Here is a 55,686-nt window from a genome sequence, read left to right on the forward strand (position 1 = left end):
GCGGCCCGTAGGCGCGCGAAGCGCTTCCGGGCGGCATCTAGCCGCCAAAGGCGCTCTTGGCCGCTCTCGCCCGCCCTGGGCGGCTCTATGCCCATCTCTTTGACGACCTGCCGCCAAGGAATGAAGCGCCCCGCGCTCGTCCTGCTCGCCAAGTCCTTCACAGCTCGCAGAAGCGGGAGGCATTTATCTCCGATCGAGGGCGCAATCACGGCATCGGCCGCAACAGGGGACAGGGCGGGCGCTCGCTGCTTCTCCGGTAGATGATCTGGCATGATCAGCACCGCCCTGAACTGGCCGCCCTCCATCAGCCGCAGATAGCCGGCCGACGTGAGGCGCCGCACAGCTTGCGCACATTCCGATTGCCCCAAGCCCGTCTGCGCGGAGAGATGCGCCGGGTTGACCTGCGCTCGCCATTTGCCGTCCGACCGCGCCCATATCGCTGCCGCAACGCGGAAATGCCGAGGCTCAAGCCGGGGATCGCGGCAAGCTGCGTTCAGCCAACCTCTTTTCGAAAGGATTTTCATCCTATTCCTCGCAAATCAATGGCTTGTTAGGAATATAAACCAAAGCAAACAGCGAATTTCAAATTTTAAAATAGACGCAAGGATCGGGCCTCCGAAGAGCCGCATGGGGAGCAGGCAGCAAAGGTACCTAAAGCCCTTTCGGGCGCTGCCGGAGGCCCGCAATGATGCTGATCAGGGAAGCAGGCGGGACAGCTCGTGCGCGACGCGCTGAGGCAGCATGGTCTCAACGGTCTGATGGAAGACGCGAGCAGCTTCATCGCGCACCATCTCCTCGGGAACGGACGGGCCGAATTGCTTCTCGATCGGCAGGCGATTGGCCGTCGTCCTGACAAAGACATGGCCGCCTGCGATGAGCTTGCCCGAGTTCCATCGGCCGCCGTGCATGAAGTGCGACGGGTAGCGCTGCATCTGCCCCCACACCTTCGCCCGCACACCCCAGGAGAACTGCTTGGGATTGAACACTTTGAGAGGCAATGGGCTGCCTGATGCGATGACATGGCCCTCGATCGCTCCGCCGCCCTTGTGCGCTGCGAGCTTCTTGGTGATCTGTGTACGAACGATCTTGGCAGGGATGGAGGATTGCTTACCGATGGCGCGCACGACGCGCCCTTCCACGGTGGTCGTCACGCGATTGACGGCTCGAGCTAAAGCCTTGCGGCCCTTCTCTTCGCCGACAGCGCCGATCTGGTTGGCGAAGCGGGAGAGGACATTGTCTTTGGAAACGATTTCGACGCGCATGTGACCTCGCCGAATGAAAAGGCTAGAGCGCTCCAGCACTCTAGCCTCAAGGAGAAGCCCTTCGATGGACTGTCGAAGAGATAGGAATATTGTCACACCGCAGTTGGGTGGTCAAGCCGATCTGGAACACGCTTCGAGGGCAATGACAGCAAGGTCGCGGTAGCGCGCTATAGCGCGCGGGCTGGACGATACCGGCTTGATCTCGAAGGCTTTCAGGCCCTCGATGTCGCCGGCCTTCACCATGGCGACGACCGCTTCGAGCTTCTTCCGGTGAGGCTTGTGGGTTGCGGCGCTGAAATCCGGTGCCGCCGGCAGTTCGCCGCGCTGCGCGGCTTCGAGCGCCTCGGCGCGCTTGCCGCCCGGCTTGCGCTCGGTCTTCGGTGCGGGAGCCGGGTACTCCTCGGCTTTGGCCGGCGGGGCGCCGTCGCGTGCCGCCGCCGCCATGTCGGCGGGGACAAATACCGTCGTGCCTTCCGGCATGATGGCATAGATCATCGCCGGCTTGCGGCTCTCGGCATTGAGCGCGTCGACGATCTTGACCGCCTCGGCGAGCGTGGGCGCTTCCTGATTGATCTTCTCGGTCGGCCCCTTGCGAAGATGGACGTTGAAATGCGTCGCGTTCGCGATCTTGGCGCGGTCGGCGGCGTCGGCGGGGTGCATTTGCTTTGCCATGTCTGGTCTCCGTTGCTGATGAGACCGTGTGTTAGATGCACACGAAATAGTTGCAACCGGAACTCACGGAATTGAGCCGATCGCCAAGGCGCACCGCGCGCAGGCCGACGCGCTGGAGATCGAGGCCGCCGCCAAAAGGCGGCTGGCCGATGAATATGACGCGGCGCAAGAAAGGGGTGAGATTGCGACCGCATCCGTTCGCTCCGACATCGTTCCGGTTGGGAACGATGTTCGTCCAGCTACGGCCGCCGAACTCGGCCTGTCGCGCAAGCAGGTCCACGAAGCCCGCACCATCCGCGACGCGGAGAAGGCCAATCCTGGCATCGTGCGGCGCACGCTCAATGACCGGCTTGATAAGGGGCAGGAGCCGACGAAAGCCGCCTTGCGCGAGGCGGTGGTTGAAACGGCTAAGCAGGGGCCTTCGCGATCTCTCTAGCGAACTCCCGAACGTCATCAGGCGTCAGGTTGTACGGAAGCGGATAGGCACCTTGGACAACTGCGTTGGTCTCAGCGTCGATGATCATATAGCCGCCGAAACGGTAATCGTTCGGGTTGCGACCACGGAACTTATTGAGGACGAAGCCGGCACGAGCGAGCTTACGGCGAATAGAACTTGAGATTTGGGGCATAGCTGTCTCCATAGAATTGAAGGGAAAGCAAGCGAGAAGCTCTGCTTGCTCTAACCGTTCCATTCCGCGCCATGCCACGCCGCATCCCCGAAGGAATGACCTCGCCGCCAGCTTGCGGACGCCAGGCGAGGATTTCCGTAACCAATCCATCGGAGGGGTGAAAAAGTCAAGGCCTTCGTATCGAAATCGCGCTTCTGAACGCCTTGTTCCGCGAGCGTGGTGATCGTCGGCGGTTTGGGGCTTTCAACCTGCCGCTCGAATTCAGCGGCGGGGACGTTGGCGACGCGGATTGCCTGTTTGGCTTGGTCGGGGGACAGGCCCGCATGCTCTGCGGCTTCTTTCCGCGTAATCAAAGGGGATGTGCCCCCCTTTTGATATTGGCCCGACTTCCGATCTCCGCCCTTCTGCGGCTCGATCTGCTTGAGCAGCTCCCCGGCGCGGCGAATGGCGCGATCCCTGATGCGGGTGGCGCGCTTCATCAGCTCGTCGTCTTTGGCCTGCTTCGCGTAAGAGGCAAGCGCCGCAGCCTTGTCGGCCCGCAGCCTGGCTACGGTCGCCTTCGTCACGACCTCGCCCGCCTCGATCATGCGCTCGATTTCCTCGCGCACCTCCGGCGGCGTCTTCGGAGCGGCAAGCTCATAGAGAGCCGTGGGGGGTAAATCCCGAACGGTTCGGTATTTGTCGCCATAGACCGTTGCGACCCGCATGAAGTTATTCGCGGTGTCTGCACTCATCCCGAACTTTGCATCGAGCCAGGGCAAGAACTGGCCGTGCGGGAGGTGCCGGATCAATGAAGTTGACTAAAATTTTAACAACTTATAGACGCAGACGGGCCGACGCAGGAGGTGACGCTCCGCGTCGGCCCTAACCGAAACCATGATCTAGGAGGATCACGGAATGGCTGATGCCGTCGTTATCACACCCCCCGCCGACCACAAAGTAAGTCCGTTTTTCGCCTCCCGGCTGACCGATTGGCGAAAGCTGCGCGCCGAGATGGAGAGCCTCGCCAATGCGGAAGCCAACGCCCAGGCGGGCGGTGCCGGCGACCTGTCGGAAACGATCGACACACTCCACGATGCGTGCCGAGCGCTGGAAGATGAGGTCCACACCGCCGCGCCGGCAAATGCCCTTGAGCTGGTGATCAAGGTGGAGATGCTGCTTACGCAAGGGCAGATCAATTATGATTTCCACGATGGCATCAAGGCGGAAGCATCCCGCATCGTGGCGACGATGCTTCCGGCTGGCATTTAAATGGCAGGAACCCCTCTGGCATCGTCCAGAGGGGGGCCAGTGAGCGGAAATCCGGGTTGTGGATTTAATCCATTGCCCGGAATGACAAAGGCGGGGTCGATGCCCCGCCCTTGCAGATTTTCTGGATTTTTAGGGATTACTTCCCTGTGGATAACCGCTACCCGAGTTCAGGATCAGCGGGCAGCGAGAAGTCTTGCTCGCCTGCCTGCGATCCGGTTCTGCTTTTGGTGGAGCGACTGTCCTTGCCGGCATCGCCGTGCGGCTGCTTCAGGGTAAGGCTCGTCGTGAAGCCACTGCCCCGGCTGTACTCATGATCAACGCTGTCGATGCGATAGGTGCCGTCAATACCCGGCCGGGCGCCCGAGACGATGCAAGTGCCCTCGGCGCAGGCTGCAATATTGCCCTCGATAACCACCGTACCTTCGCCGCCGGCTCGCTCGATGTCGGTCTTGCGGCTGCCCGTCTCCTGCTTCGCGCGATCCTCGTCGGCGACGGCGAAGCGATCGACGAGCGTGGGTGCTTCGCCCTCCACTTCGGTCTCGACCTCGACCTCTTTCCATTTCGCTTCCTTCTGGTCGTAGTACCGCGCTCGCGCCTTCTTGAAACGCGGGCGCCCGATGAAGGGCTCTATATCCCAGGAGTGCAGATTGTCGCCGACAGCGGCATTGACGACCGGAAGGGATGCGCCGGACGGCGAGGTTCCGCCACTGCGCTTCACCAGCACAGCGGTTGCTCCCCTGACCTTGAAGGTGCCACCCAACTCCTTCGCCAGGCGCTGGCCGAACGCGATGAAGCTTTCGTCGTCCATCGCCTCGTAGGGCCTGATGATCGACGCAAACTCGTCATCAACTTTGATCTCGGTCACGCCGGCATCCTTTCCCGCCTTCGTGAGCATGTCCTTGATCGACGTGTCATCGAAATGGCGTTGCTGCGGCGCTTTCGGCGAGCCGGCGCTATCGATGCCCTTTGCGGTGATGGTCATGGTCTGACCCTGGCCGCGTGAGCGGCGACTGCGAATGCCATCGGCCTTCCCCGAGAAGACGACGGCGATCCCGTCGCCTTCCCATCCGAGAGAAATCGAAATCAGAGCGCCGGGGCGGGGAAAAACGATCTGTCCTTCCCTGTCGTCCAGCTCGATCGTTGCCGCGTCGCTGGACGCTCCGGCGCGATCCGATACCCGGATAGAGATTACGTAAGGGCGCAGATTGCCGGTGATATCCGCACCATCAGCGCTCACGGAAAATATGGCGCGCTTCGACATTAGCGGCGAACTCCCAGGTCAGCGAAGGTGGCGTCGAGGTTCTGGCGAATTTCATCGGAGAGCATCTGCGAAATCTCCCTTGCGGCGCCGCGAATATCCTGCACGCCGTTGATGTGGACGACGGGGTTGATGTGCATCACGACACTGCTGGGCCGCCTGTCTGCCGTGCCGCCGCCGGACACGGCGTCGGCTGCGCTGGACTGACGGAGCGCCGCCATGGTTTCACTATTGGGCCAGATCGAGCCGCTCTGGTTCGGCTGGAATAGCTCCGGCCCTTCCTCGCCGACGAGGTAGGTGCCGCCGGCCTTCACCGGGCCGCCGGCTGCGCGGGCGCCGTCCACAGGCGGCGAGCCACCTTCGCTTCCGCCGCCGCCAAACAGCCCTCCGAGGGAGACGACGTTACTAAGATCGATCTTGCCAACGGCGGCGACGATCCTCTCGGGGATCGTCTTCACCCACGCAATCAGCTCATCGACCTTGGTAAGCATTCCGTCCCACAAGGACTGGATCATGTCGGCGCCGAGCTGCAAGAGAGCTTGGGTGCCGGTGGCGAACCCCTTGATGATCCGATTGGTCACGTCATAAGCGGAGGCTTCGAGGGAGGCTTTCTGCTCGTCGGTCAAAACCTCCTGCTGGAAGAACGATCCGAGCCACGAAAAGAATTCGCTGATCTTCTGCTTGATCGCCGAAAAATCGAATATGCGATCGAAGGCCGCCTTCGCCGCTTCTGCGTCGGCGCCGAAATATTCGGCAACGTCCCCGACGCTATCGCGGACGGAATTCCACATGTTCTGGAATTTCTCTTTGACGGCATCGATCACCGGGGCAAGATTATCGCCGATGGCGCGGGCTACACCGGAGAAGACCGCCGATGCCCGATCCCAATATTTCCAGAGCAGGAAGCCAGCCCCCGCCACGGCAGCCACCGCGAGTGCGACGCCGAAGAGCGCCGGAGCCGAGAGCGCGGCGACCGCCGCTCCGATGCCCGACAGGGCGCCACTGATGCCCGAGACGCCGGGGATGGCGAGCGCAATGGCTTTGAGCCCGTCTGCAACCTTCTGGAGACGGGAATATTTCGCCCCAGACATGCCCGCCAGCGCAGCCTGCAAGCCGGTGGCATTCTTCGCCGCATTCGTCGCCCCGATGATGGCCCTGCCGAGCGTGTTGAAGCCGAAGGCGAGGACAGAAAGGACACTGCCTCGGCCGATCAGTCCGAGCCATTTGAGGGACACCATGGCGCCACGGAAGCCGATTACAGCCGTTGTGGCACCGATGATGTTGCGGATCAGATCGGGGTGAGCATCCGTCAGCTTCTCCACCTTGGCGGCGAAGGTGCCGATCTGGTCAACGATCCGGGTGATCGACGGCAGAAGGGCATTGCCGACAGAGACGTTGAGCAACTCGATTGAATTCCGAAGGCGCTTCGAGCGCTCTTCGGAGGTCTGCATTCGGGAAGCAAAGTCCTTTTCAACGACGCCCTGGGCGGCCATCGCCTCCTTTCGGATGCGGCGATATTCCTCCATGTTCGCAAGCAGAGGCCGGATGAATTCGACAACCTGCTTATCACCGAAGATTTGCGCGATCTTGTCGGCCTTACCGCCCTCCGTCACCTTGTCGATGATGCCGAGCATGTGCTCGATCGGGCTGACGCCTGCCTTCGTCGCCTTCTCCAGCTCTTTCGGGACGTTGACACCGAACTTCCGCAGGTTCTTGATCGTGTCCTTCGACACGATCTTCTGCATGAAATTCGCCATGTTATTCGCCGCCTCGGCGCCGGTTGCCGTGCCCTTGCGGGCGACTTCGAGGGCGGCGGTGAGATCGGCGACGGCCTTGGTGCCCTGCATGCCCATGGCCTGCGCGGCGGCGGTGATGGCGGGGAATTCGCGCGCCATGTCGCGAAGCTCAAAGCCGCCCTCCTTGCCGGCCTGGGCCATGATATCGAGGGCTTTCTCGATCTCGGCAGCCGGAACCTTGAGATTGTCGGCGACTGCGAACGACGCCTTCGCCAAATCCTCGGCCGAGGCTCGATAAGCGGTGGCCGCCTTGCCGATCGGATTGCTCATGCTGACCGCATCACCGATCTGCGCGCCCATACCGACCAGGAAGTCAATCGAGGTGGTGATTTCGCCGAGGCTCTGGTTGGTCAGCCCCACAAGGCGCCGGGCATCCTTACCGAGATCAGTGATGCCCCTTCCTGCCAAGCCGGTCTTCTGCGCGATGTCCTCAAGCTGCGTCTGGAAGCCAGTGGCCGCCGTGATCGGCGCAGACAGCGCCTGCTTGAGGACGTAGAACGAGGCGACCGTATCCATCACTTGCCCGCGCGCTCGATCGAGAGCGGCGTTATTGGCGTCTATCGCCGTTCGCAGGCGGTCGCCAAAGGCAACCCGGCCGACGCGGTTCGTAGCGTCCTGAATGCCGAGGATCGAGCGCGCGATGCCCTTGGCGGGGCCAGTGGCCTGATCGAGAAGGCGTACAACAAGAGAGGAAGTGAGCGTTGCCATGGGTTTAGCGCCTCGTCAGTCGCGCGATCCTGATTGCTTGGCGGTGCATGCGGAAAAGCTGCGAGAGCGGCATTGCACGCACCTCACTGACCGGCGTGGCGAGAAAGTGGGCGACATCAGCAGTCACCGTGTCACCGCTCTCCCGCCACCAGCCGATCAGCTCAAAAATCACTGAACCGAGTGGGCCTCCTGCCTTTCCAGAAAAGGGACAGCAATCTCCACGAGCGCTTCGAAATCGCTGCGGTGCAACTCACCGATGACCTTGTTCGGGATGCGGGTGAGAGCGGCGAGCACCAAGCGGAGATGCCTGATGCGGGGGCGTTCCTCCTCGACAATTCCGATATCGTCGATGGCCTCAAGGGCGGCTACGTTCGGCTCATAGATGGTGATCGTCACATAGGCCTCGCCATCGACCGTGATCGGATGCTTGAGGGTGTAGGTGGTGGTCTGTGCAGACATGATGGGTTCCTTTTGTTTGAGGGCCGCGCTTATTCGGCGTCGACGACGAGTGCGGTGATGCAAACTTCTCCGGTCCCACCGGGCTGAAAGAAAACCTTGTCCTCGGCAGCCAAACCAGTCAGCCTGAGCGGCTCGATGCCGGCGCGGACGACGACGAAATCATTGGAGGTGGCGGCCGGCAGATCGCTTCCGACAACCAGTCGGCCGGAGCCGTTGCTTCGGAAATGGAGCTCCAGCGAAGAGCAGTCGGTGGCGATCTGGACGTAGGGGCGTTCCGAATTCGACGCCGGGAAGTTGAAGCCTTGGGTTCGCATCAAAAATTCCTCTTCTGATCACACAATGTTGGGGGCGCTCGGGCTGGTCTCAGCCTTAGCGAACGCCTTTTTCCAGCCAGCCTCCTTGCGGTCGGCGGCGGAGGTGAAGCCGGTAAAATCGGCAGGCCCCATCTCGATCTGGCTGGCGGCTCGCTCTGCAATACTCGGAATGTGGGAAGGGCGGAGTTGCTGCGACCGCGCGATCTTGAATGCGGCGTGGGCATCGCTCACGCTCGCGCTGCCTGCGATCAGAACCTCGGCCATAGCCGAGAGATCGGAGCCAGCCATGGCCCTGATCGCCGCTGCGCGAGCTTCGCCCGTCAGGTCAGGCAACGCATTATCGGGCGGAGTGGCTTGAGCGGGCGGGGTTGCGAGTGCCGGGGCAGATTGCACCACAACGGGATGCGGCTTTGCTGCTTTCGGTGCCAACGCCGTGAGAAGGACATCAAGCTTTGCGCGCAAGACTTCGCCTGCGAAGTCGTAGGCATCCGGCAACGAGATCGGCTGGCCTGCGGCGGCGTTGCGGATCAAGGTGCGGCAGGCCTCTTCGGGGAGATTGGTGTGCTGATCGAGGAACCTTGCAAGGCTATCGATCAACTCGGCATCGGCGTTCTCTACCATGGCATCAATCTCCTATCAGGCAACGTCGTCGAGGCCGACATCGGCGCGGGTGCGCCACCGGCCAGATACGTCTTTGATGCCGAGGACCGCGCGGGGATCGGCCTCACGGCGGCGTGCGATTGCGATGCCGGCGGCATGGGCGGCCATGATGGCGGCCTCTTCGTTCCGTTCCGCTTCCAGGCGCTCGGCTGCCAACTGCTCAAGCAAGGCGTCGCGCTGTGCATTGGTGAGCGCGCGTTCCGGCTCGATATCGCCTACGAGGGAGAGCGCCCGCTCGGTTATGATCTCCTGCATCGCCCAAACGAGCGTTGCAGCCGTACTGGGGCCGGCCGGGGAATTGCTGATGCCGAGCGCCTCACCGAGCTTGAGGGGAGAGGAGCGACGATCATTGTAGCAGACCCTGGGCTGGCCCTTCGCTGCGATCTCGCTGATCTCGCGCACAATAGCTTCCTTGACATCCGCGAGCGGCAGCGGCGCGAAGGTGGTATCGTTGATGGCGGCCTCAATCGCAGCGATCTTCGAGCGGACGCGCTCGACCTCTTCCGGCACAGCTTTCGCCGGGAGCTTCACCTCGGGCGCATCTACGAACCGCACGCCAGCTTCGGCTGCGCCGGCCAACCATTGCGCGATATCACCAACCACAGCGAACGATTGGAATGCGTCCGATGCACGATCAAGGCGAGGCTGGAGCCGTTCCCTGATTTCGAGTTCCGCTTTTACGAGAAGCGGGTGAACCTCGGGCTCCTCCTCAGAACGGGAAAGCATCGCTCGCAACCTGTCGAGCGGCATGCGTGCCAGGCTGACAGTGCCGGTTCTATCATGCTGGCGCGCGAGGACGAGCTTCTGTTCGATCTCATCGCGGCGCTGCCATCCTGCTTCCAGATCGTTCAATGCTGCTTTCACGACAGCGCTGGCGGCGGCTCGCTCCTCGTCGAGCATGATGGCTTTCGCCCGCCCCTTCGGCGGGAGGATGTTGAGAAGACGTTCGGTGAATACAAGCACATTGGCCCCCATACGTTGAACGGGCAAACAATATCGCGGTTTGCGCGGAGCAGGCTTTGCAAGTCGTGCAAGCGGTCGTGCAAATCGTGCAGGCGCCGGCTATGCCCGGCGCCCGAATGCTGCAAGAAGGAGCGACTTAGATATGACCCAAGGGGAGCCAGAGCCACGGGGTTGCTTCGCCCACGGCACACCCTCCTGTGCCGCGCGTGTGATCGAGGAGACTGAAAGGTCGACAAGAGCCGCAGCTCGCGCCGCATTCGTTACGTCATCACCCTCGAAAGGCTTCGCCGGCTCGGCCTCGCCGGCAGAAGCGCGTTCGGCGAGAACGCGCCCTGCGCTCTGGATAACCTCCCACAGCTCCGTCGAAGGCCGCTGAGGAAAATCGCTGGTGTCGAGCGGCGTCATTGGGCGGCCCTCTGTTCGTTGTCGCACTCGTTCGCGGCACGCTCGGCTCGGGCCTGGCGATAAGCCGCAAAGTCGATCGGGGCGGCTCCTCCGCTGGTCGGCGGCTGGTAGCCGATGATCAATAGGCGGTAGAATGCGACTTCGCGGCGCAGGAAAAGATGGCTCGCGTCGATCACCGTGGCCGTGGGGCGGGAGGCCGCCCATTCGAAAAGATCAAGATCAGGCGACATCGGCAGCACGCCTCCCAAAGCTTTTGATGGTCGCGATTGTCAGCGTCCCGGTGCGCCTCGCCCCCAGCGCCTTCGTCAGCGCGTCGGGACCGTATTTTTTGTCAATCCAAATCAAGAGCGTGCGCCAGGCTTCCTCCGTTGCCCGGATTGGCCGATCAGGGTCTCCTTCATCAAGGAACTCTGCCGGGTCATCGTCATACAAGAACTCAACGTGATCTGTCGGCCAGTCCATCTCGTCATAGTAATCGTCGGACGCGTCCGACGCGCTCTCAGGCGCGGCGGGGCGCGTATCCTGTTTATGATCCGGCTGAGTAGAAGACGACGTAGATTGAGTAGTAGACGGGGAAGCCCCCTGGTGGGGCTTCCCCTCTATATCTGTAATCTCACTCTCTAATAGCATTGCATCCGTATCGACGGATGATTGATTTTGCTTGATTTTCTTCCACCGTTTTTCAGCAGCAGTTTTCCGGCTCAGAGAATTTTTCCTCTCAAACTCAATCTGGTCCTGCATCGTGCCCGACCAAATCATGCCTTCTTCGAGGTGGATCAGCCCCGCCTCGATGAGCGTTTCGACCGCCTTTTTGAAGGTCTTCGGCGTCGCGCGGCACCGAGCGGAGAGGATTTTCTCGTTGAAGGGAACCGGCTCGCCGCGTTCGTGCATAATGGCCAGAAGATCAGTCAAAATGCCCTTGTCAGACGGTGCCAAGCCGCCCGTTTTGGCAAGCCAATCGCGGCTGTGGAATTTGAACCACGAAACTTCACCCGTCATTCCGCAGCCCTCCCGCAAGCCGAGCAGCGCAGGGCCCGGCCTGCCCAGGCGGCCGGGATCGTCGCCACGCCAGAATGGCCGCAGGGGCATTTGATCCGCCGAGTGATCTTCTGAGTGGCTGCCGCCAGCTCTGCGCGGAGGGCGGCTTTGCCCGGCCGCTGCTTCGGCCGGGCGGGCAAGATAATATCGCCATTCAGGGGATCGGCGCCCTGCTCGCGCAGCCGGCGCCGATCGCGGTCCTTGCTCCAATCGAACTTAACCATAGACCTTTTCCTTCACCGTCTGGATGATGGGAAAAGCCTTCGCCATGGCCTCTTCGGTCATCTGCTTCGCCGCCTTCGACGACTTGGAGAGATACTTGATGATATCCGCTGCGGATGCCTTCGTGGTCCCGAGCGTATCCAGGCCGCCAAGGAAAGCCCTGACATGGCTGTCCATGCTGGCGGTCTGGTCGAAATCGGCCCCCTCCCAATCGTCATGGGTGCGATCGATCTCGTCTTTCTCTTTGTCCGTCAGAGGTTTATGGAGCGCGACTACGTTCGAGGCTGCGGTGGTCGGCGCCGGTCGAGCCGACGCAGCACGCCGCAGCTCCTCGTTTTCCCTGCGCAGCCTGCGAAGCTCGTCTTCAAATCCGGCTCCGACGCGCTTGGCGATCTTTGCGGCCTCCTCGCTCTGCGATGCCTCAAGTTCGGCTGCCTTCTTCTCGGCCGCCTCGGCATCGAGGGCGGCAAGCTCACGGCCGTTTTGCGCCGCCTTGGTCTCGGCCTTCATCCGGCGGATATCGGCGACCGTCACCTTCTGCCCATCAACGAGAAGAGCTTCAACCTGATCACGGATCGGCTGCGGGGTGGACGGGGCGGCGAGTTCGTAGAGGGCGGTGACGGTCAAACCTGAAACGGTTTCAACTTTGCCTTGGAAGCGATCAGCCACGTTCATGAGGCTGGTCGCGGTTTTGTGGCTCATCTCGAATTCCGCCTCGATCCAAGGCAGGAACATGCCGTGGGGAAGACGCTCCTTCTGGCGCTTGAGTGCCAGGCCGACTGCGATGATGCTCTCCGCAGCGGTCTTCATATGAGCCTTGATCAGCGCGGCATCTTCGCGGGCTGCGGCCTCATCCTCGCGGCTGAGAGCTGCATAGGAGAACAAGTCAGGCTGCTCCGCAGCCGCAGTGTTGCTGATCCTTGCCATTAGCCGACACTCGCATTGTTGACGCGGGCGCGGTCGTCAAGCCAGCGATCGAGGTCGGCTTTCCGATAGAGGCACTTGCGGCTGCTCTGTGCAATGAAGACCGGCCCACCTCCGATCGAACGAAGAACCGCAAGCCGACCATACGACAAGCGAAGATAAGCAGCCGCCTCCGCCGTCGTCATAATCGAAAGTTTTTCGAGTTCCTCGTGAGGAAGAGTTACCTTCTTAGATTTTCCGGCATATCGACGACCCACTACTTCGGAAGGGCTATCCATTTCATTCTCCTATCGACGCTGATTGTCGATAGAAAAGTTAGGCCGTCGCCTTTGCTCTATCTATACCAAGTTGCCCCCATGGAGAGGGAGGGCAATCTTCCTATTTCTCAAGGAACCACTTCCGAATGCGGCTTTCGAGCAAGCTCCGCGCAGCGTCATGCCCAGGAAGCTTTGCGTCACACCATGTGGCGACTGCAAGGGAGATGAGCGCTTCCTTTTGCCCGCGCTGCAATTCAGTGGAACCTGTGATTGAAGAAAAGGCGTTGCGCATAGTTCGCACAAAGCCGGCCTTGAGATGGTCGCCTGTATCGCCCACGGACGAGCTGTTCCTTGTTTCAATGCCATCAACATAGCTATCGAGAGACTTGAAAAGCGTCTCCGCGTCCCGAAGAGCCGAGAAGTCCAGCCCTTCCACCAATTCAGGGTGGGTCGATCGGACGTTCTCGATCAGCCGAGCGTCTTCTCGGTTTTCGGCCAAGAATTGCCCGAGAGCATCCTGTAAAGCTCGTGCTGCCCGTATTTTTCTCTCGCGAAATGAGCGGTCGGCTTTATTGGCATAGACTGACGACGCATAAGCGAACGCATCTATGGCCGCGTCAAGTAGCTCTGCCCGAAGGGCTTTCAAGCCGCCGAAGACGACTGCCGGTCTCGACCTGTCAACCCATCCGCGTTTGTCCATCTCCGAAAGGACAGCATCAATGGCGAAGGCTCCGAATGGCGCTCCCTCATCAGGGAGGTTCGCCGAAAAGCTTCGTGGGTCTGGTAGCTGCTCACCCCTCGTTGGGCGGGCTTCCCTTTCCTTTCTAGGCATCAGCGCGCTCCCTTGAACGGGATGATATCGGCCCTGGTCTCTGCGGGCGCTTCCCCCATAGCCGAAGCAATGCGGGTCGCAATTGCATCAGAAACTTTGCGAAGTGGATCATTGTCGAGGTGAGCATAACGCTCCGTCGTGCTCGCCTGGGTGTGACCGAGAAGCTTCCCAATCACGACAAGGCCGTGGCCGTCGCCAGCTCCGACCGACGCGAACGAATGCCTCAGATCGTGGATGCGCACGCCTTCGAGGCCGGCGACCTTAGTTACCAAGCGCCATGGGCGTTTTAGGTCAGTGCGCGGTTGAGGCTGACCGTCACGGCTTTCGCCGGGAAAGACAAATGGTCCAAGACGCTCCATTCCGGCAAGGACAGCTCGCGCGGGCGCGCTCAAGACGATGGTCCTCGGCCCTACTTTGCTGTCGCGCAAACGAGCCAGGCCGCGATCCAGATCGATGAATGCCCATTCGAGGTTGAGAATTTCTCGCAGCCTTGCGCCGGTGAAAATGAGGAGCCGCAGGGCGGCGGCAGCGCCCGGATCGATCTTGATTAGACGGTTCTCGGCCTTCGGGGCGTGCTTTGTCTTTCCAGAGGGGTTCGGTTCCCATGCGATCCCGATTGCCTCGGCTTCCCTGATCGCAGCGCCTAGCCGTTGAAGCTCCTCAACCGACAAAAAGCGATCCTTAGCATGCTCCTTGTACTTTTCGAGCTTGTAGGTGGGCTTCCGTGTGCCATCAGGGATCAAGTCAACACCTTCGGCCCATCCCCATATAGCCGAGAATGTCGTCACCGTGCGGTTCGCCATGGCCGGCTTGTCGGCAAGCGACCGATGCAGCTTTGCGACATCCTGCTTGGTGATCTCGCGCACGTCACGGCGGCGGAATGCCGGCATAAGATGCGAGACAATCACATGCCGGTAGAATTCATAGGTGTTCCGCTTCCGCTTGAGCCGGACATGCTCCCGCATAAAGCGCGCAGCCAGCCGCTCAAAGCGTAGATCGCGCGCCTCTTTGCGCGCTCGCTCCTCGGCAGCCTTTGCCTTAACAGCAGCTTCGCGCGCCGCCTTTTCGTTGGCAGCGCGATCGATGCCGCTTTCACCCTCGACAATGAGTTCCTTGGCGCGATCACGGGCTTGCTCGACGGTCCATGCACCGAATACCCCGATTGTCACGCGCTTCGACTTGGCACCTATCCCACGGCCGATGCGGAATTGTGCGACGAATGTTTTTTTGCCGGATGGGTTTACCGCGATGCCAAATCCCTTCACGGCACCGTCCCCGCCATCCCACTCGAAGTATGCCTTCTCGGCCGGGAGCAGGTTCTCCACAATCTTCTTTGTCAGCTTCTTGTTCAAACCCCAGGCCTCCTTGACGAAAATTCAAGCGCGCAGAAAAATAAGCAGATAATAAGCAGCAAAACGAATAGACGATGCGCGTTGCCGATATGAAGATATGCAACGAAACTTTATAAATCAATATGTTGGTAGAGATGATAGGCGACGAGGTTAGACGAAAAGCCCTAAATTCTCTTTCTGGGGGTCAAGGGGTCGTGGGTTCGAATCCCGCCATTCCGACCATTTTTCCTTCCTCCTCTACACTTTACGCGGTTCCGTACGGAACCTTGCGCGTTCCCCCGCGTTCTCGACGGCCGGCCTCGTTTGCCGGTGATATCGGCAGCGTGAGGAGACGGAAATGGAAGATGCAGGTGTCGGCTGGATTGCGGCTATCATCATCGGCGGTATTGCGGGATGGCTCGCCGAAATGTTCATGAAAAGCAATATGGGCGTGCTGATGAACATCGTGCTCGGCATCGTCGGCGCGATGGTTGCGAACCTTTTGCTCGGCCTGATCGGCGTCTCGCTCGGCGGCTGGATCGGCTATCTGATCGCGGGCTTCATCGGCGCCTGTATTCTCATTGCGCTGGCACGGGCGATCAGGCGGTAAGATGCCGCGCCAGGAAGACGTGTTCGATCGTCAGGAACCGCCGCTCCGAAGGGACGGCGGTTTTTCGTTTCATGCGATCAGGCTGCGATAGATGGCTTCCGTTTCGCAGACCATGCGGTCGAGGCGGTATTCAGGGCTGCGGGCGCGGGTGAGGGCGGCGGCGGTGTGGCGGGCGAGGTGGCCGGGCTCGCTGAGGCGCAACATGGCATCGGCGAGGGCCTCTGGATCATCGGCGTTTTTCAGGAGAATACCGTTCTCGCCGTCCTTCAGCACCGTGGAGACGCCGCCAACATCGGTGAGAATCAACGGCTTGCCGGCAGCTGCGCCCTCCAGCATCACATAGGACATGGCCTCGTAGCGGCTCGGCATGGTCAGCACGTCGATGGCCGCCATCGCCTCGACGCCGGTAAAGCCCGTGGTGAGGTGGATGCGTGTGCCTTGGCCGCTTGTCGCGACCTGCCGGCGCACCTCCGCTTCCATATCGCCTGTGCCGATCATCAGGAGATGGGCGTGCGGCACGCGTTCGGCAACGCGCACGAAGGCCGCCACCAGCCGCTCGGGCGCCTTCTGGTGGCAGAGGCGGCCGACGAAGCCGAAGAGCAGCGCATCCATGGGGATGCCGAGGGCCTGCCGGACGGTGGCGCGGGAATCGGCGGGCGGCGTTTCGACGCCGTTGACGACGATCGACAGCTTTTTGCGCGGCATGCCGAGTGCGCGGGCATGGGCATATTCATCTGCGGAAACGCAGATGACCCGGTCGGTGAGGGTGCGGGCGAGCAGCTTCTCGATCGAGCCGTAGACCTTGCGGCCGAGCGCGCCGAGGCCGGGATCCATCGTGTAGAAGGCGTGCGGCGTATAAACCCGCGGGACATGACGGCCGGGCAGGCGCAGGCGCGCCAGCGCACCCGCCTTCGAGCTATGGGCATGGATGACGTCGAAGGGGCCGGCGCTGCGCATGACGGCGCGGATTGCCCGCCAGGCACGGAGGTCCGATGGACCGGGGGCGCGCGTCATGGCGACGGTGTGCAGCCCGGCAAGGCCCAGCGCCTGCAGTTCCTCGACGAAACGCGTTTCCGCCCGCAATGGCGAATAGACGGCATGCACGGCATGTCCATGGGCCGTCAGGCCGCGGCACAGGTCGATGAAATGCCGGCCGGATCCGCCGCCGCCGGTCTCCAGCACCTGCAGGAGGCGCATCTGCCGTGGAACCCTGTCCTGTTTTCTGCTCATGGTGCGGTCAGTCCGGGGCGATCTGCCTGTTGTGGCGCTTCTCGAGGGCAAGGCATCCCCAGACGACCCCGAGCAGCAGATAGAAATGCCGCCAGTGATCCGTGTCGATGACGAAGCCGATCGCGGTGTGGCCGACGATGGTGATGTAGGAGATCATCAGGAAGGGTTGCCAGGGCCGGTCGCGCAGGAGCGCCTTGAAGCCGGCGGCGAGCGTCCAGACGATCAGGGTGAGGTAGGAGACGAAGCCGAGCCAGCCGTAGGTGGTCAGCGATTTCAGCCAGATATTGTGCTCGTCCTCGGGAAACATCTTGCTGAATTCCATCGGGCCGATGCCGAGCGGTTTTTCCATCGCCATGAGGAAGCCGATGCGGTGGCGCTCGAAGCGTCCGAGATGGCCGCCGTCATATTCCTGCACGAGCTGGGTGCGGCTGGAAAAGAGGTTCGCGACCTTGTCGAATTGCAGCGCGACGACGAGCGCCATGACCATCAGGCCGGCTGCCGAAAGGCTGAGGATCAGGATCTTCAGCCGGAAGGCGCCGGTGCGCTCCTTCAGCAGCATGACGAAGACGAGTGCCCCGACGCAAAGGAGATAGAGCCCCCAGGCCGCGCGCGAGAAAGAGAGGAAGATGCCGAGCGCCAGGATCAGCACGCCGACAACCTTCAGCGGCGCGCCGAGGATGCGCCCGGAAAGCAGGCCGTAGAGCAGGTAGAGCGAGGGACCGACAAGGAATGGGCCGAAGACGTTCGGATCTTGGAAGGCGCCCTTGGCGCGGTCGTAGAGGGTGAAGGCCTCGGAGCCGGGAAAGGCGTGGAAGTAGCCGAGAATGCCGAGCGAGGCGGTGATGAGCGCGCTGGCCACCCAGGCGCGGAAGATCAGCTCAAGCCGCGCCGGCTTCGCCTCGATGATGGCGGCGAAGAATACGCTGGAAAGTGCCAGGAACAGCGAGACGGCGATGTAGAGCGGACCGACCGAGAGATCGTCGACCATCGTCAGCGACAGCATGCCGCCGATGTTGAACAGGACGAGCAGCACGAGCAGCGGCGTGATGGCCCGTGAGATGCGCAGCCCGACGATCGCCCAGAGGGTGATCAGCCCGGCCATGAAGAGCTCATAGGGGGCCGGCTCGCTGATGACGAAGCCGGAGAGGAACACCCCGAACACCACCAGCAGCGAGCCGATGATGCCAAGGGCTGCACGCTGCGGCTGGAACGGTGGAGCGTAGGGGAGGACCGCGTCGCTCAATAGGCGTTTTCCGTGTTGAGCAGACGGAAGGGGGTCATGAACAGGATCTTCAGGTCCAGCCAGAGCGACCAGTTCTCGATGTAATAGAGGTCGAATTCGGTGCGGAAGCGGATCTTGTCGTCATGGTCGATCTCGCCGCGCCAGCCGTTGATCTGCGCCCAGCCGGTGACGCCGGGCTTGACGCGGTGACGGGCGAAATAGCTTTCGACAACATCGACATATTTGCGGTCGTTCGACTGCGCCTGGATGGCATGCGGCCGCGGGCCGACCAGCGACAGGTCGCCCTTGAGGACGTTGAAGAACTGCGGCAGCTCATCGATCGAGGATTTGCGCAGGAACCGTCCGACGCGGGTGACGCGCGGGTCGCCCTTCGTCACGGCGGCCTTTGCCGTCGGGTCGGCAAGGTGCGTGTACATCGAGCGGAACTTGTAGACCTCGATGACCTCGTTGTTGAAGCCGTGCCGCTTCTGCTTGAAGATGATCGGGCCGGGCGAGGACAGCTTGACGGCGATGGCTGCGCCGAGCATCACCGGCCAAAGCAGAAGCAGTGCGACCACGCTGAAGAAGACGTCGAAGATTCGCTTGGCGACATTGTCCCAGTCGGCGATCGGCTTGTCGAAGATGTCGAGCATCGGCAGGCTGCCGATCTGGGAGTAGCTGCGCGGGCGGAAGCGCAGGCCCTTGGAATGGGCGGCGAGGCGAATGTCGACCGGCAGAACCCAGAGTTTCTTGAGAAGCGAGAGGATGCGCGCCTCGGCCGAAAGCGGCAGCGAGATGATCAGCATGTCGATCCGCGCAAGCCGGGCGAATTCGACGAGTTCGGCGACATTGCCGAGTTTCGGATAGCCGGCGATGATCGCCGGCGAGCGGCGCTCGTCGCGGTCGTCGAAGATGCCGCAGATGCGGATGTCGTTCTCCGGCTGGTGTTCGAGCGTACGGATGAGCTCCTTGGCCGGTTCGCCGCCGCCGACGATGACGGCGCGGCGCTCCATCGTGCCGTTGCGGGCCCAGCGGCGGATCGAATAGGCGATCATCTGCCGCTCGATGACGAGGTAGACGGCACCTGCTACGAACCAGGAGGCGAACCAGACGCGGGAATATTCCTCACCCGACTTGAAGAAGAAGACGATGAGCGCCATCGCGCCGAAGGCGAGCGCCCAGGCGGCGAGGATGCGCGGCGTCATGCGCCAGGGCGAGCGCAGTGCCGGAACTTGATAGGCATCGGCCAGCTGGAGCATCAGGACGCCGATCGCCGCGCCGCCGCCGAGAACGAAAAGGTAGAAGACGGACAGGCTCATCCCGCTGACATAGAGCACATGAATGCCATAGCCGAGCGCCAGCAGCGCACCGAATTCGAAAAGGCGCAGGAGGCCGGTGATCATGCTCGGCGAATAGGTATCGACGCGGAACTGCGCGGCGATCTTCCGGGCGAGCGGGTTGAGCTCGACGGGGCTGTTGGCATCCTGGTTCTCGCCGGGTGCGGCGACCGATATTTCGGATACCTTGCGCCTCAGCGCTTCCGGATCGAAGGAGACGGGTTTGTCGATATGGTTCATGGCACGCACCTGCAGGGAGCTCTGTCCCGGAAATAGCACGAAGCCCCTAAGAAACGTTTACGTTGCGGTTGCCGCAGCGTCAGGTGCTGTGCCGATTTCCGCTGGTCTGCCGGGTGAGGATGTCACGATAGAGGTCGAGCAGGGCGCCGGACATGGCGGAGGCGGAGAAGGCCGCTTTGAACCCTGTCGGTTCGGGCATCACTCTGCGCGGCCAGTCCGCATCGGTGATGGCCCGGGCCATCAGGGCGGCGAGGCCGTCTGGATCGCCCGGTTCCGTGAGGGCGATGCTGTCGCGACCGAGCACTTCAGGAATGCCGCCAACGCGGGTGGCGATGACCGGCTTTCGTGCGGCGAGCGCTTCCAGCACGATATAGGGCATGGCCTCGGCGCGTGAAGGCACGATGACGTTGCGCGTGAGCGCGAAGGCGTCATGCGCCTTCATGGCCGGCAGCATGCCGATGCGCCGGCCGAGGCCCATGCGCAGCATCATGTCCTCGTATTTCGCCTTGTCCGGTCCGTCGCCGATCATCAGGGCGGAAAGCGGACGGCCGATCCGGCGCTCCGTGCGGGCGAAGGCCTCGACGAAGACATCGGGGCCCTTCAGGTCGCGCAGCATGCCGATATAGAGGAAGTCGACGGCGTCCTCCCGGGAATAGACGGGCTCGAAGTCGCGGTCGTGGATGCCGTTGTAGATGCGCTCCGCCCTGACGCGCGGTCGGCCCACACGGGCGGCATAGGCATCCCGCTCGTAGTCGCAGACAAAGACGAGCGCATCGCCGAGCCTTTCCAGGAGGCGCTCGGCGGTGAGAATCGCCATGCCGGTAGCCGTGCGGCGATTGTAGTGCAGACTGCCGCCATGCGGCGAATAGAGGCGGGCTACGCGATACCTGTTGACCCGCAGGGCTGAGCCGATGAGCCGGGCAATGGCGCCACCCTTGGCGCCGTGCCCGTGCAGGACATCCGGCTGCAAACTTTTTATTTCGTGATAGCTGCTCCAGAACGCGCCGATGTCGCGCGGGCTGATCGACCGGCTGATCGGCAGGCGTGTGAGGCCGAGCGAGAGATAGGGGCGGATTTCATCGAAGAGGCCGTCCTCGTAGGAGCTGCCGGTGAGACTGTCGCAGACGATTCCGACGTCATGGCCTGCCTTCGCGTGGAACTCGGCGAGATCGCGCACATGGCGAAAGATCCCGCCGATAGGGGAGCGAAAGCAGTGAATGATGCGCAGGGGCCCATCGTCCGCCATTGTGCTTAGAACAGCCGTTCGCGGACATAGATGGTGTCGCCGGCCAGCACCGGATCGGAGATGGACACACGGCCTGTGAGAATCTTGCCGTTGATCTTACGGGTAACGTCGACATCGCCCTGGTTGGCGCGCGGAGAGAAGCCGCCGGCCACGGCAATGGCGTTCTGGATCGTCATGCCGGCGACATAGCTGTACTGCCCGGCCTGGCCGACTTCACCCATGACATAGATCGAGCGGTAGCGGTCGACCTCGATGGAGACGTCCGGGTCGCGCAGATATCCCTGCTTGAGCTTCGTGGCGATGACGCGTTCCAGTTCCTGGATCGTCTGGCCGCGTGCCGGCACTGCGCCGATGAGCGGGAAGGCGACATAACCGGCCTGATCGATCGAATAGGTGTTGCTGAGGCCCGCCTGCTCGAAGACGGTGATGCGCAGCCTGTCGCCGCTGTCGAGGCGGTAGGGCTGAATGGTTGCCTCGTGGAATGCCTTTGGGGCGGGGCGGTAGCCGCTGCAGCCGGCGACGGCCGGCACGATGAGCGCCAGCGCAAGCAGCATGCCCTTGTTGATCGTTGCGAATGTCATTCGCTTTACCCAATCCCGGAATCAGAAGTCTGGAGCCCGTTATCGATCCGTTAGGGTTAATGGCTGGTAAAGGCGCAGCAAGGATGGGCAGGAGGACGCGGATTTTTTTCGCAAGGGTGGTGAGAGGGAAGGGCAAGACAACCGCCGATAATTAACCCTTGCGTTACCATGTTTGTTTACCTTGCGCGGAAATCGTGGTGTTTGGAGTTGGGATATGTCGGGCGCAAACAGCCAGCAGGATGTCGATATCGATCTTGGCGGCCTTTTCGGCGCGATCTGGCGCAACCGCATGCGTGTGCTGCTGGCCACGGTCGCCTGCGCCGGCATTGCCTTTGCCGGCGCCAGCCTGGTCACGCCTCGCTACAAGAGCGAGGCACGCCTTCTCATCGAAACGCGCGAACCGGCCTTCACGACCGGCTCCGACCGCACGCAGGGCCGCGATCCGCAGCCGGCGCTCGACGAACTCGGCATCGCCAGCCAGGTCCAGCTCCTCAGATCCGCCGACCTCATCAAGCAGGTCGCGCGCAACATGAAGCTCTATGAACTGGAAGAGTTCGACCCGGCGGCAAAACCCTCTGCCATTTCCGACCTGCTCGTTCTTTCGGGCTTGAAGAAAAGCCCGCTCGACATCGAACCGGAAGAGCGCGTGTTGAAGGAATTCACCGACAAGCTCGCCGTCTATCAGGTGGAGCGCTCGCGCGTCATCGGCATCGAGTTCTCCTCGAAAGACCCGCGCCTGGCCGCTGAAATCCCCAACGAGATGGCAAAGGTTTACCTCTCGCTGCAGAGCGGGGCGAAACTCGACACCAATTCCGAGGCGACGCGCTGGCTGGAGCCGGAAATCGCCAACCTGCGCGAGAAGGTGCGCGAGGCCGAGCAGAAGGTTGCCGAGTATCGCTCGCAGTCCGATCTCCTGCCGACCGGCGAGAACTCCAACTTCGCCGCGCGCCAGCTCACCGACATCTCGACGGAACTTGCCCGCGTGCGCGGCGAGCGCGCCAATGCGGAGGCACGGGCCGAAAGCGTACGCGCCGTGCTCAAGACCGGCGGCGCACCCGACACGCTGAGCGATGTCGTCGGCTCGCAGATGATCCAGCGCCTGAAGGAAAGCGAAGCGCAGATCCAGGGGCAGATCTCCGACCTTTCCACCTCGCTGCTCGAAGGCCATCCGCGTCTGAAGGGGCTGCGCTCGCAGCTCGTCGGCATCCGCGGACAGATCAAGTCGGAAACGCAGAAGATCCTGTCGAGCCTCGAAAACGAGGCCAAGACCGCCCAGCTGCGTGAAACCCAGCTCCTGCAGCAGCTCAACACGGTGAAGGCAAACAGCGCGCGCGCCGGCGAGGACGAAGTCGGCCTCAAGGCGCTGGAGCGCGAGGCGACCGCCCAGCGCCAGCTGCTCGAAACCTATCTCGCCCGCTACCGCGAGGCGACCTCGCGCACCGACAGCGGTTCCACGCCGGCCGATGCCCGCATCATCTCGGCCGCTGTCGAGCCGACGGAGGTGGCCTTCCCGAAGATCGTGCCGATCACCGTCGTCGGCGGCGTTGCGGGCTTCATGCTGAGCGCGATCGCCATTCTCCTCGCCGAACTTTTCAGCGGCCGCGCGCTGAAGCCGGTCGGTGCTGCCGCGGCGGTGCCGCTGCGGCGCGAGGAAGAGGTTGTCGAGGATGCGCTCGAGCCGGAGGCTGCAGCGGAAGAGCCTGTGGTCCAGAAGACGCCCGTCGTGCGCCGCGATCCGGTTGCCCGCTTCGACCATGTTCCGGTCCGTGATGCCGAGGCCCCCACGAAATCGCTGCTGGCCGATATCGAGCCGGACGAGGAGGAGATGCTGGCCGATGAGAGCGAAGACGATCTGCTGCTCGACGAGCCTGAGCCTGAGCCTGAGGAAGAGGAAGTCGAGTTCTCGATTGCCGCCGTCGCCCGCTATATGATCGAGAACAACATTTCCGTCGCGATCTCCGTCTCGCCCTCCGGCGACCGTGGTTCGACCGCCACCGTCATGTTGGCGCGCCGTATTGCCGAGGAGCACCGCAAGACGCTGGTCATCGACCTGACCGGTTCTGCCTGCCCGACGCGTCTGATGGCCGAATCCGCCCACATGCCGGGCATCACCGATCTCCTCGTCGGCGATGCCGTCTTCGGTGACATCATCCATGGCGACCGGTTGTCCGGAGCGCACATCATTCCGCGCGGCAATGCCAATATCAAGCGCGCCATGCGCGGCATCGACCGGCTGGCGATGGTCATTTCCTCGTTCGCCGACGCCTATGACACGGTGATCGTCGAATGCGGCCCGGCCGACGTGGAGGGCGTGCGACGCCTGACGCGCGACCAGGAGACGGATGTTCTCCTCTCGCTTCCGGGGGCTGAGGAGGACGAGATCGTCGAACTGATCGATGCCTTCGGCGAGGCGGGCTACAGCGAAGTCATGCTGATGACGGGAGAGGGAGCAGAGCCGCCGCGCTATCCGGGCCGCCGGGCGGCGTAAAGGCGGTCAGTCCACACTGTCCTCGTGCGGACGCGCCGTCTTGCCGGAGCGCAGGCGCTGCAGGAAGGCATAGACCTGCGGGCTCTGTTTTATGCGGCGTTTCGCGCCGGCCTTGGCCCGGTGCAGCGCGGCGACCGTCGCACCGGCCAGCGTCGTCGGCCAGAGCACGTCGTGCTGCCGCGTCTCGATCGTGCACCAGGAGCGCTTGTAGGGCTGGTCGCCGATGCCGAAGTCGAACAGGCGCACGCCTTCACCGCACAGTTTGCCGATCGCAAGGTAGAACAGGAACTCGCCGGGGCTGGCATCCGCGGCGATCGTGTCGTCGATCGAGCCGAACTGGCAGATCACATGGTCGCCCTTGCGCGACAGGCCGGCAATCGCAGCAATACGGCCGTCATTCTCGCCCCTGAGGCGCACGGCGTGGAGCTGCAGCGGGTAGCTGCCGTCCGCTTCGGGTACGGATACCAGTCGCCGGAAGAAATTCCGTGTGCTCTCGTCGCGAAAGACGTCCGGCAGGCCCATGGCGTCGAAACGGGCGGCCTTCTGCTGGAAGAAGGTTTCGAGCAATGCCCGGCTTTCCGCGCCGGCCTCGGCGATGACGTGTTCGTAGCCGCCAAGCGCCATCAGGCGGCGTTCGGAGGCGCGGAACTTCTTGCGGCGGCGACGGGCATTGACCTGCGCCAGCGTGCGTTCGAAATCGGCGAAGAGCTCGATCTGGAAGGCGGCGTTCTGGTTCAGCACCGCGGGCAGATCGGAAAAGGGGCTGGCTTCGCCGCGCCAGTCGAGCGGCATGTTTTCCAGAAGGAGGATGTCGCAGTGCCGGGCAAGCTGGCTGCGCGCCGTCTCAAGCGCCTGCCGAAGCCGGGGCGGGGCGGCAAGGGTACGGAAATCCTGCGAATAGAGGCCCGTATTGATGTTGCTGAACGGGGCGGCGAGAAAGCGGGCGATGCGGATCGGCCCGCGGCGCACGATTTCGAAAGGCAGCAGGAGATGCGTGCACCCGGCGGAAAAGCCCTCGACAATCAGAAGCCTGCAGGCATGGCTTTCCACCCACGAACGGCACCAGTCGTAGCTCTGGTGGAGCGAAAGCGCGTTTTCCGTTTCGAGTGCCCGCCAGCAGGCCTCCACCGGTTCCATCTGTTCGTGCAGGCGTATCGACAGCGGCATCGGTGAACGTGCTTGGCCGCCGCTCTCGCTCGGCGCCAGATTGCCGTGTGCAAGGTCGCGTTCGGACGGCATGATCTGGAAATGGAGTTGCATCGCTCCCATACCTGGCTTTCGTGCATTCGGTTGCCGCAGCGACACCATAGGCGCTAGGCTTGCGCAATTGGTTTACATCCGCTGACCCTGCCCGGTATGCCCCGTGAAATCGGCCGGAGCGGTTAGCAAGTCGATAACGGGAACAGTGGGCGGAGCGCCCACCGGCAGGAGGAGCCCATGCAGACCTGGCGGCCGCCGCAGAAAATCCACGTGAAGGTGCTGGGCCTTGCCTGGCACGCCGGCCGGCTGCTGGCGGCGGAAGTGACGCGCGACGACTGCACGGTCAAGGGTGTGCGCCCGCCCGGCGGCTCCATCGAATTCGGCGAGACACGGGAGCAGGCGCTTGCCCGTGAGTTCCGCGAAGAGCTCGGTTGCGAGATCGCCATAGATGGGCCATGGACGACCTTCGAGAACATCTTCTGGCATGAAGGCGCGCAGGGCCACGAGTTCGTTTTCGCCGCGAACATCTACCTGCTCAACGAAAGCCTCTATCGGCGGCCCGAGATCACGCTCGTCGAGCATGACCGCTCCATCTGGACAGCGCGCTGGTTCTATCCGCTAGCGCTGCCGGCCGGCGTGGAACTGTACCCCACCGGCCTTGCTGCCCATCTTGAAAAATGACCTATTCGTCGCGCGGCTTGCCGGGCTTTTCCATCCACTTGATGATCAGCATGGCCGGCAGGATCCACAAAAGGCCGGTCACGGTGAAGTAGAGAAGGTGGATATACCAGGGTGCTTCTCCTAGCGTTGCGGCGGCAATGGTGGTCGCGACCAGCGCATAGACGAGCACGAGGATGATGATCAGGATCGTGCCGATCAGTTTTCGGAGGCGAGGGGGCATAGGCAGTCTTTCGATTGGGTAGCGGCAAAATGGCGCGACGGCATGCCGCAAAGGTTCGGGCCTTGTTTTGCACGGGCCGGTCAGGCAAATCAACGCCACAGTCCTTCCCGCTGAAGCCGCGCGCGCGGTTTTGCACCCGGAAGGACGCGAGAAAGGAACCGGAACGGCGGCCGGCCCGCCATTCCGGAAAAGGAGCCGAGACGATGAGCGCCACGACCGCGACCGCATACCGCAGCCCCAGTGACACGGACAGGATCGACCGCGACCGCCGCCAGGTACGCCGCTGGCTCGGTTTCGTGCTGTTCACGCTGTTCGTGCTGGTGCTTGTCGGCGGCGCGACGCGGCTCACCGAATCGGGCCTCTCCATCACCGAGTGGAAGCCGATCCACGGTGTCGTGCCGCCGCTCACCGACGTGGAGTGGCAGGAGGAGTTCGACCTCTACAAGCGCATTCCGCAGTACCAGCAGGTCAACAAGGACATGACCGTCGAGGAGTTCAAGACGATCTTCTGGTGGGAATGGGCCCACCGGCTGATCGCCCGTTCCATCGGCTTCGTCTTCGCCGTGCCGCTCGCCTTCTTCTGGCTGACCGGCCGGATCGAGAAGAAGCTGCGCTGGCCGCTGGTCGGTCTCCTGGCGCTCGGCGGTTTTCAGGGCTTCATCGGCTGGTGGATGGTCTCGTCGGGCCTTGCCGAACGTGTCTCGGTCAGCCAGTACCGGCTCGCCACACACCTCACCATCGCCTGTCTGATCTTCGCCTGGACGGCATGGTTGATGCGCGCGCTCTCGCCGCACAGCGACGATGCCGCGCCGACGGACCGTTCTCGCCGCATGGCCGGCATCATCGCCTGCATGGCGATCTTCCAGATCTATCTTGGTGCGCTCGTCGCCGGCCTCGACGCGGGCCTCACCTACAACACCTGGCCGCTGATGGACGGCGCCCTCGTGCCCGGCGGCCTCTTCGTGCAGCAGCCCTGGTGGATCAATCTCTTCGAGAACCCCAAGACGGTACAGTTCGTCCATCGCATCGGCGCCTACGTGCTCTTTGCCCTCGTCGTCATGCACATGATCGCCTCGCTGCGCGCCGCGCCGGAAACGACGCATGCCCGCCGCGCGCTGGTACTGTTCGGCCTCGTCTGTCTCCAGGCGACGATCGGCATCCTGACGCTGATCTGGCAGGTGCCGCTCGGCTGGGCGCTGGCGCACCAGGGCGGAGCGCTGGTCGTTCTCGGCTTCGCCATTGCCCATTGGCGCGGGTTCTACGGTGAGTATCCGCGGGAGATCGCGGACGACTGATCCGCTCAGGCCTGTCTGAGGACGGTGCGGATGGCGGTGGCAACGGCAAGCTCGTTGCCGCACTCTTCCGTGTCGCCGCCCTCGTCATGCCAGGCCGCCGACAGGCAGCCATAGGCGAAGGCGTAGCGCAGGATGGTGCGGACATCGCGCTGGAGCGTCTCGGCGAAGACACCGGCCATCGCGGCGATGCGTTCCTCGCTGCGGTTGAGGTCGAAACGGTCGAGCGGGTTGGAGAACATGTTGGCGACATCGAGCGCCGCATCGCCGATCAGCCCGGCCGGATCGATGATGAGCCAGCCGCGCGGGCCGTAGACGATGTTCTCGTGATGCAGGTCGCCGTGCAGGGGCTTGATGTCCCGCTGGTCGGCAATCAGCGCCTCGGCCATGTCCGCCGCTTCGGCGAACGGGCCTGCGAGGCCCTCCCGGCGGTCCCGTTCGGCCTTGTCGAAGAGGCTTGCGAAATAGCGCGGCAGCGGTTGCAGGCTCGTCGGCGGTGGCGTCTCGGAGGGGCGGTGATACGCGAGAAGCGCCTCCGCGGCGATGCGGGTCGCGTCCGCATCGCCTTGGGCTTCAAGATGGTCTCGCAAGGTCGTCCTGCCGGCATGTTCCATCAGCAGCATCGTGCCGGTGCGGGCAAGGAGCTTCACGCAGCCGACGCCGTCGCGCCAGGCCAGAAAATCCGCGCCGCGCTGGCTGTCTTCCAGAACCTTCGGCTTCAGGTGCTTGACGATCGCAGAAACACCGTCGGCAAGTGTCACGTCATAGACGCTGCCGGCAACGGTATCGGCGATCGGCTCGGCATTTTCGATCCGCCATTCGGCGGGGAAGGGCGGCAGGCTGCTGCTCATCCCCTCAGCATCAGGTCCATGTTCTGCACGGCCGCGCCCGAAGCGCCCTTGCCGAGATTGTCGAGCAGGGCGACGAGGTTGACGTGCGGCGCACCTGCGGTGCCGAAGACGTAGAGCTTCATGCGGTCCGTATCGGCGAGTTCCACGGCGTTGACGCGGGCGAGGTTGGCGCTTTCCTTGAGGTCGACGACCTCGACGATATCCTGGCCGGCATAATGCTCCACCAGCGCCTCGTGGATCGAGCCGAGCGAGGCGTGGTCGTTGAGGTCGGCGAGATAGAGCGGCACCTGCACGATCATGCCCTGCGGGAATTTTCCGACCGACGGCGAGAAGAGGGGGGCGCGGGCAAGAAGGCCGTGCACCTGCATTTCCGGCACATGCTTGTGCTTCAGTGGCAGACCATAAAGGAAGTGCGGCGCGTCGATGGGATCGGGATGGCCTGCCTCCTCCATCTGCGCGATCATCTGCTTGCCGCCGCCCGTATAGCCGGAGACGGCGTTGACCGTGACCGGGTAATCCTCCGGCAGCAGGCCGGCAAGGCGCAGCGGGCGCAGGAGACCGATCGCACCCGTCGGATAGCAGCCGGGATTGGCGACATGGCGGGCGCCGGCGATCTTTTTCGGCTGCTCGCGGTCCATCTCGGCAAAGCCATAGGCCCAGTCGGCGTGGATGCGGTGCGCCGTCGAGGTGTCGATGATGCGGACGGAATTGTTGCCGGCAACCATGGCGACGGCTTCCTTCGCCGCATCGTCCGGCAGGCAGAGGATGGCAACGTCGGCACTGTTCAGGAGGTCCTCGCGCAGCTTGGCATTGCGGCGCTCGGCTTCGGGGATGGAGAGCAGCTCGACATCGTCGCGGCCGGCCATGCGCGTGCGGATCTGCAGGCCCGTCGTGCCGTGTTCGCCATCGATGAAGATCTTCGGTTTCATCTGCAATCCAATCCTTCAAGAAGCCTGAAAGCATTCCAGCAGAACCGTGCGACGGTTTTGCGTCGCCGCCTGCGGAAAGCGGTTCCCGGCCGATATAGCCCCTTGGTCCGTCGCATTCAATGTGCTGTTTTCAGCGTCGTTCGGCGAGCGCTTCTGCATGCAGCCCCAGCATGTACATGGCGATGTTGGAAGCGGCGATGGCCGTGATGTCCGCATGGTCATAGGCCGGCGCGACCTCGACCACATCGGACCCGACGATGTTGAGCGCGCCGAGCTTGCGCAGGACCGACAGGATTTTCGCGCTCGACGGGCCACCCGAAACGGGCGTACCGGTGCCGGGGGCGAAGGCGGGATCGAGGCAGTCGATATCGAAGGTCAGGTAGGTCGCACGATCGCCGACGTGATGCACGATCGCATCGGCGATCGCACCGGCGCTCATCTCCTCGACGTCGTAGCCATAGAGGATGCGGATGCCGCAATCTTCGGGCGCATGGGTGCGGATGCCGATCTGGATCGACGTTTCGGGGTCGAGCAGCCCCTCGCGTACGGCCGTACCGACGAAGGAGCCGTGGTCGATGCGGCCTTTCTCGTCCGCCCAGGTATCCTGATGCGCGTCGAACTGGACGAGGGAGAGCGGGCCGTATTTTTCCGCATGGGCGCGCAGCAGCGGCAGCGTGATGAAATGATCGCCGCCGAGCGTCAGCATATAGGCGCCGGACTTCAGGATCTTCTTCGCCTCGCGCTCTATGGTGCCGGGCGTCTTATGGTGGTTGCCGTAGTCGAGCAGGCAGTCGCCGTAGTCGATGACGGCCATGTCCTCGAAGAGGTCGCGCTCGAAGGGATATTGCGGGTCGTTGTCCATGATGGCAGAGGCGCGGCGGATCGCCTGCGGCCCGAAGCGCGTGCCCGGCCGGTTGGAGGTGGCGGCATCGAAGGGGATGCCCCAGACCACCGCGTCGACGTCCTTAAGCACTTTCGTGTAGCGCCGGCGCATGAAGGAGAGGATGCCCGCATGGGTCGGGTCCGAGGCGGCGCTTTTCAGCGTCTTGGCGGTGATGGCGTGGTCGATCGTCTTGTTGGCCATGTGTGTCCCTCCGAATTCTGGCGGGACGTTCGCCAATCGCGATCTTGAAGGCAAGGGGTTTCGCGCTGAAAAACGAAAAGGCCGGGGCGAACCCCGGCCTTTCCTGAAGAACAAGTCTTCCGAGCGATTAACGCTTGGAGAACTGGAACGAACGACGGGCCTTGGCCTTGCCGTACTTCTTGCGTTCGACGACGCGCGAGTCGCGGGTCAGGAAGCCGCCCTTCTTGAGGACCGAGCGCAGGCCCGGCTCGAAGTAGGTCAGTGCCTTGGAGATGCCGTGACGAACGGCACCGGCCTGGCCGGAGAGGCCGCCGCCGGCGACAGTGGCGTCGATGTCGAACTGGCCGTCACGGGCAGCTGCGACGATCGGCTGCTGCAGGATCATCTGCAGAACCGGGCGTGCGAAATAGGCTTCGAACGACTTGCCGTTGACGGTGATCTTGCCGGAGCCCGGCTTGACCCACACGCGGGCGACGGCGTCCTTGCGCTTGCCGGTGGCGTAGGAACGGCCCTGGGCGTCAACCTTCTTGACGTGAACCGGGGCGGAAGCGGCCGGAGCTGCAGCGGCGACGCCGAGGTCCTTGAGCGAGGAGAGGTCGGCCATTATCAGGCGCTCCTTGTGTTCTTGCTGTTCAGCTTGGCGACGTCGAGGGCGACGGGCTGCTGGGCTTCATGCGGGTGGTTGGAGCCGGCGTAGACGCGCAGGTTCTTCATCTGGCGACGGCCGAGCGGGCCGCGCGGAACCATGCGTTCGACAGCCTTTTCGAGAACGCGCTCCGGGAAGCGGCCTTCGATGATCTGGCGAGCCGTACGCTCCTTGATGCCGCCCGGGTAACCGGTGTGCCAGTAGTACTTCTTGTCGGAGTACTTCTTGCCGGTGAAGACGACCTTGTCGGCGTTGATGACGATGACGTTGTCGCCGTCGTCAACGTGGGGCGTGAAGGTTGCCTTGTGCTTGCCGCGCAGGCGGTTGGCGATGAGGGTAGCGAGGCGACCGACAACGAGGCCTTCGGCGTCGATGAGGATCCACTTCTTTTCTACCTCGGCGGGCTTCTGTACGAAGGTTGCCATGGGAGATGTCTTTCTTTTGCGATCCCGAGGCTTTTTGGGCGACGGGCGTTTCTTGTTGCTTGGTTTGGCGTCCTGTGGATACCAAAAAAAACGAACGCAGCCCGAGAGGCCGCGATCTGGGGTGGCTTATAAGCGAGAGCCATTTTGGCGTCAAGGGACGCGACCTGGATGGTGTTAAAGATAGTTCAATAAAAACAATACCTTGTCGATGAGGTATTTTGATACCGCAAATTATCGCGGTGGAATCGAATAGGTCGCGGTGGCGTGGGCTACCAGATCTTCGCCATCCGCGCCGAAAATCGACGCCTCGATCACTGCCAGCCGCTTGCCGAGCTTGAGAAGCCGGCAGGTGCAGGAGAGGGGGCCGGGTTCGGGCTTGCGCAGGAAATTGATGTTGAGACTGGTCGTGACGGCGAGCGCCACGGGGCCGATATGCGCCAGCACGACGCAATAGGCCGCCACATCCGCCAGCGCGAACAGGGTGGGGCCGGAGACCGTGCCACCAGGGCGCAGGTGCCGCTCGTTCGGATCTAGCCGCATGACGACCGTACCGGACCTGACCTCGGTCACGTCGAAAACCTTTCCGTCCGTGTGGATCTGCGGAAAATCGGTTTCGAGGAACCGGTTCAGGGCGTCCCGGTCCATGATGGGCGTCAGGTTCACGGCGTTCTCCTTCGTCTGCCCTGCGTTTACAGACCGGTTTGTGCCGGGGAGCAAGCCCTCTCAAAGTCTATGTCGCCACGCTTGAAACCGTCTCTCGCGAGGCGTAGGACCGCAGATGAAACAGAATGGAGGCGATCATGGCGGATGTGGTGTCGTTCAGGAAAGAGGAACCAGCCGGGCTGGTGCGCATCGAGCGCCAGGGGCCGGTCGTCCGTATCACGCTCAACAATCCGCCCGCCAACGCCCTCTCGATTGCCGTCATGGAGGCGCTTGGCGACGCGCTGGATGTCGTGGCCGGTGACGAGGCCACCCGCGTCGTCGTGCTCGCCTCGACCGGAAAAGTCTTCTCCGCCGGCCATGACCTCAAGGAAATGACCGCCCGCCGTACGGATGAAGACGGCGGCCGCGCCTTCTTCGAAAAGACCATGCGCATGGCGGCCGATATCATGCTGAAGATCGCCGCGCTGCCGCAGCCCGTCGTTGCCGAGATTGACGGCCTCGCCACGGCCGCCGGCTGCCAGCTCGTGGCAAGCTGCGATCTCGCCATCTGCACGGACACCTCGACCTTCTGCACGCCCGGCGTCAATATCGGGCTGTTCTGCTCGACGCCGATGGTCGCCGTCACCCGCGCCGCGCACCCCAAGCAGGCGATGGAAATGCTTTTGACCGGCGAGACGATCGACGCCTCGACGGCCAAGGATTTCGGCCTCGTCAACCGCATCGTGCCGCAGCAATACCTGCGCCAGGTGGTCGACAAATACGCCGCCGTCATCGCCTCGAAGTCGCCGCAGGCCCTGCGCATCGGCAAGGCCGCCTTCCGCGCCCAGGCCGGCTTGCCGCTCGCCGAAGCCTACGACGTCGCCGTCGCGGCAATGGCCGACAACATGCTCGTCGACGATGCGAAAGAGGGGATCGGCGCCTTTCTCGGCAAGCGCATGCCGGAGTGGAGGCAGAAGTAGTGGCCCGGATTACACATTTTCAGCGCGACCAAATGGACCGCCTTCAGCTTCACGATGAAGTTGATGCAAAGCTGTTTGTTCAAAACTACGATGGTCGAAAGCTTGTTCAAATATCAACTTATGGGCGTTCCAGCCGGCAGGATGTTGGCAAGATGAGCCAAACGTTTCAATTGGACGAGGAAGCGGCCCGCCAATTGTTTGGGATTATGAAGGCTGAATTTGGCTTTGAGTAACTGCTAAGCCAGCTTCAGCACCAGGACCCCTGCTGCGATCACCGCGCCGGCGATGTAGCGCCAGATGCTGGCCTTTTCCTTGAGGATGAAGACCGAGATGAGGAGGGCGAAGAGGATGGCGGTTTCGCGCAGCGCCGCGACGGTGGCCACCGGCGCCTTGGTCATCGCCCAGAGGGCAAGGCCGTAGGAGGCGATGGAGCCGGCGCCGCCGAAGAGGCCGCGCGCCCAGTTGCGCCGCACATGCGTCCAGACCGGCCGGCTGCCCCGCCGCGCGACGGCCCAGCCGAAGAGCAGCACCGGCGGCAGCAGCGACATCCACAGTGTATAGGACACGGCATTGCCGGAAGCCCGCGCCCCGGCGGCGTCGACGAAGGTATAGGTGGCGATGACGGCGGCATTCGCCAGCGCATAGACGATGGCCCGCCGGCTGCCGTGGCGCGATTCGAAGGCGAGCGTCAGCACGCCGACGGAAATGACGAGAACGCCGGCCATCGCCCCCGGTGTCAGATGCTCGCCGAGGACGATGCCGCTTGTCATCGCGACCAGGAGAGGCGCGGCGCCGCGCATCAGCGGATAGACGAGGCCGATGTCGCCGGCCCGGTAGGCTGCGGCCACGAGCTGGAAATAGGCGAACTGCAAGGCGGCCGAGGTGAGCACGAAGGGCCAGGCCGCCGGGTTGGGCATGGGCACGAAGGGCAGGAAGGCAAGGCCGACCATGCCGCCGCCGAGCGAGACCATGGCCGCGTCGAGCGATTTGTCCGTGCCGGATTTGACGAGGGCATTCCAGACGGCATGAAGTGCCGCGCCGAACAGCACGAGAAAAAGAACGTCTAACGGCAATCTGGGACCTCGAAGGGCAGGCCATTGGGGGGAGGGGCTCGGTTCTTCATCTGCGCAATTTCACCGATTTGCAATCGGGATTCTCGCGGGTTTAGCGGCAAACCGGCCGAAGCTGACCCACAATGGCACAAGCGGTGGCTGAACGGCTGCTCCGGCGTGGTCGTGTTCTTTAAGGTTCTGCGCTAGTCTGACGGGCAGGAAGACATGTGAGAGACGGTCGCGAACGCCGGAGGAGGCAGCGATGAACCACGATCACTATCCCGACAGCTACATCCGCCACATTCTCGGATCCGTGCACACGATCGCGGTGCTCGGCGCTTCGCCGAACGATGGTCGGCCGAGCCACGGCGTCATGGGCTTCCTGCTCGGCAAGGGCTATCACGTCATCCCCGTCAATCCCGGCCATGCCGGCAAGACCATTCTCGGCCAGCGGGTCTATGCGCATCTCGCCGATATCGCGGAGCCGATTGACATGGTCGATGTCTTTCGCGCGGCAAGCCAGTTCCCTGCCGTCGTCGACGAGGTGCTGGCGCTCGCCCCGGGTCCCTCCGTGCTCTGGGGCCAGTTCACGGTGCGCGACGATGCCGCCGCCGCGCGGGCGGAAGCTGCCGGCATCCGGGTGGTCATGGATCGCTGCCCTGTGACGGAATATCCGGTGCTGATGCTCAAGGCCTCCTGAGCGCCGCGCATATTGACTTCACGCAACGTTACCCCAATTCTCCGGCAGCAAAACGGGGTAGTCGCATGAACCATGATTCCTATCCGGACTATTACATCGCCGACATCCTGCGCTCGACCAGGCTGATTGCGCTCGTCGGCGCCTCACCCAATCCGGAGCGCCCCAGCCACCGGGTCATGGCCTTCCTGCTGCGCAAGGGCTATCGGGTCATCCCGGTCAATCCCGGCCAGGCCGGCAAGGAAATCCTCGGCCAGCCCGTCGTCGGCCGTCTTGCCGATATCGTCGAGCCGATCGACATGGTCGACGTTTTCCGCGCAGCGGATGCGTTGCCGTCGGTCGTGGAGGAGGTGCTGGCGCTGAATCCGCTGCCCAAGGTGATCTGGGGGCAGCTCTCGGTGCGCCATGACGCGGCGGCGGCGGCAGCGGAGGCCGCGGGCGTGAAGGTGGTCATGGATCGTTGCCCGGCGATCGAGTATCCCCGTCTCGTCGCGTAATTCGCCATCGGCGCAACGCGTATCGCCGCACCCGTGCTTTTCCGGAAAATCTTTCTTTGACCGGCTCTTAGCTCTCTGAAATAGTGCGCCCGACTTCAGCCAGGGAGGCCATTTCATGACGAAGAACAAGCCCGGATTTGCAACGCTCGCCATCCACGCCGGCGCCCAGCCGGACCCGACGACGGGCGCGCGCGCCACGCCGATCTACCAGACCACGAGCTTCGTGTTCAACGACACGGACCACGCTGCCTCGCTTTTCGGCCTGCAGGCCTTCGGCAACATCTATACCCGCATCATGAACCCGACCCAGGCCGTGCTCGAGGAGCGCGTCGCGGCGCTCGAAGGCGGCACGGCGGCGCTCGCCGTCGCCTCAGGCCATGCCGCCCAGCTTCTCGTCTTCCACACGATCATGCGTCCGGGCGACAATTTCATCGCCGCACGCCGGCTCTATGGCGGCTCGGTCAACCAGTTCGGCCATGCTTTCAAGAGTTTCGACTGGCATGTGCGCTGGGCCGATACGGCCGATCTCTCCTCCTTCGAAAGCCAGATCGACGACAAGACCAAGGCGATCTTCATCGAGAGCCTGGCGAATCCGGGCGGCACCTTCGTGGATATCGCCGGCATTGCCGAAGTGGCGCACCGCCACGGCCTGCCGCTCATCGTCGACAACACCATGGCGACACCCTATCTCGTGCGCCCGCTGGAGCACGGTGCCGACATCGTCGTGCATTCGCTGACCAAGTTCATGGGCGGCCACGGCAATTCCATGGGCGGCGTCATCGTCGATGGCGGCACCTTCGACTGGACGGCCTCCGGCAAGTACCCTGCGCTGTCCGAGCCGCGGCCGGAATATGCCGGCATGGTGCTGCACGCCACCTTCGGCAATTTCGCCTTCGCCATCGCCTGCCGCGTTCTGGGCCTGCGCGATTTCGGCCCTGCCATCTCGCCCTTCAACGCCTTCCAGATCCTGACCGGCATCGAAACCCTGCCGCTCAGGATGCAGCGTCATTGCGACAATGCGCTCACCGTCGCCAAGTGGCTGAAGGGCCATGAAAAAATCTCCTGGGTCACCTATGCGGGCCTCGAGGACGATCCCAATCATGCCACCCAGCAGCGCTACTCGCCCAAGGGCGCCGGCGCCGTCTTCACCTTCGGCCTCAAGGGCGGCTACGAAGCGGGCAAGCGCTTTGTCGAGGGCCTGGAAATGCTTTCGCACCTCGCCAATATCGGCGACACGCGCTCCCTCGTCATCCACCCGGCCTCGACCACCCATCGCCAGCTCACCGAGGAGCAGCAGGTGGCCGCCGGCGCCGGTCCCGATGTCGTGCGCCTGTCGATCGGCATCGAGGATGTCGCCGACATCATCGCGGACATCGAGCAGGCGTTGGCCAAGGCGTGAATCTTAGCGGGCCGCCCGCGCCATTTCAGCAGGCGGCCCATTTCAGCAGGCGGACAGGTCCATGAGCAACACGCAATCCTTCGATGTCTCCGGCATCACACCCGAAGAGGGCCGCCCGGCCGCCGACCGGCTGATCTCCGGCGACCCGGTCTTCACCACCTGGAACATCGAGGAAGCCGACGGCGGCATCTATGCCGGCATCTGGCAATCGACGCCGGGAAAATGGCGCGTCCAGTACGACGAGTGGGAGTATTTCCACATCCTCGAGGGATATTCGATCTTGGTATCGGAAGATGGCGAGGCCACGCACCTGAAGGCCGGCGACCGCCTGATCCTGAGACCCGGCTTCAGGGGAACCTGGGAAGTCGTTGAAACGACTCGCAAGGACTACGTCATCCGCGTCTAGGGTTTCCGGACCTCACCACGCCAGTTCCAGCGCCTCCAGCCCGTGGAAGTGGTAGACGTCCTTCACCACGGGCTCTTTCGCGATCCTCAGCCCCGGCAGGCGCTGGAAGAGGATCGGCAGGGCGATGTTGAGTTCCAGCCTTGCGAGCGGCGCGCCGATGCAGAAGTGGATGCCGGCGCCGAAGGAGAGGTTGGCGCCTTCGTTGCGATCCGGCTTGAAGGCGAGGGGATCGGTGAATTTCTTCGGGTCGAGATTGGCGGCGGCGAGAATCATGGCCACCTTGTCGCCCCGGCGGAAATGGATGCCGTCGAGTTCGACATCTTCAAGCGCGAAACGGTCGAAGATGTGCACCGGGGCGGAAATGCGCAGGCATTCCTCGACCGTGCGTTCCGTCGCCTTCTCATCCGCGAAAATCACTTTGGGATCGGCGCCGTTCTCCAGAATGCTGCGTACGGCATTGCCGATCTGGTGCACCGTCGCCTCGTGGCCGGCATTGAGCAGGACGATGGTCGTCGAGATCAGCTCGTCTTCGGTGAGAAGCTGGCCGCGGTGCTCGGTGTGCACCATATGCGAAAGCAGGTCGTCGCGCGGCTCCGCCCGGCGCTCGGCGATGACGCTGCGCACATAGTCGGAAAATTCCTCGGCCGCCTTGTCGGCGATAATCTCGTCTTCCGACGTGCGGCCGAACATGTACATGCGCACATAGGCATGCGACCATTTAAGGAGTTGTGGCCCCATCTCGTCGGGAATGCCGATCATGCGGGCGATCATCGTCACCGGCAGGATATCGGCGAAGGCGGCGAGCAGTTCGACCTTCCCGTCCTTCTCGAACCGGTCGATCGCTTCGTGGCAGAGCGCGGAAATCTCCGGCGTCAGCTTCTCGATCATGCGCGAGACGAAGGCGCGGTTGACGAGGGTGCGCAGCCGCGTGTGCTCCGGCGGTTCCAGTTCGAGCAGAGACCAGGCCTCGGCAGCGTCGAAATGGGCGAGATGCGCCTGCGGCTCCGGCAGGCCCAGCTCCTCGCGCGTCGCCACGTGCAAAATCTGCCGGCCGAAGCGGCGGTCGCGCAGGAGGCCGTTCACATGGTCGTAGCCGGTGAAATACCACATCTTCTGCTCTTCCCACCAGAAGGTGGGACAGTGTGCATGCAGCGCCGCGTAGACCGGGTTCGGATCGCGGTAGAAATCGGGATTGCGGCCGTCGAGCGAGACGCGGCGGCTGGCGGGGTCGATGGACAGGAAGGGGATATGTGTCGTGGTCATCAAAGACCGGTAGCGTATTCCGGCACCGGGTGAAACCGGAATTTGATTTGTTCATGACTGTGAACTAAGTTTGATAAACTAAGTCCATGGAGATGGCGATGCGGACGGTCAACATTCACGATGCGAAGACCAATCTTTCGCGCCTTGTCGAGCAGGCGGCGAAAGGGGAAAGCTTCGTTATTGCCAAGGCGGGCAAGCCGATGGTCAAGGTCGTGCCGCTCGATCCGCCGGATGAGGGGAGGGTGAGCCGTTTCGGTTTTCTGCGCGGGCAGTTGACGGTTCCTGACGATTTCGACCGGATGGGCGAGGATGAAATCACCCGCCAGTTTTCCGGTGACGAATGAAGCTGCTCCTCGACACGCGCCTCCTGCTCTGGGCGGCGGCAAGCCCGGAGCGGCTGAGCGACGCCGCGATGGCGCTGATGGCGGATCCGGACAACGCCCTCCACTTCAGCGTGGCGAGCCTGTGGGAGGTGATCATCAAATCGAGCCTCGGCCGCCCGGATTTTCAAGCGGATGCCGGACGCCTGCGGCGGGGCCTGGTCGACAACGGTTACATCGAACTGCCGATCGCTGCAGGCAATGCCATCGCCGTGGCGAACCTGCCACCCCTGCATCGTGATCCTTTCGACCGCATCCTCATCGCACAGGCGAGATATGAGGGCCTGCTGTTGCTGACGGCGGACGCGCGCGTCGCCGACTACGACGGGCCGGTGCGGCTCGTCTGATCATTTCCCGACGGCAACACCTTCCCGCCGGGGATCGGCAGCGCCGGTGAGGCCGCCGGCTGAGATGGCGATGGCGTGCAGACCGGAGTTCATTTCGCCCACCTTCACCTCGTAGCCGAGCGCCTTCAGAGGCGCGGCGAGTTTTTCCGCTGCGGTGCCGGCTTCGAGGTCGTAGGGGCCGAATCGATTGATGAGATGCGGCATGGCGACGATCTGGCCGACATCCATGCCCCAGTCGATATGGGCGATCAGCGCCTGGGCGACGTAGCCGATGATCTGGCTGCCGCCGGGAGAGCCGATGGCCAGCACGGGCTTGCCGTCCTTCAGCACGATGGTGGGAGACATGGAGGAGCGGGGGCGTTTTCCGGGCTCCACGCGGTTGGCAACCGGCATGCCCTCGTCATGGGTCTTGAAGGAGAAGTCGGTGAGTTCGTTGTTGAGCAGGAAACCGCCGGTCATCAGCCGCGAGCCGAAGCCGTTCTCGATCGTGGTCGTCATGGAGACCACATTGCCTGCCGCATCGACGATGACGAAATGGCTGGTGGAGGGCAGTTCGAGTGCGGCGTCGCGGCCGAAGTCGAAGGCGTGGTCCCATTCGGGCTTGCCCGCCGTCACGGCATCTTCGGCAAGTGCCTTGTCGCCGTCGAGCAGCCTGGCCCGCTCTCCGAGATAGGTTTTGTCGAGAAGCCCCTTGATCGGCGCGGGCACGAAATCCGTGTCCGCAAGGTAGCGTTCGCGGTCGGCGAAGGCGAGGCGCTGTGCGTCGCCGATCAGCCGCCAGCTTTCGGCATTGTCCTTGCCGAGTGCCTTGAGGTCGAAATTTTCCAGCATGCCGAGCATCTGGCCGATGGCGACTGCGCCGGAGGAGGGCGGTCCCATGCCGCAGACGTCGAGCGCGCGGTAGGAGGTGCAGACCGGCCGGCGCTCCTTCACCCGGTAGTTCTGAAGGTCGGCGAGCGAGAGCACGCCGGCATTCTTGCCGGAACTGCGCACCGTATCGACGATGCCCTGGGCGATAGTGCCGGTGTAGAAGGCCGGCGCGCCGCCACCGGCGATGGCCGAAAGCGTCTCGGCATAGGCCGGATTCTTGAGGATTCTGCCGGCCTTCAGCGGCGCACCATCCGCGCCGAAGAAATAGGCGGCTGCCGTCTCGAAGGTCTTCAGCCGGTCGCCCTCGGTGGCGATCAGGCCGGCAAGACGCGGCGAGACGGAAAAACCGTCGCGGGCCAGCGTTTCGGCGGGGATGAAGAGGTCCTTCCAGGGCTTGCGGCCCCAGCGGTTGTGCGCCTCCTGCATCAGCATGACGGTGCCGGGTGTGCCGACGGAGCGCCCGCCGACGACGGCGTCGAAGAACTTCAGCGGCTCGCCCTTTTCGTCGAGGAAGAGCCTGGGTGTCGCCTCCATCGGCGCGGTCTCGCGGCCGTCGAGCGTGGTGAGCCGGCCGGTCCCGGCATCGTAGTAGACGAGAAAGGCGCCGCCGCCGAGGCCTGAGGATTGCGGCTCGACAAGGCCGAGCACGGTCTGGACGGCGATCATGGCGTCGATTGCGCTGCCGCCGTCCACAAGAACCTTTTCGCCGGCCTCGGCCGCGAGCGGGTGGGCGGCCGCCACCAGATGGGCCTTCGCGGTGACGACCTTCGCCGCCGCAAGGCCGGTTGCGCGCTCCGGCGCGACGCTATCGGACGCCTGCTGGGCGGATACCCCGACCGATGTCAGGAAAAGAAGCCCGAGGGCGACGAGAGATCGTTTCATCATGGCTACCTCCACTGGAGGGAGATATAGTGCAGACGATCACCGGGAGGAGGCAAGGCCTGGGAGCGATTTACCCTTCCTTCACCTTGCCGGCGGTTCGGTTGTGGAAATCGCCGCCGCCCGTTGCGTCAGTTAACTGCATTCTCGCATAGAGCGCCGCAAAACACGCACCTGTCTTGAAGTCCGCCACCCTCACACTCTATGTAGGGAAGACGAAACTTGCTGATTCCCAACGTTTGCGAAGGGTTTCAGGGCCACACCGATGAAGGATTGACATGAGAAATCCCGTAGATACCGCCATGGCTCTGGTGCCGATGGTCGTCGAGCAGACCAACCGCGGCGAGCGTTCCTACGACATCTATTCACGCCTCCTGAAGGAGCGCATCATCTTCCTGACGGGTCCGGTCGAGGATCATATCGCCACGCTCGTCTGCGCGCAGCTTCTCTTCCTTGAGGCCGAAAACCCGAAGAAGGAAATCGCGCTCTACATCAATTCGCCGGGCGGCGTCGTCACGTCCGGCATGGCGATCTACGACACGATGCAGTTCATCAAGCCGGCTGTCTCGACGCTGTGCATTGGCCAGGCCGCCTCGATGGGCTCGCTGCTGCTGGCCGCCGGCCACAAGGACATGCGCTTTGCCACGCCGAACGCCCGCATCATGGTGCACCAGCCCTCGGGCGGCTTCCAGGGCCAGGCATCGGACATCGAGCGCCACGCCAAGGACATCCTCAAGATGAAGCGCAAGCTGAACGAGGTCTATGTCAAACATTGCGGCCGCACCTATGAGGAAGTCGAGCAGACGCTTGATCGCGACCATTTCATGAGCGCCGACGAGGCGAAGGACTGGGGTCTGGTCGATCGCGTCATCACCAGCCGCGAGGCGATCGAGGGCGCGGACGCCACGTAACACCTCGTTCGACGCCGCAGGATCTCATGACGCTCGACGACTACAACGCCTTCTGCGCTTCGCTCCCCGCCACGAACCACGTGGTGCAATGGGGCGGGGCGCATGTCTGGAAGGTCGGCGAAAAGGTTTTCGCTATTGCCGGATGGAGCGACACGGCGGAGCTTGCGGTCACGTTCAAGGTGTCCGACATCGCCTTCGACATTCTGAGCGAGCAGCCGGGGTGCCGTCCAGCACCCTATCTCGCCTCGCGCGGAATGAAGTGGATCCAGCGGCAAACGGGCGAATCAGTTGATGATGCGGCGTTGTGTGACTATCTAAGGGAAAGTCACGGTCTGGTGGCGGCGAAACTGACGCGCAAGGCTCGTTCCGATCTTGGCCTAATGCGCGGATGAAGGCAATCACGCGATTTGTAATGATCGCGGGGCTTTATCCTCGCCACAAAGCCGGTAATATTGGCCGTTAATGCTATGTTGATTTGTGACGGCTTAGCATTCGGTGTTTAAACGGGGAATGCGTTGCAACCGGTTCAAGGGCGGGGCCCGGGCCGGTCAGTACCCCTGGAGCCTTTGAAAGGGCGCGTAGGCGTATCCGGCAAAGGCGGTTTGAGTGGTCCGGCCATCTTCCGGGAGATGAACGGCGTGCTGGAAGGAAAGTGATATGAGCAAGGTCAGCGGCAGCAACGGCGGCGACTCCAAGAATACCCTCTACTGCTCCTTCTGCGGCAAGAGCCAGCACGAGGTCCGCAAGCTGATTGCCGGACCGACGGTGTTCATCTGCGATGAATGCGTCGAATTGTGCATGGACATCATCCGCGAGGAGAACAAGACCTCCATGGTGAAATCCCGAGACGGCGTTCCCACGCCCCAGGATATCATCAAGGTTCTCGACGAATATGTCATCGGCCAGCAGCAGGCAAAGCGCATCCTGTCGGTCGCGGTGCACAACCACTACAAGCGACTGGCGCATGCCGCCAAGGGCTCGGACGTGGAACTGGCGAAGTCGAACATCATGCTGGTCGGCCCCACGGGCTGCGGCAAGACCTATCTCGCCCAGACGCTCGCCCGCATCATCGATGTACCCTTCACCATGGCCGACGCCACGACGCTGACCGAAGCCGGTTACGTCGGCGAGGACGTGGAGAACATCATCCTGAAGCTGCTTCAGGCCGCCGATTACAACGTCGAGCGCGCACAGCGCGGCATCGTCTATATCGACGAAGTCGACAAGATCTCGCGCAAGTCCGACAACCCGTCGATCACCCGCGACGTGTCGGGCGAGGGCGTGCAGCAGGCGCTTCTGAAGATCATGGAAGGCACGGTTGCATCCGTACCGCCGCAGGGTGGTCGCAAGCATCCGCAGCAGGAATTCCTGCAGGTCGACACGACGAACATCCTGTTCATCTGCGGCGGTGCCTTCGCCGGTCTCGACAAGATCATCTCCGCCCGTGGCGAAAAGACGTCGATCGGCTTCGGGGCACAGGTCCGCTCGCCGGAAGACCGCCGCGTCGGTGAAGTGTTGCGCGAACTGGAGCCGGAAGACCTGGTGAAATTCGGACTCATCCCGGAATTCATCGGCCGTCTGCCGGTCCTGGCGACGCTCGAAGACCTCGACGAGGACGCGCTGATCCAGATCCTGTCGGAGCCGAAGAACGCTCTGGTCAAGCAGTACCAGCGCCTGTTCGAGATGGAAGACGTCGAATTGACCTTCCACGAGGACGCGCTGCGCGAGATCGCCCGCAAGGCGATCGTCCGCAAGACCGGTGCGCGCGGCCTGCGCTCGATCATGGAGAAGATCCTGCTCGACACGATGTTCGAACTTCCGACGCTGGAAGGCGTGCGCGAGGTCGTCATCTCCGACGAGGTGGTCAAGGGGTCGGCCCGTCCGCTCTACATCTACTCGGAGCGCACCGACGAGAAGGCCAACGTTTCGGCCTGATCGCGCCAAACCCGTTCAGGAAGGACCCGCCGCCGGCGGGTCTTTTCGTTTGAGGCGGCTAGTGACATTTCGTGACTGGTCGCCTGCCGCGGGAAGGGGCATGATGTGCAACCTTCCGCTGCTTCGGGAGCCGTTGCGAAACGGTGCGCGCCAAGCCAGAATGGAAGACTTCGATTCTGTTCTGCGTATGCTCCGGCGGTGCTGCCGGGGGGAAGGCCGCAAGTTCCGCGACAGCGCGGAAGACTACACTTCCGGTGTTGGTTCGCTTGTCCGTCACGGGGTGGGGCACTCCGCAACCGGGCTTGAAAATGTGTTGGCTGCACGCCACTTGTGGATGGAAAAGATCGCCGGCCCGGCACTCTGAGCGCCGAATGGACCGGTTCCCGGAAACGGGACGTTTGAAAGGAAATGACATGACGAAAAAGACGTCTGCGTCGCACGACTCCACGGCCTTCCCGGTCCTGCCCCTGCGCGACATCGTGGTGTTCCCGCACATGATCGTCCCGCTGTTCGTCGGCCGCGAGAAGTCGATCCGCGCACTCGAGGAGGTCATGGGCACCGACAAGCAGATCATGCTTGCCACCCAGATCAATGCCTCCGACGATGACCCGGAAACCGATGCCATCTATCGCATCGGCACCGTCGCCAACGTGCTCCAGCTCCTCAAGCTCCCCGATGGTACTGTCAAGGTGCTGGTCGAAGGCCGCGCGCGCGCCGAGATCGACGGCTATACGGACCGCGAGGAATTCTACGAGGCGATGGCCCATGTCCTGGCCGAGCCGGAAGAAGACCCGGTGGAGGTCGAGGCGCTGTCGCGCTCGGTCGTCTCCGAGTTCGAAAACTATGTAAAGCTCAACAAGAAGATTTCGCCCGAAGTCGTCGGTGCCGCGAGCCAGATCGAGGACTATTCGAAGCTCGCCGACACCGTCGCCTCGCACCTCTCCATCAAGATCGTCGAAAAGCAGGAAATGCTGGAGACGACGAGCGTCAAGCTGCGCCTTGAAAAGGCGCTCGGCTTCATGGAAGGCGAGATCTCGGTCCTGCAGGTCGAAAAGCGCATCCGCTCGCGCGTCAAGCGCCAGATGGAGAAGACGCAGCGCGAGTACTACCTCAACGAACAGATGAAGGCGATCCAGAAGGAGCTCGGCGACGGCGAGGACGGCCGCGACGAGATGGCCGAACTGGAAGAAAAGATCGCCAAGGCGAAGCTCTCCAAGGAAGCCCGCGAAAAGGCGGATGCCGAGCTGAAGAAGCTGCGCCAGATGAGCCCGATGTCGGCGGAAGCCACCGTCGTGCGCAACTATCTCGACTGGCTGACGGGCATTCCGTGGGGCAAGAAGTCGAAGATCAAGACCGACCTCAACGCCGCGGAAAAGATTCTCGACGAGGATCATTTCGGCCTCGACAAGGTCAAGGAGCGCATCGTCGAATATCTCGCCGTGCAGGCTCGCTCGGCCAAGATCAAGGGCCCGATCCTGTGCCTTGTCGGCCCTCCGGGCGTCGGCAAGACCTCGCTCGCGAAATCGATCGCCAAGGCGACCGGCCGCGAATACATCCGCATGGCGCTCGGCGGCGTGCGTGACGAGGCCGAGATCCGCGGTCACCGCCGCACCTATATCGGCTCGATGCCCGGCAAGGTCATCCAGTCGATGAAGAAGGCGAAGAAGTCCAACCCGCTCTTCCTGCTCGACGAGATCGACAAGATGGGCATGGATTTCCGCGGCGATCCGTCCTCGGCTCTCCTGGAGGTACTCGATCCGGAACAGAACTCGACCTTCATGGACCACTACCTGGAAGTCGAGTACGACCTGTCCAACGTCATGTTCGTGACGACGGCGAACACGCTGAACATTCCGGCGCCCCTCATGGACCGCATGGAAGTGATCCGCATTGCCGGCTACACGGAAGAAGAGAAGCTGGAAATTGCCAAGCGGCACCTGCTGCCGAAGGCGATCCGCGATCACGCCCTTCAGCCGAAAGAGTTTTCGGTGACGGACGGCGCGCTGATGGCGGTCATCCAGCAGTACACCCGCGAAGCCGGTGTGCGTAACTTCGAGCGTGAATTGATGAAGCTCGCCCGCAAGGCGGTCACCGAGATCATCAAGGGCAAGTCGAAGACGGTCGAGGTCACGGCAGACAACATCCACGACTTCCTCGGCGTTCCGCGCTTCCGCCACGGCGAGGCCGAGCGCGAGGATCAGGTTGGCGTTGTTACGGGTCTTGCCTGGACGGAAGTCGGCGGCGAGCTGCTCACCATCGAAGGCGTCAGCCTGCCGGGTGGCAAGGGCCGCATGACGGTTACGGGCAACCTGAAGGATGTGATGAAGGAATCGATCTCGGCAGCGGCGTCCTATGTCCGCTCGCGCGCCGTCGATTTCGGCATCGAGCCGCCGCGCTTCGACAAGACCGATATCCACGTGCACGTGCCGGAAGGCGCGACGCCGAAGGACGGTCCGTCGGCCGGTATCGCCATGGCGACCGCCATCGTTTCCATCATGACCGGAATCCCGGTCTCGAAGGACATCGCGATGACGGGCGAAGTGACGCTGCGCGGCCGGGTCCTGCCGATCGGCGGTCTCAAGGAAAAGCTGCTCGCAGCGCTTCGCGGCGGCATCAAGAAGGTGCTGATCCCGGAAGAGAACGCCAAGGATCTGGCGGAGATTCCGGATAACGTGAAGAACAACATGGAGATCGTTCCGGTCTCGCGCATGGGTGAGGTGATCAAGCATGCGCTCGTTCGCCGGCCGGAGCCGATCGAATGGGATGCGACGGTCGAAGACGCCAAGGTTCCGGCGGTCGAATCGACCGATGAGAGCACCGGCGCGATCGCGCATTGAGCCTTGATGCCGGGTAATGCATCCGGCATTTTGGAGCGAAACGGGAAAAGACCGGCCTTTTGGCCGGTCTTTTTCGTTGAAAAACGTGTGTAAAGCCCGGATTCTCAGGGTTTTGCGACGAAATTTTCTTGCGGGGCGAGGGGCGATGCGTATTCTGCCCCCGACTTGTATGAGTCGTTTCAAACCGTATGAAAGGGGTGGAAACATGAACAAGAATGAACTCGTATCCGCAGTGGCTGAGAAGTCTGGCCTCTCCAAAACGGACGCAGCATCGGCTGTCGACGCCGTTTTCGAGACGATCCAGGGTGAGCTCAAGAACGGCGGCGACGTTCGTCTCGTCGGTTTCGGCAATTTCTCCGTATCGCGCCGTGAAGCCTCGAAGGGCCGCAACCTCTCGACCGGCGCCGAGATCGAGATTCCGGCACGCAACGTGCCGAAGTTCTCGGCCGGCAAGGGCCTGAAGGACGCCGTCAACGGCTGATCCTTGGTTCGGGCAGAGCGGTTATCCACTCCGCCGCCAAACCTGAAATTCAGGGTCGGGGTCCGGTTCTTCCGGGCCCCCTTTTATTTGACGGGAAGGCAACGGACCGTCGCCGAAATGTCATCGGCCTGTAACACGAAAGCCTCAGAACCGCCGGGTTCCTTTTGACCGGATCCCGGAGGATTTCATGAAAACCCGTTCGATCACCGCCGCGCTCGCTGCGGTTCTCGCCGCATCGGTGGCCTCCGCCGCCAGCGCCGAGCCCGTCTTCAATCGCATTGCGTCCTTCGCCGTTGCCGACAACCTGCCCGAGGGTGTCGACAAGGCGACGCCGACCTCGTCCGAGATCATCAGCGCCTCGGAAGACGGCAACACGCTCGTCTATTCCGACAGCCCGAACAAGGCCATCGGCTTCATCGACATCACCGACGCCAAGGCTCCGAAGGCCGGCGGCACCGTCGCCTTCGACGGCGAGCCGACCTCGGTCACCATTGCCGCCGGCAAGGCGCTCGTCGCGATCAACACGCGCGAAAGCTTCGTGAAGCCGTCGGGTGTGCTCGCCCAGGTCGATGTGGCCTCCAGGGCCGTCGAGGCGACCTGCGATCTCGGCGGTCAGCCGGATTCGATCGCCCTCAACAAGGACAGGACGATCGCCGCCATCGCCATCGAGAACGAGCGCGACGAAGAGGTCAATGACGGCGTCATCCCGCAGATGCCGGCCGGCGATCTCGTGCTGCTCTCCCTCAAGGACGGCGTCGTCGATTGCGGTTCGATCAAGCATGTGGCGCTGACTGGCCTTGCCGATGTCGCCGGCGAGGATCCCGAACCCGAATTCGTCTCCTTCAACGGCCTCGACGAAGTTGCTGTCACCCTGCAGGAAAACAACCATATCGTCATCGTCGACGGCAAGGCCGGCACGGTAAAGAGCCACTTCTCCGCCGGTACGGTCAGCCTTGAAGGCATCGACACCAAGAAGGACGGTGCGCTGAAATTCACCGGCGAGATGAAGGACGTGGCGCGCGAGCCCGATGCCGTGAAGTGGCTGGACGACAACCGCCTGGTCGTCGCCAATGAGGGCGACTGGAAGGGTGGCGCCCGCGGCTTCACCATCTTCGACAAGCAGGGCAAGGTCCTCTACGAGAACGGCGCGGCCTTCGAGCGCGAGATTGCCAAGATCGGCCACTATCCGGACAAGCGCAACAAGAAGGGCGTCGAGCCGGAAGGCATGGAAGCCGCCAAGTTCGGCGATGACAACCTGTTCTTCGTGCTCGCCGAGCGCGCCTCGATCGTCGGTGTCTACAAGGATACCGGCGCCGAGCCCGCGCTTCTCCAGCTGCTGCCCTCGGGCGTCGGCCCGGAAGGAGCCGTCGCCATCCCGAACCGCAATCTCTTCGTGACCGCCAACGAGACCGATCTCGTGGAGGACGGCGGCGCCCGCTCGCATGTCATGATCTATGAGCGTGCCGAAGGCGAAGCTGCCTATCCGCAGATCGTCTCCACCGAAAAGGATGGCGAACTGATCGGCTTCGGCGCCCTCTCGGGCCTCGCACCGGTCAAGGACAAGCCGGGCATGCTCTATGCCGTCAACGATTCCTTCTACGCCTCGCAGCCGACGATCTTCACGATCGACGCCACCGCGAAGCCGGGGAAGATCGTCGATGCGCTGCGCATTACCCGCAACGGTGCCGCCGCCCAGAAGCTCGACAGCGAGGGCCTGACGCCGGATGGCGAGGGCGGTTTCTGGCTTGCCAACGAGGGCGATGCCGACAAGCTCGTCGGCCATGCCATCATCCATGTGAACGAAAAGGGCGAGATCCAGAAGGAAATCGCCATTCCCGCCGCGCTGCGCGCCGGCGAGAAGCGCTTCGGCTTCGAAGGCATCACCAGCGTCGGCGAAGGCGATGACAAGGTGCTGTGGATGGCCATGCAGCGTGAATGGGGTGACGACGAGAAGGGTTTCGTGAAGCTCGTCTCCTACAAGCCGTCCTTCGAGGAATGGGGCGCCGTGCGCTATCCGCTCGAAAAAACCGAAAGCGGCTGGGTCGGCCTTTCCGAAATCACCGTCAGCGGCGACCATGCCTATATCATCGAGCGCGACAACCTGATCGGCCAGGCGGCCAAGCTGAAGAAGCTGTACCGCGTGGCGCTTGCCGATCTGAAGCCGGCCGCACTCGGCGGTGAACTGCCTGTCGTTAAGAAGGAAGAGGTCCGTGACCTCATCCCGGACCTGAAGGGCGCCACCAACGGCTTCGTCGTCGACAAGGTCGAAGGCTTTGCCATCGACGCCGCCGGCAATGGCTTCGTCATGACCGACAATGACGGCGTGGATGGTTCCTCGGGTGAGACGCTGTTTTTCGGCATCGGCCCGATGAACGCCATGTAAGCTCCGCGGGCCGTCCATTCTTGCTTTCACCTTCTCCCCGCTTATTGGGGGGAAGGCAGCGGGCAGGGGAGGACGCTGAACGCTTCAGACAAAGAAGGCCGGGATCGTGAAATCCCGGCCTTCTTCCGTTTTCCGTTGCCGTCCGGCTTAGCCGACGGCCCGCAGGGGGCGCATGGGCGCTGCGGCGGTGTCGCCTTCGACCTTGTCCCGTTCGCGCTGCAATTCCTCGGTCTTCTCGCTGAGGCAGCCGATGATGTCCTTGAGGTGCTGCTTCTGGTCTTCGGTCAGCACCGCGAAGATCGCCTCGATCATCTTGTGCTGTGGCTGCTGTGCGGCGGAGATCACCGTGCGGCCCATATCCGTGATCGAGACGATCTTGGCACGCCGATCCTTCGGGTCCGGCTCGCGCTTGACCAGCTTGTCCCGCTCGAGGCCGTCGATCGCTTCCGTTACCGTGCGGGGCGCGAAACCGAGCGCGCAGGCGATGTCCGTCGAACGCTGCGGGCCCTGACATTCCAGAAGAAGCAGGAACTTGCTGCGGGCAAGCGACACGCCTTCATCCATCATGCACTCGTTCACCAGGCGGCTCACCTGATGGTAGAGTTTGAACATGCCCTGGGAAATTTCTATCGTGCTACTCATGAGGGGAAATATAGGTATTATGAGGGACCATGTCAAATGATCACGAAGGTTTTCGAATAATTTGATCATAGATATTGAACGATCTCTGTAAATGCGAACGGTCAGGTCGCGGGCGTTATTCCTGCCCTTTCCCGGAATTTTCGGGGTGAGACGATTTCTCTCCTGCATAACCTTGGCTGCGGGGCGCCAAGCATTGACCCGGAGGAGGGGGAAAGCGATTGTCCGGCCATGCCGTTCCGCTTTATTCACACCGCCGATCTCCATCTCGATTCGCCCCTGACATCGCTCGCTCTGCGCAATGCCGAGCTTGGCGAACTGGTGCGCGGAGCGACACGCAAGGCGCTGGAGCGCATCGTCGATCTTGCGATCACCGAGGCGGTCGATGCCCTCATCATCGCCGGCGACCTCTATGACGGTTCGCAGACCTCCATGGCGACGGCGCTCTTCCTGATGGGCCAGATGCGCCGGCTGGATGTGGCCGGCATCCGCGTCTTCCTCATCCGCGGCAATCACGACGCCCAGTCGCAGATCACCCGCGAACTCACCTTTCCGCCGAATGTGCACGTCTTCGATGGCCGCGGAAAGCCGGTGAAGGCCGGCGTGCTGGCGAGTGGCCGCGAGATCCACGTCCACGGCATCAGCTTTGCCAACCCCCATGCCCCGGCATCGCTGCTGCCGAGTTTTCGTGCACCCGTGCCGGATGCGGTGAACATCGGCCTCATGCACACCAGCCTGGCCGGTGCGAGCCGCCACGATCCCTATGCACCTGTCGGCACAGCCGATCTTGCCGCGCACGGCTTCGACTATTGGGCACTCGGGCACATCCACCAGCGGCGGGTGCATCTCGAAAAACCGTGGATCGTCATGCCCGGCAATCCGCAGGGCCGCGACATCAACGAAGGTGGCCGCAAAGGCATCACGCTCGCCACCATCGAGGACGACGGCACGATCACCTGCGAGATGCATCCGGTCGCGGTCGCGGTGTTCGAGCGGCTTTCCGTCGATCTCTCTGGTATCGAAGACTGGCACGGCATGCTTGACCGCGTCGAAGCCGTACTGGCCGAGGCGAGGGCGCAAGCACGCGGCGCCCATCTCGTCGCCCGCCTTGCGCTTGACGGCGCCACACCGCTTTCCTGGCGCCTGCGCCGCGACGAGGATCTGCTCACCGCCGAGCTGCAGAACGTTGCCGCCTCGCTCGGCGAATGCTGGATCGAGGCGGTGGAGCTTTCCGTTTCCATGCCGCTTGCCGCGGCGAGTGCCGATGCCGGTCCGCTCACGGAGATGTCCCGTCTGATGCGCGAGGACGTCATCGAAAGCCATGCCTACCGTGAAGAGTTGCGCGAGACGCTGGGCGATCTCCTGCGCCAGTTGCCGAAGGAGGCGCGCGGCCTGCTGGCCGTGGACGAAGCGGCGGAGGAGGCCCTGCTGCACGACCTCGCCCTTCGAGGGGCCGATGCCGTTCTCGCCCGCCTTGGCGGCGAAGGGGCGGGGGGCTAGCCGATGCGTCTCGATCGCCTGGACCTCGTCCGCTACGGAAAATTTACCGACCGCAGCCTCGATTTCGGTACGGCCACGCCGGGCAAGCCGGATTTCCATCTTGTCTACGGCCCGAACGAGGCGGGCAAGTCGACGCTTTTTTCCGCCTATCTCGACCTGCTTTTCGGCATCGAGAAATCCAGCGCCTACGGCTTCCTGCATCCCTATGCCCTGATGCGCGTCGGCGGGCAGTTCTCCGTCGGTGCCGAGCGCCACGAGGCCTACCGCCTGAAGCGCAACCAGGCCTCGCTCGTCACCGCCGATGACCGGCCCTTGCCGGAGACGCTCTTTGCCGCCGTGCTCGGCGGCATGGATCGCAACGCCTATCGCACCATGTTCTCGCTCGACGACGAGAGCATCGAGAGGGGCGGCGAGGACATCCTGAAGAGCGAGGGCGAGCTGGGGTCGATGCTCTTTTCCGCCAGCTCCGGTCTTTCCGACATGGCCACGGGTCTTGCGGCGCTGAAGGCGGAGGCCGACGAGTTCTATCGTCCCTCCGGCCGCAAGCACGGACTCTCAGGGCTCAAGGCGGATATTGACGCGCTGGCGGCCGAGCGCAAGGCGCTCGATGTCGCCGCCCGCGATTACGGCCTGCTGGTGCGCGACCGCGACGCCGCTGTCGAGCGGCATGGCGAGATGACGGCCGCCCGGACCGAGGTGCGCGCCGCGCTGGCGCAGGTGGAGCGCTGCCTTTCCGCATTGCCTTACCTTCGGCGCCTGCGGGCTTTGCGTACCGAGCTCGGCGCCTTCGATCTGGGCGATTCTCCGCCGACCAGCTGGCGTTCGCTCTCCGGTGAACTGGCGCGCGAGGAGGCGGAAATCGCTGCCCGCGCGGCGCGCATGGAGGGGGAGCGCCTGCATTTTTCCGAGGAGCTGGCGGAGCTGCCTGAGGACGAGGCCGTTCTGGCGGCCGCAGGCGATATCACGGCGCTTTCCGGTTCCGCGCTCGAGGCCCGCTTCCGCACCGCGGCGATGGACCTTGCTGTCCGCGAGGCGGAACGGGACCGGGTTGCCGTTTCCATCGGGACAAGCCTCGCCGCGTTCGGGCTCGCTGCGGATGCCGACACGGCGGGCATTCTGCTGCCTCCGGGCCTTGGCGAAAAGCTTGCCGCCCTCCTGTCCCGACGGTCGGCGCTTGCCGAACGCGCCGCGACGGCGCTTCGCGAGCGTGCCGAGGCCGAGCGGGCGCTTGCCGCCATGGGAGACGAGGCGGGCGCCATTTCGGACGAGGACGTGCAGGCGGACGCGGCGCGTCAGTCCTCGCTCGCCGCAGCCCTGCGCGCTGCGCGGTCCGGCGACCTTTCGGCGCGCTTGCGCGAGGCCCGTCGCCTCGTCGCGCTGGCCCGGCAGGATGCCGATGGAGCGATGGCGCGTCTTGCTCCCTGGTCCGGCACCGCGGCGAGCCTGGAGGCCGTGGCTGCGCCATCGCCCGGCGATATAGAGGGTTTGCGCAAACGACATGATTCGGCCGATGAGGCCTTGCACCGTCAACGCGAGCAGGTTGCCGCGCTGGAGCTGGAGGTCGCCTCTGCCCGCGCAACGCTCGGGGCGCTTCAAAAGGCGACCGGTGCGGCGGGCGAAGAACATGCCGGCCATCTGCGAGCCCTACGGGATGCGGCCTGGCAGAGGCATGCCGGCACGCTCGACAGTGGCTCTGCCGATGCCTTCGAGCAGGCGATGCGCGCGGATGACAAGGCTTCGGATGCGCGCCTGCGCAATGCCGACCGCCTTTCGGAGCTGCGCCTTCTCGAACGGACGATCGCGCAAGGCACGGCGCGGCTGGAGACCCTTGCCGGTGAAGGGACCCGTCTGTCCGAGATGCGGGCGGAAGTCGAAGGTGAGGTGTTGTCGCTTGCCGCGCGCCTCGGCCTGCCTGAGGGGACGACGCTGGCGGACATGGCCGGCTGGCTGGAGCGGCGGGCGGCGGCGCTGGATGTCATCGGCGGGCTTGCGCAGCGCACCGTGGAAGCCGATCTCGTGGAAAGGGAGAGGCGTGACGTGCTGGCGCGGTTGGCGGCCCTGCTGGGTGAAGCGCTGGCCGAGGACAGCTCCTTTGATGAAGCGTTGTTCCTTGCCGAGGACCGGCTGGAGGCGCTGAAGGCCGCCGAGGCCCGGCGGAATTCTGCGGCCGTGCAGTTCGCCCGTCTGGAGGCCGATATGGATATGCGCGGCAAGGCCGCGGAAGACGCCACGGCGGCACTTGGCGCATGGCAGGAGGCCTGGGAGCGGGACATCGCCGGCACCTGGCTCGCCGGGCCGGATGCGCCCGTCGCCCTGGAGCGCGTCGGCGCCCTCCTTCCGGCGCTGCAGACGCTCGCCCAGAATGTCGAGCGACGCGGGGAGTTCGATCACCGCATTGCCGGCATGCGCCGGGACCAGCAGGATTATGCCGGCCACGCCCGCCGCCTTGCCGAGCGCCTGTCCGAGCCGTTTGACAATGAGGACCCGCTTTCCACCGTTGCGGCCTTCGGCCGGCGGCTCGCCGCGGCGACAGCGGTGCGCCAGCGGCGCGAGGCGATCGACAAGGCGGGGCTGCGCCTTGTCGAGGAGGAGGGTGCACTGGAGGAGCGTCGTGCGGTGCTTACCGCGCGGCTCGCGGAGGTCTATTCCGTCCTTGGCTGCGACACGCTTGCGGAGGCGGATCTTCTCATCGAAGCCTATCGCAAGCGCGACGACATTCTGGCGCGCGTCCAGGATGTCGGGCGTGATCTCGCCCAGCAGCTGCGCACGGAAACGGTCGATGAAGCCGAGGCGCTGCTCTCGGCGGTCGATGACGACCAGCTTTCCGCGGAAAGGGGAGACCTTTCCGCACGGCTCGAGGAGCTCGACCGCGCGGTGCAGGAGCAGCACCTTCTGCGCGCCCGGGCGGAGGAAGCGCTGGCTAAGGTCGCCGGCAGCGATGCGGCGGCGGTGCTGGAGGAGCGACGGCGCACGGTGCTGATCGAGCTTGCGGAGAAGTCGCGCCGCTATCTGGCGACGCGCGCCGGCATTCTGGCGGCGGAACAGGCTCTGCGACTTTACCGCGAGCGTCACCGCAGCGCGATGATGGAACGCGCCTCGCGGACGTTCCGCGACATCACGGCGGGCGAATATACCGGCCTGTCGACGATCCTCGAAAAGGACAGCGAGTTCCTCGTCGTCAACGCCGCCCCGGGCGGCTCGAAGCTTGCGAAGGACCTCTCCAAGGGCACGCGCTTCCAGCTCTATCTGGCGCTGCGCGTTGCGGGCTATCACGAGATCGCCGCCAGTCGCGAGATCGTGCCCTTCATCGCCGACGACATCATGGAAACCTTCGACGACCGGCGTGCGCTCAATGCCTTGACGGTGATGGGTGCGATGGCGACGGGCGGGCAGGTGATCTACCTGACCCATCACGAGCATCTCTGCGACCTCGCGAAAAAGGCCTGCCCTGACGTCACGATCCATGAATTGTGAGGCCTGAAACGTCGAAGTGTAAAGGAAGCGTTACGGTCAAAACTTGACTTGGCCGATGGTAAGTGGTTCTTGGCGCACCATCGGCATTGCTGCGAAGCCTGCTTCGCGCGGCGCTCCGCCCTGAAGAAACGGACGGGTATGACGTTGAGGACCGGCAGAGAAGCGACGATCTGGGAGCGGGGTTTTGCGCCCGTCGGCTTCCTCGTGCTGCTCGTCACCCTGTTCCTCTCGCAATTCTCCCTTCCTGGCAGCGCAAATGATGCTGGCCACCCGCCGCGGGCAGCCGCCGAAGGCGGCGTCGCGCCATCGCCGCTCTCGGCGACCGGCGATGAACTGTGGTTCCCGGCAGGCGGCCATGCCGAACGGCGGGTCGCCAAGGCCAAGAGCGGCCTGCCGGAAGGCGATGCTGCCGGCAAGGCACTCGTCCCGGGCGCCGGTGTCGTGCTCTACCCCTTCGAGACCTCTGTTTCGGTGGTCTTTGTCGCTGTCGACGATGCGGCGCCCCTCCGCCTGGGCCCGGCATCCTTCCGCAGCCGTGCGCCTCCGGTCCTTGCCGCCTGAGGCCCTGTGGCGTCTCTGCACGCCGCGCCATTCGTTCGAAATTCCGATTCCCGCGGACGGCGCCGACTTCCTGTCGCGCCCGTCCGGCAGTCTAGATGGAACAAACCCATGAAAACCTCCAAATGGGCATTGTTGGTCTATATCGCGATCATCCTCTTCGGGGTACTCGCGGCCGTGCCCAACGTGCTGACGTCCGAACAGCAAGCCAAATTCGGGAGCTACCTGCCCGCCAATCCCGTCACGCTCGGCCTCGACCTGAAGGGCGGCTCGCATCTCGTTCTGGAGGTCGA

Annotated in this window: 58 protein-coding genes (2 of these 58 only partly in view); 25 read left to right on the forward strand and 33 right to left on the reverse strand. The window is 63.3% G+C overall.

Features of this window, described 5'->3' with window-relative positions; all coding sequences use genetic code 11:
* On the forward strand, positions 1–11 hold the end of the coding sequence (locus AKG11_RS03700) for a hypothetical protein (protein ID WP_050742981.1). Its footprint begins 433 nt before the window's first position; the window shows 11 of its 444 coding nt (coding positions 434–444); its start codon lies off the left edge, out of view; it ends in the stop codon at positions 9–11.
* A gap of 684 nt (positions 12–695) precedes the next feature.
* Here the strand turns inward: AKG11_RS03700 and AKG11_RS03705 are convergent.
* Together AKG11_RS03705 and AKG11_RS03710 are read right to left on the reverse strand one after the other, a co-directional pair.
* Complete coding sequence (locus AKG11_RS03705; protein ID WP_050742982.1) at positions 696–1,262, reverse strand: hypothetical protein; 567 nt, start codon at positions 1,260–1,262, stop codon at positions 696–698.
* A gap of 111 nt (positions 1,263–1,373) precedes the next feature.
* Positions 1,374–1,934 carry a hypothetical protein gene (locus AKG11_RS03710; protein WP_050742983.1) on the reverse strand — a complete coding sequence of 187 codons (561 nt, stop codon included), beginning with the start codon at positions 1,932–1,934 and terminating at the stop codon, positions 1,374–1,376.
* Between the two features lie 28 nt (positions 1,935–1,962).
* Here AKG11_RS03710 and AKG11_RS34380 point away from each other — a divergent pair, with 28 nt between their 5' ends.
* Positions 1,963–2,370 (forward strand): hypothetical protein, encoded by a 408-nt coding sequence (locus tag AKG11_RS34380; protein WP_156334055.1) that lies wholly within the window; start codon positions 1,963–1,965, stop codon positions 2,368–2,370.
* 243 nt (positions 2,371–2,613) lie between these two features.
* On the opposite strand, the gene AKG11_RS03725 is transcribed toward AKG11_RS34380, so the two are convergent.
* Entirely contained in the window at positions 2,614–3,297 is a 684-nt protein-coding gene (locus AKG11_RS03725; protein WP_050742986.1) for a hypothetical protein, read from the reverse strand.
* Between the two features lie 163 nt (positions 3,298–3,460).
* On the opposite strand from AKG11_RS03725, the gene AKG11_RS03730 reads away from it, so the two are divergent.
* On the forward strand, positions 3,461–3,814 hold the full coding sequence (locus tag AKG11_RS03730; protein WP_050742987.1) for a hypothetical protein: 354 nt from the start codon (positions 3,461–3,463) through the stop codon (positions 3,812–3,814).
* Positions 3,815–3,971: 157 nt separating this feature from the next.
* On the opposite strand, the gene AKG11_RS03735 is transcribed toward AKG11_RS03730, so the two are convergent.
* From AKG11_RS03735 to AKG11_RS03800, 13 genes are all read right to left on the reverse strand, one after another.
* Positions 3,972–5,075, reverse strand: coding sequence for a phage late control D family protein (locus AKG11_RS03735; protein WP_050742988.1), 1,104 nt, complete (start codon positions 5,073–5,075; stop codon positions 3,972–3,974).
* On the reverse strand, positions 5,075–7,576 hold the full coding sequence (locus AKG11_RS03740; protein ID WP_050742989.1) for a phage tail tape measure protein: 2,502 nt from the start codon (positions 7,574–7,576) through the stop codon (positions 5,075–5,077). The genes AKG11_RS03735 and AKG11_RS03740 overlap by 1 nt, the downstream gene beginning before the upstream one ends.
* 168 nt (positions 7,577–7,744) lie before the next feature.
* Positions 7,745–8,035 (reverse strand): phage tail assembly protein, encoded by a 291-nt coding sequence (locus AKG11_RS03745; RefSeq protein ID WP_050742990.1) that lies wholly within the window; start codon positions 8,033–8,035, stop codon positions 7,745–7,747.
* Between the two features lie 29 nt (positions 8,036–8,064).
* Positions 8,065–8,349, reverse strand: coding sequence for a hypothetical protein (locus AKG11_RS03750; RefSeq protein ID WP_050742991.1), 285 nt, complete (start codon positions 8,347–8,349; stop codon positions 8,065–8,067).
* A gap of 18 nt (positions 8,350–8,367) precedes the next feature.
* Positions 8,368–8,970 (reverse strand): hypothetical protein, encoded by a 603-nt coding sequence (locus AKG11_RS03755; protein ID WP_050742992.1) that lies wholly within the window; start codon positions 8,968–8,970, stop codon positions 8,368–8,370.
* Positions 8,971–8,985: 15 nt separating this feature from the next.
* Positions 8,986–9,972 (reverse strand): hypothetical protein, encoded by a 987-nt coding sequence (locus tag AKG11_RS03760; RefSeq protein WP_156334057.1) that lies wholly within the window; start codon positions 9,970–9,972, stop codon positions 8,986–8,988.
* A gap of 401 nt (positions 9,973–10,373) precedes the next feature.
* Positions 10,374–10,607: a hypothetical protein gene (locus AKG11_RS03770; RefSeq protein ID WP_050742995.1), complete on the reverse strand. Its 234-nt coding sequence runs from the start codon at positions 10,605–10,607 to the stop codon at positions 10,374–10,376.
* Complete coding sequence (locus AKG11_RS03775) at positions 10,597–11,376, reverse strand: DUF1376 domain-containing protein (protein ID WP_050742996.1); 780 nt, start codon at positions 11,374–11,376, stop codon at positions 10,597–10,599. The genes AKG11_RS03770 and AKG11_RS03775 overlap by 11 nt, the downstream gene beginning before the upstream one ends.
* Entirely contained in the window at positions 11,373–11,639 is a 267-nt protein-coding gene (locus AKG11_RS35085) for a hypothetical protein (protein ID WP_050742997.1), read from the reverse strand. The genes AKG11_RS03775 and AKG11_RS35085 overlap by 4 nt, the downstream gene beginning before the upstream one ends.
* Positions 11,632–12,522, reverse strand: coding sequence for a DUF3102 domain-containing protein (locus tag AKG11_RS03785; RefSeq protein ID WP_050742998.1), 891 nt, complete (start codon positions 12,520–12,522; stop codon positions 11,632–11,634). Before AKG11_RS03785 ends, AKG11_RS35085 begins: the two co-directional genes overlap by 8 nt.
* A gap of 41 nt (positions 12,523–12,563) precedes the next feature.
* Positions 12,564–12,839 (reverse strand): helix-turn-helix domain-containing protein, encoded by a 276-nt coding sequence (locus AKG11_RS03790; RefSeq protein ID WP_082342325.1) that lies wholly within the window; start codon positions 12,837–12,839, stop codon positions 12,564–12,566.
* Between the two features lie 100 nt (positions 12,840–12,939).
* Positions 12,940–13,650: a hypothetical protein gene (locus AKG11_RS03795; protein WP_050743000.1), complete on the reverse strand. Its 711-nt coding sequence runs from the start codon at positions 13,648–13,650 to the stop codon at positions 12,940–12,942.
* Positions 13,650–15,002 carry a site-specific integrase gene (locus tag AKG11_RS03800; protein WP_050743001.1) on the reverse strand — a complete coding sequence of 451 codons (1,353 nt, stop codon included), beginning with the start codon at positions 15,000–15,002 and terminating at the stop codon, positions 13,650–13,652. Before AKG11_RS03800 ends, AKG11_RS03795 begins: the two co-directional genes overlap by 1 nt.
* A 337-nt stretch (positions 15,003–15,339) precedes the next feature.
* Between AKG11_RS03800 and AKG11_RS03805 the strand changes: the two genes are divergently transcribed.
* Complete coding sequence (locus AKG11_RS03805) at positions 15,340–15,591, forward strand: GlsB/YeaQ/YmgE family stress response membrane protein (protein WP_050743002.1); 252 nt, start codon at positions 15,340–15,342, stop codon at positions 15,589–15,591.
* A 69-nt stretch (positions 15,592–15,660) separates the two neighbouring features.
* On the opposite strand, the gene AKG11_RS03810 is transcribed toward AKG11_RS03805, so the two are convergent.
* The 5 genes from AKG11_RS03810 to AKG11_RS03830 all read right to left on the reverse strand — a co-directional run bounded on the left by AKG11_RS03810 (position 15,661) and on the right by AKG11_RS03830 (position 21,420).
* Positions 15,661–16,821 (reverse strand): glycosyltransferase family 4 protein, encoded by a 1,161-nt coding sequence (locus AKG11_RS03810; protein WP_050743003.1) that lies wholly within the window; start codon positions 16,819–16,821, stop codon positions 15,661–15,663.
* Positions 16,822–16,828: 7 nt separating this feature from the next.
* Positions 16,829–18,064, reverse strand: a complete 1,236-nt coding sequence (locus AKG11_RS03815) for an O-antigen ligase family protein (RefSeq protein WP_050743004.1) — start codon at positions 18,062–18,064, stop codon at positions 16,829–16,831.
* Positions 18,061–19,620: an undecaprenyl-phosphate glucose phosphotransferase gene (locus tag AKG11_RS03820; protein WP_050743005.1), complete on the reverse strand. Its 1,560-nt coding sequence runs from the start codon at positions 19,618–19,620 to the stop codon at positions 18,061–18,063. The genes AKG11_RS03815 and AKG11_RS03820 overlap by 4 nt, the downstream gene beginning before the upstream one ends.
* 79 nt (positions 19,621–19,699) lie before the next feature.
* Positions 19,700–20,866, reverse strand: coding sequence for a glycosyltransferase family 4 protein (locus tag AKG11_RS03825; protein ID WP_050743006.1), 1,167 nt, complete (start codon positions 20,864–20,866; stop codon positions 19,700–19,702).
* 5 nt (positions 20,867–20,871) lie between these two features.
* On the reverse strand, positions 20,872–21,420 hold the full coding sequence (locus tag AKG11_RS03830; protein WP_371260038.1) for a polysaccharide biosynthesis/export family protein: 549 nt from the start codon (positions 21,418–21,420) through the stop codon (positions 20,872–20,874).
* Between the two features lie 241 nt (positions 21,421–21,661).
* On the opposite strand from AKG11_RS03830, the gene AKG11_RS03835 reads away from it, so the two are divergent.
* Positions 21,662–23,935 carry a Wzz/FepE/Etk N-terminal domain-containing protein gene (locus tag AKG11_RS03835; RefSeq protein ID WP_050743007.1) on the forward strand — a complete coding sequence of 758 codons (2,274 nt, stop codon included), beginning with the start codon at positions 21,662–21,664 and terminating at the stop codon, positions 23,933–23,935.
* A 6-nt stretch (positions 23,936–23,941) separates the two neighbouring features.
* On the opposite strand, the gene AKG11_RS03840 is transcribed toward AKG11_RS03835, so the two are convergent.
* A complete protein-coding gene (locus AKG11_RS03840) occupies positions 23,942–25,195 on the reverse strand; it encodes a GNAT family N-acetyltransferase (RefSeq protein ID WP_050743160.1) in 1,254 nt (417 codons plus the stop codon).
* Positions 25,196–25,372: 177 nt separating this feature from the next.
* Between AKG11_RS03840 and AKG11_RS03845 the strand changes: the two genes are divergently transcribed.
* Positions 25,373–25,816 carry an NUDIX hydrolase gene (locus tag AKG11_RS03845; RefSeq protein ID WP_050743008.1) on the forward strand — a complete coding sequence of 148 codons (444 nt, stop codon included), beginning with the start codon at positions 25,373–25,375 and terminating at the stop codon, positions 25,814–25,816.
* Between the two features lies 1 nt (position 25,817).
* On the opposite strand, the gene AKG11_RS03850 is transcribed toward AKG11_RS03845, so the two are convergent.
* Complete coding sequence (locus AKG11_RS03850; protein WP_023513723.1) at positions 25,818–26,036, reverse strand: DUF2842 domain-containing protein; 219 nt, start codon at positions 26,034–26,036, stop codon at positions 25,818–25,820.
* A 203-nt stretch (positions 26,037–26,239) separates the two neighbouring features.
* Between AKG11_RS03850 and AKG11_RS03855 the strand changes: the two genes are divergently transcribed.
* Positions 26,240–27,331: a COX15/CtaA family protein gene (locus tag AKG11_RS03855; RefSeq protein WP_050743009.1), complete on the forward strand. Its 1,092-nt coding sequence runs from the start codon at positions 26,240–26,242 to the stop codon at positions 27,329–27,331.
* A gap of 5 nt (positions 27,332–27,336) precedes the next feature.
* On the opposite strand, the gene AKG11_RS03860 is transcribed toward AKG11_RS03855, so the two are convergent.
* The 6 genes from AKG11_RS03860 to AKG11_RS03885 form a co-directional block, all read right to left on the reverse strand.
* Entirely contained in the window at positions 27,337–28,179 is an 843-nt protein-coding gene (locus tag AKG11_RS03860) for an aminoglycoside phosphotransferase family protein (protein WP_050743010.1), read from the reverse strand.
* The gene (argC, locus tag AKG11_RS03865) at positions 28,176–29,108 is read right to left on the reverse strand and encodes an N-acetyl-gamma-glutamyl-phosphate reductase (protein WP_050743011.1); all 933 of its coding nucleotides are present in this window, start codon (positions 29,106–29,108) and stop codon (positions 28,176–28,178) included. The genes AKG11_RS03860 and argC overlap by 4 nt, the downstream gene beginning before the upstream one ends.
* Positions 29,109–29,238: 130 nt before the next feature.
* The gene (gene speB / locus AKG11_RS03870) at positions 29,239–30,192 is read right to left on the reverse strand and encodes an agmatinase (RefSeq protein ID WP_050743012.1); all 954 of its coding nucleotides are present in this window, start codon (positions 30,190–30,192) and stop codon (positions 29,239–29,241) included.
* 127 nt (positions 30,193–30,319) lie between these two features.
* Positions 30,320–30,796 carry a 30S ribosomal protein S9 gene (rpsI, locus tag AKG11_RS03875; RefSeq protein WP_023513728.1) on the reverse strand — a complete coding sequence of 159 codons (477 nt, stop codon included), beginning with the start codon at positions 30,794–30,796 and terminating at the stop codon, positions 30,320–30,322.
* Between the two features lie 2 nt (positions 30,797–30,798).
* Positions 30,799–31,263, reverse strand: coding sequence for a 50S ribosomal protein L13 (gene rplM / locus AKG11_RS03880; RefSeq protein ID WP_023513729.1), 465 nt, complete (start codon positions 31,261–31,263; stop codon positions 30,799–30,801).
* 231 nt (positions 31,264–31,494) lie between these two features.
* Entirely contained in the window at positions 31,495–31,926 is a 432-nt protein-coding gene (locus AKG11_RS03885) for a PaaI family thioesterase (RefSeq protein WP_023513730.1), read from the reverse strand.
* A gap of 137 nt (positions 31,927–32,063) precedes the next feature.
* Here AKG11_RS03885 and AKG11_RS03890 point away from each other — a divergent pair, with 137 nt between their 5' ends.
* Positions 32,064–32,885 (forward strand): enoyl-CoA hydratase, encoded by an 822-nt coding sequence (locus AKG11_RS03890; RefSeq protein WP_023513731.1) that lies wholly within the window; start codon positions 32,064–32,066, stop codon positions 32,883–32,885.
* Complete coding sequence (locus tag AKG11_RS03895) at positions 32,885–33,118, forward strand: hypothetical protein (protein ID WP_050743013.1); 234 nt, start codon at positions 32,885–32,887, stop codon at positions 33,116–33,118. Before AKG11_RS03890 ends, AKG11_RS03895 begins: the two co-directional genes overlap by 1 nt.
* Before the next feature lie 3 nt (positions 33,119–33,121).
* Here AKG11_RS03895 and AKG11_RS03900 read toward each other — a convergent pair whose 3' ends face one another.
* Complete coding sequence (locus AKG11_RS03900) at positions 33,122–33,958, reverse strand: EamA family transporter (RefSeq protein ID WP_050743014.1); 837 nt, start codon at positions 33,956–33,958, stop codon at positions 33,122–33,124.
* 241 nt (positions 33,959–34,199) lie between these two features.
* Between AKG11_RS03900 and AKG11_RS03905 the strand changes: the two genes are divergently transcribed.
* From AKG11_RS03905 to AKG11_RS03920, 4 genes are all read left to right on the forward strand, one after another.
* Positions 34,200–34,637 carry a CoA-binding protein gene (locus AKG11_RS03905; protein ID WP_050743015.1) on the forward strand — a complete coding sequence of 146 codons (438 nt, stop codon included), beginning with the start codon at positions 34,200–34,202 and terminating at the stop codon, positions 34,635–34,637.
* Between the two features lie 65 nt (positions 34,638–34,702).
* Positions 34,703–35,131 (forward strand): CoA-binding protein, encoded by a 429-nt coding sequence (locus AKG11_RS03910; RefSeq protein ID WP_023513734.1) that lies wholly within the window; start codon positions 34,703–34,705, stop codon positions 35,129–35,131.
* Between the two features lie 115 nt (positions 35,132–35,246).
* On the forward strand, positions 35,247–36,530 hold the full coding sequence (locus AKG11_RS03915; RefSeq protein WP_050743016.1) for an O-acetylhomoserine aminocarboxypropyltransferase: 1,284 nt from the start codon (positions 35,247–35,249) through the stop codon (positions 36,528–36,530).
* A 61-nt stretch (positions 36,531–36,591) separates the two neighbouring features.
* Positions 36,592–36,936 carry a cupin domain-containing protein gene (locus AKG11_RS03920; protein ID WP_050743017.1) on the forward strand — a complete coding sequence of 115 codons (345 nt, stop codon included), beginning with the start codon at positions 36,592–36,594 and terminating at the stop codon, positions 36,934–36,936.
* 12 nt (positions 36,937–36,948) lie between these two features.
* On the opposite strand, the gene AKG11_RS03925 is transcribed toward AKG11_RS03920, so the two are convergent.
* Positions 36,949–38,199: a cytochrome P450 gene (locus AKG11_RS03925; RefSeq protein WP_050743018.1), complete on the reverse strand. Its 1,251-nt coding sequence runs from the start codon at positions 38,197–38,199 to the stop codon at positions 36,949–36,951.
* A gap of 98 nt (positions 38,200–38,297) precedes the next feature.
* On the opposite strand from AKG11_RS03925, the gene AKG11_RS03930 reads away from it, so the two are divergent.
* Entirely contained in the window at positions 38,298–38,543 is a 246-nt protein-coding gene (locus AKG11_RS03930) for a type II toxin-antitoxin system Phd/YefM family antitoxin (RefSeq protein WP_050743161.1), read from the forward strand.
* The gene (locus AKG11_RS03935; RefSeq protein ID WP_050743019.1) at positions 38,540–38,926 is read left to right on the forward strand and encodes a type II toxin-antitoxin system VapC family toxin; all 387 of its coding nucleotides are present in this window, start codon (positions 38,540–38,542) and stop codon (positions 38,924–38,926) included. The genes AKG11_RS03930 and AKG11_RS03935 overlap by 4 nt, the downstream gene beginning before the upstream one ends.
* Here the strand turns inward: AKG11_RS03935 and ggt are convergent, their stop codons facing one another.
* Positions 38,927–40,678, reverse strand: coding sequence for a gamma-glutamyltransferase (gene ggt, locus AKG11_RS03940; RefSeq protein WP_050743162.1), 1,752 nt, complete (start codon positions 40,676–40,678; stop codon positions 38,927–38,929).
* A 275-nt stretch (positions 40,679–40,953) separates the two neighbouring features.
* On the opposite strand from ggt, the gene clpP reads away from it, so the two are divergent.
* The 6 genes from clpP to AKG11_RS03975 all read left to right on the forward strand — a co-directional run bounded on the left by clpP (position 40,954) and on the right by AKG11_RS03975 (position 49,222).
* The gene (gene clpP, locus AKG11_RS03945; protein ID WP_023513714.1) at positions 40,954–41,586 is read left to right on the forward strand and encodes an ATP-dependent Clp endopeptidase proteolytic subunit ClpP; all 633 of its coding nucleotides are present in this window, start codon (positions 40,954–40,956) and stop codon (positions 41,584–41,586) included.
* A 26-nt stretch (positions 41,587–41,612) separates the two neighbouring features.
* Positions 41,613–41,978 carry an MmcQ/YjbR family DNA-binding protein gene (locus AKG11_RS03950; RefSeq protein WP_050743020.1) on the forward strand — a complete coding sequence of 122 codons (366 nt, stop codon included), beginning with the start codon at positions 41,613–41,615 and terminating at the stop codon, positions 41,976–41,978.
* Positions 41,979–42,243: 265 nt separating this feature from the next.
* Entirely contained in the window at positions 42,244–43,521 is a 1,278-nt protein-coding gene (gene clpX, locus AKG11_RS03955) for an ATP-dependent Clp protease ATP-binding subunit ClpX (RefSeq protein ID WP_024270647.1), read from the forward strand.
* A gap of 413 nt (positions 43,522–43,934) precedes the next feature.
* Positions 43,935–46,358 carry an endopeptidase La gene (lon, locus tag AKG11_RS03965; RefSeq protein WP_050743021.1) on the forward strand — a complete coding sequence of 808 codons (2,424 nt, stop codon included), beginning with the start codon at positions 43,935–43,937 and terminating at the stop codon, positions 46,356–46,358.
* Between the two features lie 205 nt (positions 46,359–46,563).
* Positions 46,564–46,839, forward strand: a complete 276-nt coding sequence (hupB, locus tag AKG11_RS03970) for a DNA-binding protein HupB (protein WP_023516583.1) — start codon at positions 46,564–46,566, stop codon at positions 46,837–46,839.
* A gap of 187 nt (positions 46,840–47,026) precedes the next feature.
* On the forward strand, positions 47,027–49,222 hold the full coding sequence (locus AKG11_RS03975; protein ID WP_050743022.1) for an esterase-like activity of phytase family protein: 2,196 nt from the start codon (positions 47,027–47,029) through the stop codon (positions 49,220–49,222).
* Between the two features lie 147 nt (positions 49,223–49,369).
* Here the strand turns inward: AKG11_RS03975 and AKG11_RS03980 are convergent, their stop codons facing one another.
* Entirely contained in the window at positions 49,370–49,834 is a 465-nt protein-coding gene (locus tag AKG11_RS03980; protein WP_245290097.1) for a MarR family winged helix-turn-helix transcriptional regulator, read from the reverse strand.
* Between the two features lie 258 nt (positions 49,835–50,092).
* On the opposite strand from AKG11_RS03980, the gene AKG11_RS03985 reads away from it, so the two are divergent.
* The 4 genes from AKG11_RS03985 to secD all read left to right on the forward strand — a co-directional run.
* Positions 50,093–51,361 carry a metallophosphoesterase family protein gene (locus AKG11_RS03985; RefSeq protein WP_050743023.1) on the forward strand — a complete coding sequence of 423 codons (1,269 nt, stop codon included), beginning with the start codon at positions 50,093–50,095 and terminating at the stop codon, positions 51,359–51,361.
* A 3-nt stretch (positions 51,362–51,364) separates the two neighbouring features.
* Positions 51,365–54,835: an AAA family ATPase gene (locus AKG11_RS03990; protein ID WP_050743024.1), complete on the forward strand. Its 3,471-nt coding sequence runs from the start codon at positions 51,365–51,367 to the stop codon at positions 54,833–54,835.
* A gap of 138 nt (positions 54,836–54,973) precedes the next feature.
* Positions 54,974–55,396, forward strand: coding sequence for a hypothetical protein (locus AKG11_RS03995; protein ID WP_050743025.1), 423 nt, complete (start codon positions 54,974–54,976; stop codon positions 55,394–55,396).
* A 108-nt stretch (positions 55,397–55,504) separates the two neighbouring features.
* Positions 55,505–55,686: the 5' end (the start) of a protein translocase subunit SecD gene (secD, locus tag AKG11_RS04000; RefSeq protein WP_050743026.1), read on the forward strand. Its footprint extends 2,356 nt past the window's final position; only the first 182 of its 2,538 coding nucleotides appear in the window; the start codon lies at positions 55,505–55,507; its stop codon lies off the right edge, out of view.

The organism is Shinella sp. SUS2, assembly GCF_001262505.1.
Taxonomy (GTDB): domain Bacteria; phylum Pseudomonadota; class Alphaproteobacteria; order Rhizobiales; family Rhizobiaceae; genus Shinella.

Coding starts and splice junctions, on each gene's coding strand:
- AKG11_RS03705 (WP_050742982.1), bottom strand. CDS start 1,262: ATGCGCGTCGAAATCGTTTCCAAAGACAATGTCCTCTCCCGCTTCGCC.
- AKG11_RS03710 (WP_050742983.1), bottom strand. CDS start 1,934: ATGGCAAAGCAAATGCACCCCGCCGACGCCGCCGACCGCGCCAAGATC.
- AKG11_RS03725 (WP_050742986.1), bottom strand. CDS start 3,297: ATGAGTGCAGACACCGCGAATAACTTCATGCGGGTCGCAACGGTCTAT.
- AKG11_RS03730 (WP_050742987.1), top strand. CDS start 3,461: ATGGCTGATGCCGTCGTTATCACACCCCCCGCCGACCACAAAGTAAGT.
- AKG11_RS03735 (WP_050742988.1), bottom strand. CDS start 5,075: ATGTCGAAGCGCGCCATATTTTCCGTGAGCGCTGATGGTGCGGATATC.
- AKG11_RS03740 (WP_050742989.1), bottom strand. CDS start 7,576: ATGGCAACGCTCACTTCCTCTCTTGTTGTACGCCTTCTCGATCAGGCC.
- AKG11_RS03745 (WP_050742990.1), bottom strand. CDS start 8,035: ATGTCTGCACAGACCACCACCTACACCCTCAAGCATCCGATCACGGTC.
- AKG11_RS03750 (WP_050742991.1), bottom strand. CDS start 8,349: ATGCGAACCCAAGGCTTCAACTTCCCGGCGTCGAATTCGGAACGCCCC.
- AKG11_RS03755 (WP_050742992.1), bottom strand. CDS start 8,970: ATGGTAGAGAACGCCGATGCCGAGTTGATCGATAGCCTTGCAAGGTTC.
- AKG11_RS03770 (WP_050742995.1), bottom strand. CDS start 10,607: ATGTCGCCTGATCTTGATCTTTTCGAATGGGCGGCCTCCCGCCCCACG.
- AKG11_RS03775 (WP_050742996.1), bottom strand. CDS start 11,376: ATGACGGGTGAAGTTTCGTGGTTCAAATTCCACAGCCGCGATTGGCTT.
- AKG11_RS35085 (WP_050742997.1), bottom strand. CDS start 11,639: ATGGTTAAGTTCGATTGGAGCAAGGACCGCGATCGGCGCCGGCTGCGC.
- AKG11_RS03790 (WP_082342325.1), bottom strand. CDS start 12,839: ATGGATAGCCCTTCCGAAGTAGTGGGTCGTCGATATGCCGGAAAATCT.
- AKG11_RS03795 (WP_050743000.1), bottom strand. CDS start 13,650: ATGCCTAGAAAGGAAAGGGAAGCCCGCCCAACGAGGGGTGAGCAGCTA.
- AKG11_RS03805 (WP_050743002.1), top strand. CDS start 15,340: ATGGAAGATGCAGGTGTCGGCTGGATTGCGGCTATCATCATCGGCGGT.
- AKG11_RS03810 (WP_050743003.1), bottom strand. CDS start 16,821: ATGAGCAGAAAACAGGACAGGGTTCCACGGCAGATGCGCCTCCTGCAG.
- AKG11_RS03820 (WP_050743005.1), bottom strand. CDS start 19,620: ATGAACCATATCGACAAACCCGTCTCCTTCGATCCGGAAGCGCTGAGG.
- AKG11_RS03825 (WP_050743006.1), bottom strand. CDS start 20,866: ATGGCGGACGATGGGCCCCTGCGCATCATTCACTGCTTTCGCTCCCCT.
- AKG11_RS03830 (WP_371260038.1), bottom strand. CDS start 21,420: ATGCTGCTTGCGCTGGCGCTCATCGTGCCGGCCGTCGCCGGCTGCAGC.
- AKG11_RS03835 (WP_050743007.1), top strand. CDS start 21,662: ATGTCGGGCGCAAACAGCCAGCAGGATGTCGATATCGATCTTGGCGGC.
- AKG11_RS03840 (WP_050743160.1), bottom strand. CDS start 25,195: ATGCAACTCCATTTCCAGATCATGCCGTCCGAACGCGACCTTGCACAC.
- AKG11_RS03845 (WP_050743008.1), top strand. CDS start 25,373: ATGCAGACCTGGCGGCCGCCGCAGAAAATCCACGTGAAGGTGCTGGGC.
- AKG11_RS03850 (WP_023513723.1), bottom strand. CDS start 26,036: ATGCCCCCTCGCCTCCGAAAACTGATCGGCACGATCCTGATCATCATC.
- AKG11_RS03855 (WP_050743009.1), top strand. CDS start 26,240: ATGAGCGCCACGACCGCGACCGCATACCGCAGCCCCAGTGACACGGAC.
- AKG11_RS03860 (WP_050743010.1), bottom strand. CDS start 28,179: ATGAGCAGCAGCCTGCCGCCCTTCCCCGCCGAATGGCGGATCGAAAAT.
- argC (WP_050743011.1), bottom strand. CDS start 29,108: ATGAAACCGAAGATCTTCATCGATGGCGAACACGGCACGACGGGCCTG.
- speB (WP_050743012.1), bottom strand. CDS start 30,192: ATGGCCAACAAGACGATCGACCACGCCATCACCGCCAAGACGCTGAAA.
- rpsI (WP_023513728.1), bottom strand. CDS start 30,796: ATGGCCGACCTCTCCTCGCTCAAGGACCTCGGCGTCGCCGCTGCAGCT.
- rplM (WP_023513729.1), bottom strand. CDS start 31,263: ATGGCAACCTTCGTACAGAAGCCCGCCGAGGTAGAAAAGAAGTGGATC.
- AKG11_RS03890 (WP_023513731.1), top strand. CDS start 32,064: ATGGCGGATGTGGTGTCGTTCAGGAAAGAGGAACCAGCCGGGCTGGTG.
- AKG11_RS03905 (WP_050743015.1), top strand. CDS start 34,200: ATGAACCACGATCACTATCCCGACAGCTACATCCGCCACATTCTCGGA.
- AKG11_RS03910 (WP_023513734.1), top strand. CDS start 34,703: ATGAACCATGATTCCTATCCGGACTATTACATCGCCGACATCCTGCGC.
- AKG11_RS03915 (WP_050743016.1), top strand. CDS start 35,247: ATGACGAAGAACAAGCCCGGATTTGCAACGCTCGCCATCCACGCCGGC.
- AKG11_RS03920 (WP_050743017.1), top strand. CDS start 36,592: ATGAGCAACACGCAATCCTTCGATGTCTCCGGCATCACACCCGAAGAG.
- AKG11_RS03925 (WP_050743018.1), bottom strand. CDS start 38,199: ATGACCACGACACATATCCCCTTCCTGTCCATCGACCCCGCCAGCCGC.
- AKG11_RS03930 (WP_050743161.1), top strand. CDS start 38,298: ATGCGGACGGTCAACATTCACGATGCGAAGACCAATCTTTCGCGCCTT.
- AKG11_RS03935 (WP_050743019.1), top strand. CDS start 38,540: ATGAAGCTGCTCCTCGACACGCGCCTCCTGCTCTGGGCGGCGGCAAGC.
- ggt (WP_050743162.1), bottom strand. CDS start 40,678: ATGAAACGATCTCTCGTCGCCCTCGGGCTTCTTTTCCTGACATCGGTC.
- clpP (WP_023513714.1), top strand. CDS start 40,954: ATGAGAAATCCCGTAGATACCGCCATGGCTCTGGTGCCGATGGTCGTC.
- AKG11_RS03950 (WP_050743020.1), top strand. CDS start 41,613: ATGACGCTCGACGACTACAACGCCTTCTGCGCTTCGCTCCCCGCCACG.
- clpX (WP_024270647.1), top strand. CDS start 42,244: ATGAGCAAGGTCAGCGGCAGCAACGGCGGCGACTCCAAGAATACCCTC.
- lon (WP_050743021.1), top strand. CDS start 43,935: ATGACGAAAAAGACGTCTGCGTCGCACGACTCCACGGCCTTCCCGGTC.
- hupB (WP_023516583.1), top strand. CDS start 46,564: ATGAACAAGAATGAACTCGTATCCGCAGTGGCTGAGAAGTCTGGCCTC.
- AKG11_RS03975 (WP_050743022.1), top strand. CDS start 47,027: ATGAAAACCCGTTCGATCACCGCCGCGCTCGCTGCGGTTCTCGCCGCA.
- AKG11_RS03980 (WP_245290097.1), bottom strand. CDS start 49,834: ATGTTCAAACTCTACCATCAGGTGAGCCGCCTGGTGAACGAGTGCATG.
- AKG11_RS03985 (WP_050743023.1), top strand. CDS start 50,093: ATGCCGTTCCGCTTTATTCACACCGCCGATCTCCATCTCGATTCGCCC.
- AKG11_RS03990 (WP_050743024.1), top strand. CDS start 51,365: ATGCGTCTCGATCGCCTGGACCTCGTCCGCTACGGAAAATTTACCGAC.
- AKG11_RS03995 (WP_050743025.1), top strand. CDS start 54,974: ATGACGTTGAGGACCGGCAGAGAAGCGACGATCTGGGAGCGGGGTTTT.